We start from the raw sequence: 57,671 nt of genomic DNA on the forward strand, positions 1-57,671 counted from the left end.
CGGCGAGTACTACGAGGCGGCGAAGCTCGACCGGGCCGGTTGGTTCCGCACGTTCTTCCAGATCACGATCCCGCTCCTGAAGCGCCCGCTGCTCTTCGTGCTCGTCGCGGACACGGTCGCCAACTTCGTGCTGTTCGTTCCGGTGCAGCTGATCACCAACGGCGGGCCGCAGAGCTCGACGACACTGCTGATGTTCGACGCGTATCGCACCACCTACGGGTACGGGAGTCGAAACCTCGGTGCGGCAGAGGTGGTCATCCTCACGGTGATCATGCTGATCTTCGTGCTGCTTCAGTTCCGCCTGCTCCGCGAAGAGAGGACCCCGCGATGACGGCGACAGCGACTCGCCCGAGGACGGCGGGGAGAACGCGCGCCAGAACGGCGGAGAGACGGCGGGCATCCACCCTGACCGTCGTGCTGACGGCGATCTCGGTCGTGATCGGTCTGGTGTTCATCCTGCCCGCGGTCTGGGTCTTCATCGGATCGTTCCGGCCGAGTGCAGACATCGTGAACACGATGTCCCCGTTGAGTTGGGCACTCCTCGTGCCCTCGCGGGTGACGTTCGAGAACTACATCGGCCTCTTCGTCGACAACGGCTTCGGCCTGGCGCTGGCGAACTCGGCGATCGTGTGCCTCGCGTCGGTGCTGCTCGGCCTGGTGATCTCGGTGATGGCCGCGTATGCCCTGTCGGTGTACGAGTTCAGGGGCCGGAACGCGATCTTCGCCGTCATCGTCGTGAGCTTCATGGTGCCGTTCGAGGCCATTGCGATTCCGCTCGCGCAGCAGTTCAGCGACTGGGGACTCGGCAACACGCTCATCGGCCTGATATTGCCCGGAATCGGCAACGGACTTGCCATCTTCAATCTGCGGCAATACTTCCTCGGAATTCCCACCTCATATCGTGAAGCCGCCATGCTCGACGGCGCATCGGAGCCGCGCATCCTTTTCACGATCTACACGAGGATGAGCGGCCCTGCGCTGACGAACTCAGCACTTCTGATCTTCCTGGGGCAGTGGACCGCCTATCTCTGGCCGTTATTGATAGTGAGCGACAATAACCTCCAGGTGGCGCCCGTCGCCTTGGCATCGACGTTCGGTGAACACGGTGCCGACTTCGGCAGAAACTTCGCCGGAGCGGTCCTTCTCTCGCTGGTGCCTGCGGTGAGTATGTTCATCCTGCAACGATTCTTCGGGCGCATGTCGCTCGCGAGCGGAGAGAAATGACGAATACGAACCACCCGGCGCGGATCATCGTGGTGGGCTCGGCGAATCAGGACTACATCGTGCGCGTGCCGACCCCGCCAGGACCTGGCGAGACCGTGCTGGCAACGAGCCTGCTGCTGCAGCCCGGCGGCAAGGGGGCGAATCAAGCGGTCGCCGCGGCTCGGCTTCGCGGCAACGTCAGCTTCGTCGCGTCGGTCGGGGATGACGCCGACGGGGCTCTGCTGCTGCGCGAACTCCGCTCAGAGGGGGTCGACACGGCCAACGTGGAGATCATCAACCGCGGCCGCACCGGGCTGGCGCTCGTCTCCGTCTACGACAGCGGGGAGAACTCGATCACGGTCGTTCCGGGAACGAACTTCTCCCTGACCGCCGACCGCGTGAACCACGTGGTGACCGCGCTGGCGGAGCAGGCCGACAGCGCCATCCTGGTGGCGCAGGCAGAAATCCTGCCGGAGATCATCGAGGCGGCGATCGTGTCCGCCGCTCGGGCACGGGTGCGGGTCATCCTGAACCTTGCTCCGTTCCATCCGCTCGCGCCCGAACTGCTGAAGAAGTGCGATCCTCTCGTACTCAACGAGGCAGAGGCGAGCGCGCTGGTCGGCTCCGAGGTGCGGGATGCGTCGAGTGCGGCATCCGCCGTTGCGCAACTGCGCTCGATCGCGGAGTCGGTCGTCGTCACGATCGGGCCGGGCGGCGCGTACTGGGCAGACCAGGAGTCGGAGGGACACGTTCCGGCGCCCGAGGTGAGCGAGGTGGTCGACACGACCGGAGCGGGCGACGCGTTCGTCGGAGCTCTGGCGTCGCACCTCGCGCGGGGCGCATCCCTCCGCGAGTCCGTCGAACTCGGCGTGCTCGCCGGAACGTTCGCGGTGCAGATGCCGGGCGCCCAGTCGTCGTACCCCACTCCCGCCGATCTTGGCATGAGCTCCTTGGCCCCCGGGCATGGCGCGGCGGCAGTGCTGGGACACGGTTCCCGCACCCCGTAAGCTGCTCCCCACATGTCAGTAACGCGCTCGGATGTCGCACGTGCAGCAGGCGTGTCACCGGCAGTGGTCAGCTACGTGCTCAACGGCGGACCGAGACCGGTGTCTGCTGCGGCTCGCGCGCGCGTCGAAGCGGCCATCGAGCGGCTGGACTACCGGCCGAATGCCATCGCGAGCGCGTTGCGAGGGGGTAGCACCCGGTCGGTCGGGCTCTTGAGCCCCGACCCGCTCGACCCGTATTTCGCAGAGCTCGCCGAAGCGATCGAGCGCGAGTTCTCCGGGGCTGGATACGTGGTGCTCACGGGCCACGGCCACGGCGATCGCGCACGGGAAGAGCGGTATGTGCGCACCTTCACCGCTCGGCAGGTCGACGGCCTGGTCTTCGCGTCGGTCGCGACCACGTCGTTCGACGGCATCGAGTGCCCCGTGCTCGTCATCGACGGGATGCCGTCGGACAAGCCCGTCTCCACGATCGACGTCGAGCACGCCGCTGACGCGGCCGTCGCCGTCGAGCACCTGCAGCGGCACGGTCACTCGCTGATCGGCTGCATCTCGATGCCCGTCGGCACCTCCGTCGGGGCCACCTCGATCGCCGGCTGGAGCGCGCAGCAGGCCAGGGACGGATCCCCGGCGGGGGATGAGCTGGTGGCCTTCGCGGAGTCGAGCGAGGAGGGCGGCAACCTCGCCGCTCACCTGCTGCTCAGCGAGCACGGCCGTCCGTGGGCCATCCACGGCACTCGGCCCACGGCGCTCTTCGTCGCCGCGGACGTGCAGGCCATCGGCGCCATCCATGCGTGCTGGGAGCTCGGCCTGCGCGTGCCGGATGACGTCGCCATCGTCTCCATCGGCGGAACACGCCCTGCGGCCTTCACCGTCCCGCCGCTGACCACCATGCGGCAGGATCTGCCCTACCTCGCCAAGCGGGCGGTCAAGGAGCTCCTTGAACGCTTCGAGGACCCGACGCGTGCTCCGGAGCACACGGTGCTGCGCGGCAACCTCGTCGTGGGCCGCAGCTGCGGGTGCGAGCTGGCCTAGGTCTTCGGGGCGCCGAAGCTTCGCGCTCAGATCGCCTCGATCGACGCACCGGCCCGGAAGCGGCTCGGCGACGTGCCGTTCACCGCGCGAAACTGCCGCGTGAAATAGAACGCGTCGGAATACCCGACCTGAGCGGCGATCTCGCCGATCGACAGCCCGGTGGTCATCAGCAGCTCGCGGGCACGGGCGCTGCGGAGCCGCCTGACGTATTCCACGACTCCGTACCCGGTTGACGCCTTGAAGAGTGCCGAGAAGTGCGAGGTGCTGAGGCCGGCGAGCCGAGCCAGATCCGCGACCGGTGTCGTCGAGGCGAGATTGTCCCGCAGGTAGTCCTGCACGACACGGATGCGATCGCGGGTTGCGGGCTCGCCCCTCAGTCGATCGGCGCCGAGCAGTCCGAAGAGATGCCACGCCGCACCGGATGCCTGCGACAGCGTCGCAACCGTCTCGTCACGTTCCAGCGCGGTCACGATGTTCTCGATGAGTGTTGCAGCGGTGAACACATCCCGCAGGTGCAGCACCGGGTCGGCGTCGGGCCCCGTGGCGGCCGTGACGAGCTCTGCCGCGTCGGTCCCCGCGGCGTGCAACCACCAGATGCTCCAGGGATCGACCTCGTCGGCGACATAAACGTGCGGTGCCTGGGGTGGGATGATCGCGGCATCACCCGATCGGATGGCATGCCGGGCGCCGCCGAGGGTGAGCATGCCGCGGCCCCCGACGCAGACGATGACGATGGCTTCGCGTGCGCCGTTCGGACGGACGCGTCCGTGGGCTGCCGCATGGGGGAAGTACCCGGCATCCGTCACCAGCAAGCGGCGGGTCACCGGTGCGTCGAGCGTCGTCTTGATCAGGGGAGCGGGAAGCACGCGCAGGCGTTGGCCGGGGAATCCGTCACGGATCAGTTGGGCCGCCATGACGTCCAGTCTAGATGGCACAACCGGGCTCAAATCAGAGAATCGTCCAGGAACTCCGTATGAACCGTCATTCCATCGTCGATCGGCGCGATCCTAGGCTGGCCGCATGCTCAATGAGGAGAACGGAATAGCGACGCACGTGTCCGACAGGGCTGTGGAACGTGCCGCGTCGGTGAAGTACACGCCCGTCCAGGTCTCGGCAGATCTGCCCGACCGTCTGACGATCACGCTGTGGGACTTCTCCTGGTACGTGCGCACCGGCGCAGGCGAACCGTTCGAAGATCTGGATCGTGCAGCGGCCGAGGCCGTGGAGCGCGGCTACAACACCGTCCGCATCTGCGCGATGCCGTTCCTGCTCTTCGGATCGGGGCTCGACACCTCACGAGTGTCCCTCGACCGGCTCGGCGGCGACTACGGCCAGGGCGTGCGCTGGTACGACGTCGGCGCCCCCACCGAGTTCGACGGACGAGCCAAGCTGCTTGAGCTGTTCGAGGTGTGCGCCCGCCACGACCTTTATGTGATCGTCTCGTCGTGGGAGTACCAGCAGTCGTCGTCCTTCAGCACCGACGCCGGCTGGTGGGATGCCCTGCGCGGCGTCGATCCCGAGGAGCGCGCCGTCGCTCTCGCCGACGCGCACTCCGAGCTCGTCGACTTCGTCACCGAGCACGGCCACGCCGACCGAATCGCCTACGTCGAGCTTCACAACGAAGTGCAGGGCGGCCACCTCGCCGACGGACTCACCTCGTCCAGAGCCGACGAGGAGCAGAGCCTCATCGAACTCGAGCCTCGGCTGTCGAAGGGACTCCGCAGGTTCCATGAGCTGCAGCCGACCGTGCCCGTCACGGTCAACTACGCGCACGTGCCGGTCGCCGCGATGCGCGCCATCCCCGCGGAGATCGACGTACTGGTGGTGCATCCCTATATCTACGGAGTGCTCAACGAGACCACGGCCGCGTTCGACCTGCGGGGTGACCTCGCCGACTTCCCGCGCGCCGCCGTCGATGCCGAGGGCCTGCTGCGGCCCGACGCACCCGACGCGCAGACGTGGGTGCTCACCGACGACGCCGCATGGAAGATGGATGCCACCATCGTCGGCAAGCCCGAGATCTTCTTCCACGACTGGCTGATTCCCGAGGCGTTCGACCGGTTCCTCTACGAGCGGTACCAGAACCACCGCGTGGAGATGGACCGGGTGCTGGGCATCTGGCTCGACGTGGCATCCGATCACGCGAAGGCCCGGCGCGTCCCCCTCGTGTTCGGCGAGGGCTGGGTCGGGTACACCCCGTTGCGAGGCAACTTCGAAGAAGGCCCGGTCGGCGCGGAATTCTGCCGCCGCGCCGTTCGCGAATCGCGGCGCGTCGACGCCTGGGGCACGATCGTGTGCTCGAACGCGGCACCGCACCACCCCATGTGGGGCGACATCGCCCTGCAGCTCGAATGCAATCAGCTCTTCACCGCGGAGTAGTGCACCGCAGAGCACTTCACCACAGAGCAGTCAGCTCGCCTGTCGCGGATTCCGCTCACCGGCTGTCAAGGAGGACAACCATGGCTACGAAGACCGAAGTCACACGTCGCACCTTTCTCGCCGGTGCGCTGGCGATCGGAGGCGTCGCGGCACTCGCCGGATGCGTGACGGGCGGCTCACCCGGGACTTCGGGCGGCGGTTCCGGCGTCGGGCCGATCGTGTTCCAGAACTCCAACTCCGAGCCGCAGCCCAAGGCGGCGCTCACCGCGCTGGTGCAGCAGTACAACGCGAAGAACGCGTCGGCCAAGGCCACGATGAACACGGTCGCGACCGAGCAGTTCCGCGCGCAGCTGTCCACGTACCTCACCTCGAGCAACCCACCCGACGTCTATTCGTGGTACGCGGGCTCGGTTGCGCGCTCCTACGCGGACCAGGACCTTCTGCTCGACCTCTCCGACCTCTGGAAGGGCAAGGGCGTCGCCGCGAACTTCAATGCGGCCCTGAAAGCCTTGTCGACGGATGCCAAGGGACGCCAGATCTTCATGCCCACCGACTATTACTGGTGGGGCGTCTTCTACCTCAAGTCAAACTTCGAGAAGTGGGGCCTCACCGTCCCGACGACCTGGGACGAGTTCATCGCCATGTGCGAGACGCTCAAGAAGAAGGGCATCAACCCGCTGTCGCAGGGGCTCAGCACGACTCCCTGGATGGCATCCGGGTGGTTCGACATCCTCAACCTGCGCGTCAACGGCGCCCCGTTCCACCGCGATCTGCTCGCCGGCAAGCACCGGTTCGACAGCGCAGAGGTCAAGAACACCATGAAGTACTACGCGCAGCTCGTGCCGTACTTCGACCCGAACATGGGCTCGTACGCCTGGCAGGATGCCGTCACTCCGTTCGTCCAGGGCAAGAACGCCATGTATCTGGTCGGCGCGTTCATCAGCGCGAACGTCACCGACAACCCCGACGACCTCGACTTCTTCACGGTGCCGACGATCGACAAGAGCATCCCCAAGGCGGAGGAGGCGCCGACCGACGGATATTTCTCCAGCGTCAAGTCGAAGAACGCGCAGTCGACGAAGGACTTCCTCACCTACCTCGCAAGCCCTGCCCAGCAGCAGGAGTTCATCGAGAAGTCGGCGTCGTCCAACCTTCCGACCTCGCCGGACGTGGACACCTCGAAGTTCTCGCCGCTGGTGCAGAAGGGCCTGAAGATGCTGGGCGAGACCAAGGAGATCACGCAGTTCTTCAACCGTGACTCGTCGGATGCGCTGCAGACGACCGCCGACACGGCGCTCGTGAAGTTCCTCGCCAACCCGGGCGACGTCGACACGATCCTCGCTGACTGGCAGGCGGCGGCAGAGAAGGTGTGGAACTCGTGACCGCAACGGTGGGCCTGCCGCGCACCGCGACGAGGACGCCGTCTCGGCGGCCGCGTCGCGGGTCGGTGCGGCGCGTCCCGCCGATCATCTGGGCGTTCCTGGCGATCCCGCTGGCGGTCGAGCTCGCGTTCGTGTTCTGGCCGGCCATCAACAGCTTCTACATCGCCCTGACCAAATGGAACGGGGTCGGGGCCCCCCAGTTCGTCGGGCTCAAGAACTTCCAGAACCTCGGCACCGATCCGATCTTCATCCAGGCACTCGTCAACAACGTCTTCTGGGTGATCGGGTTCGGTGGGGCATCCGTCATCGTCGGCCTGCTGCTGGCGCTGGCACTCAACCGGCCGCGTCGCGGCGTGGGGTTCTACCGCAGCGCGATCTACCTGCCCATGGTGTTCTCGCTCACGGTGACCGGCCTGTTCTGGCGGCTGCTGTACGCGCCGGGGGGCGCGGTGAACTCGCTGTTGGGGACGGTGGGGCTCGGCTCGCTCGAGAAGCAGTGGCTCGCCGACCCGTCGACCGCCCTGACGGCCGTGCTCGTCGCAGCGGTGTGGCGGCAGTGCGGCTACATCATGGTGCTCTACCTGGCGGGTCTCAAGGGTGTCGACCCGACGCTCGAAGAGGCCGCTGCCGTGGACGGCGCTAGCCGCTGGCAGCGCTTCTGGCACATCGTCATGCCCCAGCTCAGCGGCGTGAACGCGGTGGTCTTCGCGGTGACCGTGATCGACTCGCTCCGCACGTTCGACATCGTGTGGGCGATGACGCAGGGCGGCCCGTACAACTCGACCCAGCTGCTGTCGACCTACATGTATCAAACCGCCTTCACAACGGTGAACCTCGGGTACGGCTCGGCCATCGCCGTCGTGATCTTCCTGCTCGCGATCCTGTTCATCATCGGCTACCTGACGCGCGTCTCGAAGGAGGATTGACATGACCGCCGCCACCGATTCGCGCCGCGTCGCAAGCACGTCGACGACCGCCGTGAAGAAGCCGCACCGCAAGCGGTCCTGGCTGTTCCACCTCTACATGACCCCGGTCTCGCTGATCTGGATCGCGCCGATGGTGTTCGTCGTGTTCGTCGCGTTCCGCTCCTTCAGCGACATCACCCAGAACGGGCTCGGCGCACTGCCCCAGTCGTTCTCGTGGGACGGCATGATCACGGTGTTCACAGGCGGACTCGTGACGCAGTCGCTGGTCAACAGCGCGATCGTCACCGTCTTCACGGTGTTCTTCGCCCTGCTGCTCTCCTCCTGGGCGGCCTTCGCCCTGAGTCGCTATGAGATTCCGTTCCGCCGCGCGATCCTGCTCTTCATGCTCGCGGGCAACCTGCTGCCCGCGCAGATCCTGCTGATCCCCGTTGCACGCATCACCGACACGTTGGGCATCGGCGACTCCCTGTTCGCGCTCATCCTGGTGCAGGTCGCCTTCGGACTCGGGTTCTACACGTTCGTGCTCTACGGGTTCATGCGCTCGATCCCCGCCGAGATCTTCGAGGCGGCGCGGGTCGACGGCGCGGGCGAACTCCGCGTCTATCTGCGGCTGGTGCTCCCCCTCACTCGCCCGTCGCTTGCCGCCCTCGGTGCGCTCGCCACGACCTGGGTGTGGAACGATCTGCTCTGGGCGCTCACGGTCATCCACACCGAGTCGAAGTTCCCGATCAACGCCGAGCTGCTCAACATCCAGGGCGGTTACGTCAGCCAGTGGAACGTCGTCGCCTCTGGGGCGCTCGTCGCAGCGATCCCGACCGCCATTGTGTTCTTCATCTTCCAGAGGCAGTTCGTCTCGGGCCTCACGCTCGGGGCCGGCAAGTGACGGCTCCGACGCGGAAGGAAGGGATGCCCGTGACTCAGTGGCACCTGCGCACCCGCGCCACCTCCTATGTGGTCAGCTCGCTGCCCGACGAATCCGGTGTCGTGCTCGACTACTGGGGCCCGGTACTCGCCGAAGGTGTGGATTCTGCTCCGTGGAGCGAGCCCGAGCGGATCGTCTCCTTCTCCGCCGCCGCCGACGTGCAGCCGTTGGAGTACGCCAGCAACGGGCAACGTCACGGCGCGTTCAGCGAACTGCTGGTCGACCGAGGCTCCGGCCACACGGGCGCGAGTTGGACGCTTCTGCCCGATGGAGTCAGCGCGCATCACACGCACAGCGGCCAGGCACTGACGCTGCCCTTCCAGGACGAGACCGGCACGCTGCGTCTCGAACTGCGTTTCGCCACGTCGTCACAGCATGACGTGATCCGCCGTAGCGCGACGGTGCACAACCAGGGCGACGCCACTGTCGAGCTGACTCGCGCGTTCTCCGCCGCATGGAATCTGCCGCTCGGCCAGCACGTGCACATCGACTACCTCGCCGGCAGCTGGGGACGCGAGTTCCAGCAGCGGTCGACCGACCTGCACTGGGGAACGTTCTCGATCGGCAGCCGCCAAGGCACGACGAGCCTGCTCTTCAGTCCCGTCGTGGCCGTCACCGCCGCCGTCGACGCGGACTCATACCACCGGCCATCCGCGCATGCCTATGGGATCGCCCTCGATTGGAGTGGCGCGTGGCGTCTGCAGGTGGACTCGGCGGCGGTCGGACAACACGCGCGGGTGTCCTGTGGAGTCGACGACGACGTGACCACCGTCACCCTTCTGCCCGGCGAGTCGTACCGCTCGCCCGACAGCCTCGGAGTCTTCTCCGACGATGGGCGGCAAGGTCTGACGGATGCCTGGCACGACTTCCAACGCTCCGAGCTGACCAGAGACCACACTGAGCGCGCCCGGCCCGTGGTCTACAACTCCTGGTATGCGACTGGATTCGACGTCACCGTCGAGCATCAACAGGCGCTGGCGCGGCAGGCTGCGGAACTCGGCGTCGAAACTTTCGTCGTCGACGACGGCTGGTTCGTCGGCCGCACCTCCGACCGCGCAGGGCTCGGCGACTGGCGGCCCGACCCGGTGAAATTCCCGAACGGGCTGAACGAACTCGTCGAAGCGGTCGAAGAGCTGGGCATGCGCTTCGGCATCTGGATCGAGCCGGAGTGCGTCAACCCCGACAGCGATCTGTACCGCACGCATCCGGACTGGGTCTACGGCGCAGACGGGCGGCCCCTCCTGACGATCCGCAACCAGTACGTGCTCGACCTCGGCCGCGAGGAGGTCGCCAACTGGGTGATGTCGACACTGCGCACGCTGCTCGGCTCGACATCCATCGGCTATCTCAAGTGGGACATGAACCGACCCATCACCGATGGCGGCCGGCCTGGGGACCCGCACGGTCGGGAGTGGAGCCTTCAGCACACCCGCAATTACTACCGCGTGCTCGACATGGTGCGCGCCGAGTTTCCCGACGTGATCTTCGAGGCGTGTTCCGCCGGTGGCGCCCGCATCGACAACGCGGTGCTGCAGCGGTCGGACATCGTCTGGACGAGCGACCAGGTCGGCCCCCGGGACCGGCTGGTGATCCAGGACGGGTTCCTCACGGCCTACCCGTCGTGGGTGATGAGCTCGTGGGTCACCGACGATCCGGGACACCGGGACCGTCAGCCGATCTCGCTCGGCTACTCGTTCGCCGTCGCGATGGCCGGTGTGCTCGGCATCGGTTCGGACCTCTCGTCGTGGAGCGAGGAGCAGAAGCGCGAGGCCGCGGCGCGGGTGGCGGCATACAAAGGCATCCGCGGGGTCGTGCACCATGGTCGGGTCAGAAGGCACGGAGCGCCGGATCAGGGACTCTACTGCGTCGAATACCACGGCCCAGATGACGACCCCCGCGTCGTGCTCTTCGTCTACGACCGGGACCGCGACCGCGCACGCGACCGGGAGCGCGCTCGCGTCTTCCCTTCGTCGCTACGGACGGGAGTCGTCTATGCGGTCGGCGACGCCGATGGGCGGCCGACCGGTGATACCGTCACCCGCGAGCTCGCCGCGGTGAACGGCGTGCCCGTCGACTTCACATGGGCGAAGGATGCCGACGTCATCGTCCTCACGCCCCAGCCCTGAGTCCTCACCCGATCCTTCACCCGACCTCTTTCCCCGTCCGCTCCGACGACCCTTGGTGGAACCATGACCCTTGACCTCGATGCCGGGCATACGCAGAACGGCGACGACAGGCTCGACCCGCGAGACGGCATCCGTGCCGCCGCATGGGTGGAAGACCTCGTGCTTCCCACCTACGAGCCGCTCGAACCCTCACGGCTGCCGATGTACCTCGACCGCAGGGTGTACCAGGGATCGAGCGGCCGTGTGTACCCGCTGCCGTTCATCGAGCGCATCGCTCAGGAGCCCGTCGACCACGCCTGGAAGACGGTGCACCTGGAGAACCGCTATGTGCACCTCGTGGTGCTGCCCGAGCTGGGCGGACGCATCTACACCGGTCTCGACAAGACGACCGGCTATGACTTCTTCTACCGCAACCACGTGATCAAGCCGGCACTGGTCGGACTCACGGGTCCGTGGATCAGCGGCGGACTCGAGTTCAACTGGCCGCAGCACCACCGTCCCGCAACGTACTTGCCGATGGACTTCGAGGTCGAGCACGGCGAAGACGGCAGCGTGACGGTCTGGTGCACCGACCACGACCCCTTCACGCGCATGGCCGAGACGCACGGTATCCGGTTGCACGCCGACAGCTCGGCGGTCGAGATCGAGGTGCGACTGCACAACCGCACTGATCAGAGGCAGACGTTCCTGTGGTGGGCGAATGCCGCGGTTGCCGTGCACGACCGGTACCAGTCCTTCTTTCCGCAGGACGTGCGCTACGTCGCCGATCACGCCCGGCGCGCCCTCACCGCGTTCCCCGCCGCCGACCGCACCTACTACGAGGTCGACTACCCGGCGCGCGCCGCAGCCGATCCGGATGCCCAGCCGCCGGCCGACCGCATCGACTTCTACCGCAACATCCCGGTGCCCACCTCGTACATGGTGGTCGACACCGACGACGCGTTCTTCGGCGGATACGACCATGCCGCTGGCGCCGGCGTCGTGCACTGGGCCGATCGGCGCATTTCGCCTGGCAAAAAGCAGTGGACCTGGGGAAACTCCGCCTTCGGCCACGCCTGGGATCGGCAGCTCACCGACGCCGACGGACCGTACGTCGAGCTTATGGCCGGCGTCTTCACCGACAACCAGCCCGACTTCTCGTGGCTCATGCCGGGGGAGGTGCGGCGGTTCAGCCAGTACTGGTATCCGATCCCCGGCATCGGGGCCGCCCATGCGGCCAACCGGCACGCGGCGCTCCACGTCGACCATGCGTTGGCAGACGCTCAGGGACAGTCGAGCATCTCGGTCGCGGCCGCTGTGACGCGACCCATGGATGCCACACTTCGCGTTCTCGCCGAGTCCGAGCGTGCCGGCGGCTCGACATCCGCAAGGGATCAGATCCTCGCGGAACTGCACGACCGCGTCGACCCGGGGCAGGTGGTGCGACTCGACGCGTCGCTTCCCGCAGGCGTCGATGTGGCAGCCGTGCGAGTACAGCTCATCGAGGCGGGCTCCGTCGTACTGGAGTGGCGGCTCGTGGAGGCCGACGACGTCGAGCCGTGGATTGCGACGGAGCCGCCGCAGCCGAACGAGATCGAGACCGTGGAGGAGCTGTTCCTCACCGGGCAGCATCTGCAGCAGTACCGTCACCCCACCCGATCACCGCTTCCGTACTGGCGCGAAGCGCTGAGGCGCGACCCCGGAGACTCACGTACGAACCTCGCACTGGCCGATCGCGCGCTACGGGCCGGGGACGACGAGACTGCGCTGTCGCACGCCCGCGCGGCCGTGCGACGGGTGACGGTGCGCAACGAGAACCCGAACGACGGGGAACCGTACTACCTGCTGGGCCTGGTCCTGGCGAGAGTCGGACAGCTCGATGAGGCGCGGCGGGTTCTCGCCAAGGCCGGGTGGGATCGCAAATGGAGCGTGCCGGCGGGGGTGGTCTCGGCTCGACTCGAGCTTGCGGCCGGGCGCACGGCATCCGCGTTGGCCGACGTCGAGGCGTTGCTGCGCTCCGGCACCGATGACCCACGTCTCGTCGCGTTGCGTGTCGTGGCGCTAAGGCGACTCGGCCGGTCAGCCGAGGCTGCGGTGACCTGCGCGGCAGCGCTCGCCGACAGCCCGCTCGACGTCCTGTTCCGATATCTGGCCGACGGAGCACATCCGGACGACGCCGGGCTGGCCTTCGACCTCGGCATGGAGCTCGAATCGTTCGGCGAGGCGGATGCCGCACTCGACGTTCTGGCGCACGCCGCCGCGTTCGCCCCCACTTCCGCCGGCAACCTCGCGCCCGTCGCGCACTACGCGCGGGCGCGCATCCTCGATCGTCAGGGAAGAGCGGACGAGGCGGCGGATGCGCGAGCACAGGCACAGGCATCCGACTCGACGTGGTGCTTTCCAGTGGGGCTTCACGCGCACGACGCTCTGCGCGCCGCGCTCGTCGTCGACGAATCTGACGACCTGGCGGCGGAACTGCTCGGCATGCTGCTGTACGACGCCGGCCGTCGTGCTTGGGCGGTGCGCCTGTGGTCGCGCGCGGCGAAGGGCGCGGCCGATCGAGGAGCGGATCGTGCAAGGCTGCACCGCAACCTCGGGCTCTCGTCGTACAACGTGCTCGGAGACGAGGATGCCGCGTGGAGGCATTACGTGCGGGCATTCGAACTCGCGCCCGACGACGCCCGGCTGCTCTTCGAGGTCGACCAGCTCGCTGCGCGTCTCGGGCACGACCAGCAAGAACGCCTCGCCCGGCTGCAGGCGAATCGCCCGCTCGTCGAGCAGCGCGACGACCTGGTCTTGCAGCTCGCCGGGCTGCTCACAGCGCAGGGCTCAGCGGCGGACGCCTTGAGGATGCTCGACTCACGCAGGTTCCAGCCGTGGGAAGGTGGCGAAGGCAAGGCGCTCGCTGTCTGGGATGCTGCGCGCTCCGCGCTGAGACTGCCTCAGGGCACGCCCCCCGAGTCCCTTGGCGAGGGTCGGCCGATCGTCGCTCCGCCTGCGGCTGTGCGCTCGGATGGTCGCACCGACTACTTCGCGACCAGCCTTCCCGAGCTCTTGCTGTTCGCCCCGGAAGATCCCGAGTGACCTACCCCAAGAAAGCCACCTCGGACATGAAGCCGGAGACGCCGCTGCATATCCTGCGTTCCGGCGACGTGCGCGTGGTCGTGGCTCCGCGACTCGGTGGCCGTGTGCTCGCTCTCGACCGCGCTGGAATCCCATTTCTGTGGCGCAACCCCGACCTGCTGGACGATGCGCTTCAGCCTCGGGTGCCGCTCGCGCATCCCGAGTCATTTGATGGCTTCGCGACCTGGCAGAACTGGGGCGGAGACAAGTCCTGGGTCGCTCCGCAGGGCTGGGAGCGCGACGACCAGTGGCACGGCCCGCCCGACGCCGTGTTCGATGCCGGTGCGTTCGACGTGGTGGAGGCATCCGATCGCCGACTGCTCTTACGGAGTGGTTATGACGTGATCACCGGGTTGCGGATGACCCGCGAGATCGAAGCCCGCGACGATGGCATGCGCATCACCACGACCCTGCGCAACGAGTCGCACCGGCCGCGCCGATGGGCGGGGTGGGAGATCGCGCAGGTGCCCGTCGCCGACGACGACCTCGATCGACCGGGCCCTGGTGTCTTCGTCCGGGTGCGGGGCACGGCAGACCCGGTGCCGCTGTTCTCGCTGCGCGGGTCGATGACGACAGAGAACGCGGAGGGCCTCATCCACGTTCCGTTCGCGCAGGCAATCGGAAAGCTCGGCTTTGCGGACTCCATCGGTACTGTCGAAGTCGTGCACGCCGACGGTTCAGCCCTGCGACTCCGGTTTGGCGTCGAGGCAACCGCGGAGTACCCCGACGGATGCGCCGCACAAGTGTGGATGCAGACTCCGACGGAGGAACCGCTCGCGGAACTCGGTGGCCTCGCCTGCACTGCAGCCCTGGTCGAGCTGGAGGCGACGTCGCCGCTGACCGAGCTGTCGCCCGGAGACGCGCTCGCGCTCACCTGCGATTGGGAGTGCGTCCCGCCGGGACGCCGGCCTCACCCCACCGCGGCGAAGCGCTCGTCGAGCCAGTCGAACATGCGGTCATCCGTCAGCGTTCTGGCGAGCGGCTGACAGTGCAGGTCGGCTCCCTCCTCCGCAGTGAACGGCACGAGCGTCGAGACCTCGGGTGTGAGGCCGGCGAGCCGCTCGGACTGGCCCGGCCAGAACTGCTCGCCCTCCGGTGCTGTGATCAGCAGAGGCGTGGTGATCTGCGACGCGACGCTCGTGACGTCGTACTTGCGCACCTCGTTCAGCGTCTCCGCGTAGCCGAGATCGCCGTACGGTCGGGCTCGGAACGCCCACGTTGCGGCGTTGCCGGGCTGGAACTTGAGCCCCAGCGCCATCTCCTTGTCGAACTTCTCGTTCTCGCCCTTGTCGAGCAGGTTGAGCAGACTCTTCGGCAGGTGCGACGTCCACGATGTGGAGACATCGACGACGCCCGGGTCTGCGATCGCCGCAGCGAAGCGGTGCTCGAACGCGAGGGCTCTCGGTACCCAGTAGCCGGCCTGGCTGATGCCGTAGACGGCCGCGCGCTTCGCGTCGACGCCGTCGAGGCCGAGCGCGAAGTCGAGAACCGGTGTGAGCACGGCCTCCCAGTCCGGCCGGAACGTCGTCTTCTGTTCGAACAGCATCGACTGCTGTCCAGGGCCGTCGTAGACGACCACGGTATAGCCGCGGCGCAGAGCCCCGAAGGCGCAGGTCGACCACATCGAGGTGATGGGCCCGTCGCTGCCGTTCGTACCGATGAGCAGCGGAGTGGTCGCGGATGTCTCACGCGGGCGGAATACGTACCCGGGCAGCGTCGTGGACTCGTACGGAATCGCGACCCGCTCAGCGTGCACGTCAGTGGTGGTGTTGATGAAGCGGTCCCACGCCGCGCGGTGCTTCCGGAAGACGGCGAGCAGTTCGTCCCCGGAGTCGAGCGCCGACGCGGCGTTCACCGCGACGGCGTAGTAGTTGGATGCCCGCAGATACGCTCCGGCCGCGCTCACACCGTGCCCCTTGGCATCCGCCGCGTCGGCCTCCGAAGCGATGCGATCCCCGAGGGCTACCCATGCCTCGTACCACCCACGATGGTCCTTGCCCTTGATGCCGGCGACAGCGGCCAGCACCTCACCGATGTCGGATGCCCCCGATTTCGCGCTGCCGAGTACCGTTCGGATCTCGTAGTCCGCATCGGCATCGTCAGAGAACGCGTGGATCGCGTGTTTGCTCACAGCTGTCGCCTTCCTCGTTGACCGCGCTCGGGCGTGGCCGTCCGAAGCCGGTCGTGCCCCCTCATACGTTTCTATCGGCACAGCCGCGAATCGGGTAGACCACTTTCGCGACTCCGCTCTCACCGGCGACGCACACGCAGCGCGGCCCGAAGCAACAGTCCGGCGAGGCCGAGCGCGACCACCGTGAACACGAAGATGAGGGTCGCTGTGGCGTAGACGGCCGGCGTCGCGCCGTACTGCAGCGTGCCGTACAGATACACGGTGAGCACGTTGACCGTTGGCGTCGAGAGGAAGTTCGCGATCACCACGTTGTCGAACGCGAAGGTGTACGCGATCAGCGCTGCCGCACCGATGGCGAGCCCGAGCTGCGGGAGCACCACGAGGCGCAGGGTGGTCAGGCGGCCGGCACCGAGGTCGGCTGCGGCGTCTTCGATCTGGACATCCAGGGTCAGCACCCGGGCCCTGATCACGAATGCCACGACGGAGATGCTCGGCGGGGTGAGCGCCGCGATCAGCGGGAACTGCCCGAGCGGAATGTGCGTCTCGGTGTAGAAGAGCAGCAGCGAGACGCCGAGCACCGTCTCCGGAACGATCAGCAGGATGAACGTGAGCCCGGTCAGGACGCGGCGCACCGCCCGGCTGGGGTTGCGCACCTGCTCGATGCCGAGCACGGTGCCGATGACGACCGCGATGAGCGCGGCCCACAACGACACGACGAGGCTGGTGATCGTCGCCTGTGCGATGGTCGGATCGCCGAAGGTGTGCCCGTACCAGTTCCACGTGAAGCCCGTGAACGCCGAGGTCTGCTTGCCTGCGACGCCGACGTTGAACGAGTAGACGATGGCCGTCGCGATGGGCGCGAACAGGAACACCACGGCGATGCCGTACCACGTCCACAGCACGATGCCGGTGGCGAGGCGCGCTCGGCGACCTCCGACCGGTGAATGCCCGGTGTCGCGCAGGAGCGAAGGGACGGTCATCCCGCTGTCCCCTCGAACCCGCGCGTGAGGCGCACCAGCAGCGCGACGATCACGGCGACCGCGATCACCAGCAGCACGACCATCGCTGAGCCGAGCGCGTAGTTCTGCGACTGCACGTACTGGGTCGAGATGGCCTGCGACAGGAACAGCCCCTTGTTGCCGCCGAGCAGCACGGGGATGACCAGTTCGCCGAGCATCGGAACGGCGGTGAGCAGCGCCGCCGTGGCGATGCCGGGCCGGCTGAGCGGGAAGATCACCGTCCAGAACGTGGCCGCGGGGGATGCCCCGAGATCGTGGCTCGCCTCGACGACCTCGGGCGGGATGCGGTCGAGCACCACTGCCAGGGCGATGATCGCGATCGGAAGGTACACCGCGATGCTGCCAATGATCACCGCAGGCAGGGAGTCGAGCACGGTGATCGGAGCGTGCAGGATGCCCACCGTGCGCAACAGCTGCTCGAGCGGACCGCCCTGTGCCAGCAGGATCTGCCATGACATCACCCTGATCAGCAGGCTGGCCAGGTAGGGAAGCAGGATGATCGCGAAGGCCGCCACTTTGAATCGACCGCTTCGGCGCGCGATCGCGTACGCGATCGGATACCCGAGCACCAGACAGAGCAGGCTCGTGCCGACGGCGAACGCGAGGGTGCGCAGGAAGGTCTCGAGGTAGAGCGGCCCGAGCGCCTGCACGTAGTTGTCGAACGAGAAGCCGAGCTTCACCGAGCCGAATCCGCTCGTACCGAACGAGTACACCAGCGTGAACCCAAGGGGCACCAGGAACAGAACGGCCAGCCAGGCCAGCGGTATGGCGGCGAGCACGTGGTCACCGCTACGCCTCATCCGCACATCCTCCCACCCACCTTGGTCTTCAGGCCCGCCGCCCGCCCGACTCCCACCTGCCTTGGAAACAGCAGTGATCGCGCTCTCGCGCCGAAAACAGCTGGATGTCGGCTGTTTCCGACGACATCCGCTGTTCTGAGTGCGGGTGCAGGTGCGCCGCAGGGCAGCGGGTGGGGTCCGGGCCGACTGGAGGCGACAGCTACGCGCCGGCGGCGGCCTGCACCTTGTTCTGGATGTCCTGGAACGCCGGGTATGTGTCGGGATTCACCACGAAACTGCTCAGCTTGTCGAAGTCGACGCCGGTGCCGCCGAAGATGAGGTCGGCTTGCTTGACGCCCGACGGCAGCTTGTCCTTCAGCCCGTTGAGCGACGCCGGGTAGCCCAGGTACACCGTCTCGTTCACCTGCACGGTCGGCGTCAGCTGGTACCTGAGGAACTGGTATGCCCGCTCCACGTCGGGCGCGCCCTTCGCTATCGAGAAGCTGTCGACCCAGAGCTCGCTCGTCGGCCCTGGCACCACCCACTTCAGCTTCGGGTTGAGCAGGATGGCGTTCCGCGCGGCGGCCTGGTTGGCCTGCGCCATCACGATCGCGCCGCTCTTCAGCGCGTTCGGGTCGAACGCCGAGAACGTCTTCACGTGCTTGGCGAACGTGGTGAGGAAGTCCTCAGTGCCCTTGATGTCGTCGACGTTCTTGGTGTTCCAGTCCTTGCCCTGCACCCAGAGCGCAGGGCCGACGGTCTCCTCTGCCGCACTCGTCATGCGGATGCGTCCGCTTGCACCGCTCGTGGCGCCCGCATCGAAGAAGTCTTGCCAGGTCTTGATCTCGCCACCCGTGGCATCCGGATCGTAGACGACGCCGAGCAGGCCCCAGTCCTTGGGGATGGAGTACTTGTTGTTCGGGTCATAGTTGCGGTCGAGCAGCGACTGGTCGAGGTTCTTGAGGTCGAGCCGGTCGTGGTCGATCTCTTCGAGCAGGCCCTTGTCGGAGATCTGCTTGATCCAGCTCGACGACGGCACAACGATGTCGTAACCGGCACCGGCCGCCGAGTTGAGCTTCGTGAACAACGTGTTGTTGTCGGTGTAGGTGGAGATCTTCGGCGTCACGCCGTACTTCTTGGCGTAGGCCGCGAGGTCCTGGCCGCTGAAGTAGTCGGGCCAGGTGTAGATGTTCAGCTGATTCGTGAGGCTGGATGTCGGGCCTCCGCCGGCTGTCGGCGCGCACGCGGCGAGCAGGGCCGCCAGCGGCGTGAGCGCCGCCGCACCGAGAACGGTACGGCGGCTTATGGGGTAGGAGTCGACGCTATGGCGCGCTGACGTGCTCATGGACGGGTTCCTTTGCTGCGGGTATGTGCCTCACCTCAAAGGTAGCCACCGCTGGCTGCGCCGACGCTGAGGCCGGTCACTCGGCGTAATGCCTCGTGACCGGCCCATCCGCGCCGACTCAGACGCTTCTGCGAAGGAGCCTGATCAAGCCGACGACGACGGCGACGATCAGGATGATGATTCCGATCCAGATGAGAAAGTTCGCGGCGTTCACGAAGATGCCGAGAAGCAGGAGCACGACTCCGACGATGAGCAATATTGCGGCTAGAGCAATCATGCAGCCAACCCTGGCGCGGTCGGTCGGTCGACGTAACCCCTTGCGGGGGCGGTGCGACGTGTGCTTTGGGCGTGGGACGCGTCAGTGCTTGCCGTAGACGCTCACGCGGATGTCGATGCGCACCCGCCCGCTCGGCGTGGTGGTCTGCGCGAACTGACGCGTGACGTGATCCTCGTCCGGCGGTGCACCAGCAGCGAGCGGGGACGCCGCATCGGCGGGCAGCAGCACGACGGCGTGCATGGTGGCGTTGCCGAAGGCGTCCGCCTGGGATGACGTCGAGCTGACGACCGTCGTCGCGTCGGGCAGGTCGAGCGCAGAGAGCGCCGCGATCTCGCGTACCGTGAGGTCGGAGCAGGGGCGTGGATCCAGGGACCCGACGAGGTAGCAGGATCCGAAGGCGGTGTCGTATCGGATGCCGTCGGCGATCGACCAGAGGGCGAAGCCGCCGCCCACGAATGCGACGAGCAGCACGACCATGCCGGCCGCGAGCATCCAGAGCTGCGTGGCGGTGCGCGGCGGACGCCCGGGCGGCTCGGCGGGCTGAGCGCCGATCGGGGCGAAGAGGTCGTCAGACACCCCTAGATGGTCGCACGCCGCACTACGCCTCGGCCATCGCCTCCAGCTCGGCGCGCAGGATGGCGAGCTCGATGTCCCGATCGACCGGATCCAGCCGGTGCTGGGCGCCGGGGGCGTATTGCAGTGCGTGGTCCACGAGCGACGCGCTGACCTCGTGCCAGGCATCCTGCCGAGCCTGCTCCACGAGCCCGAGAAGGTACTCGTCTTCGCCCGCCTTCTGCCGCAGCAGGCTGGCGGCCTCGGTCGCCACCATCAGGCGATGTCGCACGTTCGCCTCGTCGCCGCGCCGGTAGTCGTGCACGTGCTGTGCCTTGCCGACCCGACCGATGGTGTTCGCGAGCTCTTCGGTGAGGCGATCGGAGGCCTCCTGCGATTCGTCGGCGAGCTCGTTGAACGCGGCGGATGCCTGAGGCAGGTACGTCTGTGCGTCGTATGCCTCGGGTGACACGATCGCACCGACCGCGATCTCGTTCTTGAGACGCATACGAACCGCGTACTCGGCGATCATGAGTCCTTCCGAGACGGACTGCTCGACCGTGGCGGTCGGTCTCTCGGCGATCGCGGCGTCGTTGTACGGCGTGAGGATGCGGCGTCTCCGCCATGGGAACCAGGCCACCGCACCTCCTCTTTTCGCCGACGTAAAACGCTACCGGGCGAGAGCCAGAGACGGGCGTTTGGGATTGTCGTCGGGCTGAGTGCCCCTTCACGGAGAGTACTGTCGGGGTGCGACGAACGGGAGTGCGGATGACCATCGAGCGTGACATCGACCTAGCCGACGGCCGAGTGGTGCGCTCATGGGACACCGGTCCCTCCAGCGGAGATCTCACGATCATCTGGCATCACGGCACCCCGCAGACCGGCCGGATTCTTCCGCCGATCCTCGGGGCGGCCGCCGCGCGGGGCATCCGTGCCATCTCGTGCGCTCGCGCCGGTTACCCCGGCACCTCGGTGCTGCAAGGTCGTACCGTGGCGGATGCCGCCGCCGATGTCGTCGCGGTCGCCGACGGGCTCGGGCTCGAGCGCTACGCGACGGTGGGCGCCTCCGGTGGCGGGCCGCACGCGCTGGCGTGCGCCGCGATCGACGAGCGGGTGTTCGCGGCGGTGACGTTCGCAAGCATCGCCCCCTACACGGATGCCTATCCCTGGTTCGCAGGAATGGCGTCGCCCGGCGGGCTCGAGTCGGGGTTGAAAGGTCGCGACGCCCGACGCCTCTACGGAGAGACCGCCGAATTCGATCCGTCGGCATTCATCGACGCCGACTGGCAGGCGCTCCAGGGTGCGTGGACCTCGCTCGGAGCCGACGCCAACCGTGCCTCCGCGCTGGCGACGATCGACGGCGGCATCCCGTGGGGTGAGATCGACGACGACGTGGCGTTCACCAAGGACTGGGCCGTCGACCTCGCTGCGATCGGATGCCCGGTGCTCGTCGTACAGGGCGGACTCGACCGCGTCATCCCTCGTTCCCACGGCGAGTGGCTCGCCGCGAACCTGCCGGCTGCGCAGCTGTGGTTGCGGCCGGCGGACGGTCACGTCGCGGTGCTGGAGGCGCTTCCGGTCGCGCTCGACTGGCTGCGGGACCTCGTCGACTGAGACCGCCCGCGCATCACGATTTGTGGTGCCTTTCAGGTTGCACACAGGTATTACCGGGATTCCCAAAGAGGGGTCGTTTAGCCTGGTTTGCGGATTGGACGCCCAGCACGACGACACGGGAGGCGGCGCGCGTGACGGACCACGGAACAAGGCACACTCGTGCCGCTGCACGTAACGAGCGATCGCCGAAGGGCATCGCGCGGCACGGGCGTCTGCGCGCGCAGCCTTGGGCGACGTTCGGCAAGGTCGTCGCATCCGTGGTCGCCGTCGCCGTGGTGAGCGTGCTCGGCATCGCCGGGGTCGCCGCAGTGAACCTGGTGAGCGGCACCAAGCAGTCCTTCCACCTGCACGGTGAGGCGTCACAGCCGATCCCGAACATTGCGGCACTTCAGGGCGGCGTCAACATTCTGGTCGCAGCCACCGACACCCGCAGCGGGCAGGGCGGTGCATGGGGCACGCTCGATGACAGCTCGGGCGCCGGCAACAACGACGTGACGATGCTGCTGCACCTCTCCTCCGACCACACCCACGCGATCGTGGTCAGCTATCCACGCGACCTGATGGTGCCGATTCCCGCGTGCGGCAACAACTACGCGCAGGACCAGGCGCAGTTCAACACCACGCTCTCCGAGGGCGGGATGAGCTGCGTGGCCGACACCGTCACGCAGATGACCGGCATCAAGATCCCGTTCGCGGCCGAGATCACGTTCGAGGGCGTCGTCGCGATGTCGAACGCGGTCGGCGGTGTTCAGGTCTGCATCGGCGGAAACGGCATCAACGATCCAGACACCAGCCTCGTTCTGCCCGCAGGCAACGTGACCCTTCAGGGGCAGGATGCCGCCGAGTTCCTCCGCACTCGCCACGGCCTGAACGACGGCTCCGACCTCGCGCGCATCAGCAACCAGCAGGTGTTCCTCTCCTCGCTGGTGCGCACCATCATGAGCAACGGAACCCTGACCAACCCCGCGAAAGTGTGGGGCCTTGCCAAGGCCACGACCAGTAACGTTCGGCTCTCCGACAACCTGAACGTGACGACGCTGTACCAGATCGCCATGGCTCTCAAGGGCCTGAGCTGGAGCAACATCGCGTTCGTGCAGTACCCGGTCGTGACGGATCCCGACGACAGCAACCGTGTTGTGCCCGACGACGCGGCGGCGCAGACGCTCAACCAGGCGATCATCAACGACCAGTACGTGCAGATCACCGGTGGCACCGGTGACGGCTCCGTGACGGCATCCACTCAGCCCGCTCAGCAGCCGACACCCAGCAGCACGCCCGCGCCGAGCACCGGCAAGAAGTCGAGCAAGACGAGCACGAGTCCGGCGACCCCGTCCGGGACTCCGACTCCGACCTCTACTCCGGTGCCGCTGAGTGACAACGTGCATGGTCAGACCGCCGCGACCCAGACCTGTTCGAACGGCGCCGGGTAGCGGCACCACCGACCGGCCGCTTCACCCGTCAGCCGCTCAGGCTCGCCCGCGATCCTGGGGCTCAGGCGTCGTCGATGGATGCCGCCAGAGGCGCCCAGAAGTACCCGAAGTCCTCCTGCGGCCCGGCCATGAAGCGTTGGCTCATCACGACGCCGATCAGGCCGCGCGACGGATCGACATAGGCGCTGGTTCCGGAGCCTCCCGTCCAGCCCCAACGGCCCGGTGCAGACCACGGGCGTGAGCTGCCGTCTTCGACCGACACGCACCAGCCCCACCCGACGCCCGGTCCGGCGAGCTGCGTGGGGCCGGCCTGCTGCCGGGCATCCAGCTGTGCCGTCGTCATCTGCGCGAGCACGTCGGCCGGAAGCAGCTCGCCGTCGGCCAGCGCGCTCAAGAACCGCAGGTACTCCGGCACCGTCGAGACGAGCCCGCCGCCGAGGCTCTCGAACGCGGGCTGGGACGAGAACGCGCCGTCGTACTCCGTCGCCACCCCGATGCCGTCGCCCTCTGGGCGGTATTGCGTCGGCAGCGGCTCGGTCGCGAAGAATCCCGTGCGGGTCAGGCCGAGCGGCGCGGTGATGACGTCGCGGAGCAGCTCGTGGAGCGCCTTACCGGTGACCCGGGCGAGCAGAACTCCGAGCAGGTCGGCGCTTGTGTGGTACATCCAATGCGACCCTGGCTGATGGGCGAGCGGAAGTGAGGCGATCCGCGCGAGGTACTGGTCCGCAGGCCAGGGAGGCGACAGCGGACCGAACCCGAAGGTTCGGAGTTCTCGCGAGAGCGGTGCGTCCTCGAACTGCACCCCGAGTCCGGTGGTGAATGTGAGAAGGTCGCGCACCGTGATGCCGCGGTCGGTGGGAACAGTGTCGTCGAGGTCGGCCGTGGGGGAGCGAAGCACGCGGGGTGACGCGAGCTCGGGCATCCACTCGGCGATCTCGTCGTCGAGTCGAAGTCGTCCCTCGGCGATCAGCGACCCGGCGAGAACGCCCGCCGCGATCTTGGTGAGCGACGCGATGCGGAACGGGGTGTCCGCGGTCATCGGCGCAGTGTCCTGCAGGTCGTAGCTGCCGGTCGTATGGAAGTGGGTCGTGCCGCCGTGGCGAACGCCCGCGACGATGCCGGGCGCCCATCCGGATGCCACCCTGTCGTCGAGCGATCGCCACACGGGATCGAGGTCGAGTGTCACCCCACCACTCTTCGGGTCGGCGCCGACGCGGTCAAGGGCGGCGCCCACCACAAGCCAACGCGTTCGGCCGGCGTCCCTGCAGTCGGGCGCGTTCGAAGAGCCGGTTGAGGTCCGTTATGATGGTGGGCGTGTGTCCGCCAGGCGGGCCCGCATGGAGTCGTCGCATAGTCCGGTCGAGTGCACCACCCTGCTAAGGTGGAGTCCCCTCACGGGGACCGAGGGTTCAAATCCCTCCGACTCCGCCAGTTGAACCCCCGAATCCCCCTTGGGATTGCGGGGGTTTCTTCGTCCCGGAACCGGCCGCATAGCGCGTGGTCCGCAGGACCGCAACGGATTGAGCGCCCCCGATGGCCCCTCCTAGCCTGCGACCATGCGTGGCTCGGGCCACGCGGTTCGAGGGGGAATCCATGCCGCAACAGGAATTGAAGACGGTCAAAACCACGATCCCTGCACGACTCGACAGGCTGCCGTGGTCGCGCTGGCACTGGATGGTCGTCGTCGGGCTCGGTACCGTCTGGATTCTCGACGGCCTCGAGGTGACAATCGTCGGAGCCATCGGTAGCCGACTCACCGAGGCGTCCAGTGGGCTCGGGCTCACACCAGGTGAGGTGGGACTGGCGGCCGCCATATATGTGGCCGGAGCGTGCGTCGGAGCCTTGGTCTTCGGGTATCTGACAGACCGCTTCGGTCGCAAGAAACTCTTCATGATCACCCTCGGCCTCTATCTGCTGGCGACCGTGGCGACGGCGTTCTCGTTCACGCCTCTCTTCTTCTTCGCGTGCCGGTTCTTCACCGGAGCGGGGATCGGAGGTGAGTACTCGGCCATCAATTCGGCGATCGACGAGCTCATCCCGGCGAAGCGCCGAGGAGTGGTCGACCTCGCGATCAACGGCTCGTACTGGCTGGGTACCGCCTTCGGCGCCATGCTCACCGTTGTGCTGCTGAACACGAGCATCTTCGCCCCGAACATCGGATGGCGCCTCGCGTTCGGCCTCGGCGCAGTGCTCGGGCTGAGCATCCTGTCGGTGCGGCGCAACGTGCCCGAGTCGCCGCGATGGATGGTCATCCATGGCTACGACGAAGACGCAGACAAGGATGTGCTCGAGATCGAGAAGGAGGTGAAAGACGAAGTCGGGGAGGAGCTTCCAGCCGTCGAGGATGACGAAGCGATGGAGATCCATCAGCGACGTTCGACGGGTTTCGGCGAGATCGCGCGCGTCGCGATCACGAAGTATCCGAAGCGATTCGTGCTCGGCCTCTCGTTGTTCATCGGGCAGGCGTTCCTCTACAACGCGGTCTTCTTCACCTATGCCTTGGTGCTGACCCAGCTGCTGAAGGTTCCGGATGATGTGGCGCCATGGGCACTCGTTCCGATCGCCGTCGGCAATTTTCTCGGGCCGCTATTGCTAGGGCGGCTGTTCGACACGATCGGACGCAGGGTGATGATTTCCGTGTGTTACATCGGCAGCGGCGTGCTGCTCGTGGGCACGGGCATCCTGTTCGACCTGCGCCTTCTGGATGCGGTCTGGCTGACGGCGTGCTGGGTCGTCGTGTTCTTCTTCGCCTCGGCCGGGGCGAGCGCTGCTTATCTGACGGTGAGCGAGATCTTTCCGATGGAAACCCGCGCCATGTCCATCGCCTTCTTCTACGCGGTGGGCACCGGCCTCGGCGGCATCATCGGCCCTCTCCTGTTCGGCCAGTTCGTTTCGATCGGCATCGGAGCGGTCGCATTCGGCTACTTCATCGGCGCCGCACTCATGATCGCGGCCGGGCTCGTGGAGGTGTTCCTCGGTGTCGACGCGGAGAACAGGTCGTTGGAGGACATCGCCACACCGTTGTCGGCGTCGACCTCTGTCGTCACGTGAGCGCTACGACGGGGCGTCGCCCATGGTCAACTCGGGCTCGGTGTACGGCGGGAGGGGAAACCAGCCGAGGAACGTGACGCCCTCCTCGGTGGCGTCGAATCGGGTGATCGTCTCGTCCGCCGGCTCGTAGAAGGTCTCACCCGGGCGAAGTGTGACTTGGTCATCCTGGCCGACCTGGAAGTACACGGACCCGGACTCGACGACTCCGAAGACGGGGCCGTTGTGCCAGTGGGCACCGGCGTGAAAGTTCGGAGCGATCGTGATGCGCCGAACCTCGACCCTGTCGAACGTGGCTGGGGCGGGGAGATGAAGGATGTCTAGCGTTTCGCGTTCCACGGGGTCCTCGGCCATGGAACAAGCCTGGCAGCCAGCCTTGTTCCACGGGCACCGTCCGGGGTCATCGCTACATTGACGTCTATGCCGAAGAGTCGTCGTTCTCCCTCGATTGATGCGTTGAAACTCACCGATCTCGAGGAGGCTGGCGTCGATGTGCTCCGCGAAGGAGCTTCGGTGGAAGGTGTGCGTATCAACCCTGGGCGAGTCGAGGGTCGAAGCCTCGCCGATCTGTTCGTGAGCGAATGCCGGATCGAGAACCTCACACTCGACGACAGCACACTGGCGCGCGCAAGGTTCAACGAGACCCAGATCCAGCGACTCGATGTGGTCGGGCTCAACGCGGCACACTCCAGCTGGCGATTCTGCGAACTCGACGGTTGCCGACTCGGCTCGGCGGAGCTCTTCGATTCCGCATGGCAGTCGGTGCGCATCAGCAACAGCAAACTCGGCTACCTCAACCTGCGGAGTGCGGAGCTCACCGACGTGGAGTTCGTGGGATGCCGCATCGAAGAGATCGATCTGCAGGGGGCGAAAGTACGTCGACTCGCCTTCGTCGACTGCGAGGTCGCGATGCTCGGCGTTCAGCACGCAGTTCTCGAGGACGTCGACCTCCGCGGCGCGGCGTTGTCCGAGATTCACGGGGTGGAGAACCTGCGCGGGACGCTGGTCAGTGAGCAGCAACTGCTCGAGCTCGCACCGCTGCTCGCCGACCATCTCGGCATCAGCGTTCTCTGAAGCGCCCTGAATAGCGAAAGGCAGATGAACGGTGAGCGTTGGGAGACTCGACGCATGACCTCGATCACGCCCGACTGGGAGTCCGCGCGCCGGGCGAACCTCGACAACTGGAACGACCGCGTGCCTCTTCACGAACAGGTGTACGGTCTCGACGCGTTCGACGACCCAGACCATCTGAGCGGTATCGTGCGCGACGACCTCGCGACCCTGGCGCCGTTCCTCCCAAACGGCACCGTGCAGAACCTCGACGCGTGCCATCTGCAATGCCACATCGGCACGGACACGCTCTCGCTCGCCCGGGCAGGGGCTCGCGTGACGGGGGTCGACTTCTCGGCGCCTGCACTGGCATCCGCTGCGCGCCTAGCGGAACATCTCGGACTCGACGCCGCCTGGGTCGAGACCGATGTGCTGGATGCCCGCGCCGCGGTCACGGGCGACTTCGATCTCGTCTACACGAGCATCGGCACGATCACCTGGCTGAACGACCTCGATCGCTGGGCGCAGCAGATCACCGAGCTGTTGCGGCCGGGTGGCACGTTCTTCATCCGGGACGGGCATCCGGTGCTCTACTCTCTGGACGAGAACGCGGACTCGCTGGTGCTGCAGCATCCGTACTTCGGCAGCGGCGAGCCGCTGTCGTGGGATGCCGAGACCTCCTACGTGGGCGAAGGAACGCTCGCGCATCGCCGCACCTATGAGTGGCCGCATCCCCTCTCGGAGATCATCGGATGCCTGCTGCGCGCCGGACTGCGCCTCGTGCACCTCGACGAGGGCCGCACGCTGCCGTGGCGCTTCAGCCCTCAGATGGTCGAGGTGGCCGACGGCTTCGCATGGCCCGAAGCACTACGCGACCACGTGCCGTGCACCTACACGATCGTGGCCCGCAAGGACTGACGTACGGCCGGCGTTGCTCTAGGGCTCGGCGTGGAGTCCAGCGACCAGGCTTGAATTTCCCAGTGCCTTCCTCCGGTGGGCGTCGAAGACGCCACCCACATCAGCGCGAGGCCGCAGCTGGTGTTCGCCGCCGAGTTTCGCTTCCGACCGGTCAGATGCCCGCTCATGATGTGGAAGGGATCGAGCGAGTTGACCAGGTGAAGTTGCCGAGTGCTGGTGTCGATATCCCCGCATAGGTCCACGACTCGCTGGAGCATATCGGTGGGCTCCTGCGGGAGAAGCTGCTGTAGTGCCGGTAGCTCAGATCGTGATGGTCGAGCGAGTGCAGCCATGACCTGGTCGTAAAGCGGGCGGAACGCGCCCGGATCCGCGTCGTCGTTGGACGTCGGATCCGACTGGAACAGACCCATGCTGCATCCGCTCAGCAGGACGGTGGCCGCAAGCAGCGGCATCGCGTACCCAAGTAGACGGTGCCGCTGCCGATGAGAGCGTCCGGTCATCCGGTAATTGTCGTATCCGGGTGAGCATCCGCGGGGGAAGGACTCGGGTTCACGCAGCATCACGTCGTCGAGCGCTACGCGACGAAGGGCCCCGGCCGAAGCCGGGGCCCTTCCGTGGTGCGGTGACGCGGCGCTAGCCGACCGTGACGGTCTGCGTCGCGGTCATCCCGCCCGTCTCGACCGTGATGGAGGTCGTGCCTGCGCGCAGCGCGGTGACCTTGCCCGTGACGGCATCCACCGACGCGACGTGCGGGTTGGATGACGTCCACACGTGCGACACCGGGTCGGCGATCGGCACGTTGACGATCGCGAGGCCGTTGTCGCCGTTCTGGTTGACGCCGGTCGCGGTCAGCGTGATCGACTTGCCCACTGCCAGGGTTGTGGCTGCCTGGTCGACGGCCAGGGACTGCAGCACGGGCTCGACAGCGACCTGGATGCGACCGTCCGCCGCGATGTGCACGAGACCGAAGTGGTAGAAACCACCCTGGTTCGCGGCCGTGTAGGCGGGCATCCCGAGGTCACCGAAGACGAACTGCGGAATGCCGCCGTTGTCGGCGGTCGTCGGGTTGCCAGCCGGGTCGAGGATCTGCTCCGAGTAACCGCGGGCGTGGCCGTAGACCATGATCACGTGCTGCCGCGGGTGGGACTTCTGGAAGTTCTGCACCAGCTGCAGGTACTGCTGGGCCTCCCACCGGTCGGTGAACTGGCTGTTCTTCGCGGGGAACGGGTCGTCGGCGGGCATGTGCACGGCCACGATGACGATCTTCGACGTCGCGGCATTCAACTGCGAGGCGAGCCAGGGGTACTGGCCACCCGTCAGCGCCGGCACCTGGAACGGGTCGGACGACGTGATCCCGCCGTGCGAGTTGTCCAGCGCGATGACCGTCGCTGCGCCATCCGTGTAGGTGTAGTGCGTGTCGCCCCACACTTGGTTGAACGTGGTGTTCTCCGGGTTCGATCCCTGGGTGATCTCGTGGTTGCCCGCGAGGTCGTACACCGGAGCGCCTGGCCGGATGGCCGAGAACTCGTTCTTCGCGAACTGCACGTCGGGCAGCAGACCGTCATCCGAGCTGTCGCCGAGCGACTGGATGGTGTCGGGCTTGGCCTTCGTGGGCAGCGGTGCGACCTTCTGGCCACTTGGGGTCGTGTATCCGTCGCCGGAGACACGAGCCGTGATGTCGCCGAGCACCTGCGCGCTCGTGCTCTCCGGGTCGTTCGCGAGCAGATGAGCGTCGTCACCCATCAGGATCGTGTTGCCGTCGTTCGAGAAGTCGGCGGGCGACTCCACGAACTGCAGCCACGACGGGTTCTGCGGATCCGCGACGTACGGTGCGGTCACCGGCTGGCGCTCCGCGTAGAGGCCCTCGAGCGACGACATCTCCAGCGTTCCGGCCGACGCCAAGGTCGGGTTGATCGTCAAGAAGTCGATGAACCCCAGCTTGATCGGGAACGCGGTCCCTGCAGGCAGCTGCGTCTGCAGCAGATGCCACTGGCCGTCGAACACGATGCCGGTGTTGTACAGCGTCGAGGAGTGGCTCGTGGCGTCCGTGTAGTTCACGGCGAACTGCAGCGTGTTGTGCACCGTGTCGTTGTCCTTGATCCAGATGCCGAGCGCGGTCGGCAACTGGCCGGACGCGTTCGCACCCACCGAGATCGCCGACTTCGGCGAGAACACCATCTGGTGCACGCCGGAGGTGCCGGGCATCGTGTAGACATCCGAGATCGACGTCGCCGATGCAACTCCGGCAGGCACGTCGGCGACGTTCGAGACCGTCGTGTGCACGCCATCCGCCTTGTCGACGTGGCTCCACGATGCGATGTCGCTCAGCGGGTCGACCATCTGCGAGCTGCTTCCGACCGCGATATCAGCAGTGGCGGATGCCCCACCGGCCGTCGCCGTGACGTCGACCTTGCCGGATCCGTCGGCCGACGCGGTGAACGTACCCGTCGTCGCGTCGAACGTACCGAGCGTGTCCGTGCTGAGCTTCCAGGTCGCCTGTGCGATCGGCACGGCCAGCTCTCCGCCATCCGGCGTCGTACCGGTCAGCTGGAACGCGGCGGACTGCTTGTCGGAGAGGTTCGGCTCCGAGGGAGTGATGGCCAGGCCGGCGAACGCCGGGGCGACCGTGAGCTTCACGTTCGTGGTTGCGCCGTCGGGTGCGGTGATGCGGATGTGCCCGGTGCCGGCCTTGGCTGCCCTGAAGGCGCCGTTCGCCCACGTTCCGAGCTTGGCCGGGGTGACCTTGGCCTGCAGCGCGGTGCCAGGGACCGGGTTGCTCTTCGAGTCGAGCGCGAACGCCGGGAGCGCCGTCGTCATGCCCACCACCGCGTCGGCCGCGTGTCCGCCGTTGACTGTGATGCTGCTGGGCTTGCCCGCGTTGGTCTGCGTGCTGTAGACGAAGATGCCGTTGCCGACCGGGCGCTCGCCGCCATCCGACGGAGTGTTCATGACGCTCGTCGTGGTGTCGCCCGGCTTGCGGGCGATGAGCTCGGACGAACCGCCGCCGTCGAGCAGCAACGCCGAACTCACCTTCTGGTCGACCATGTAGCCGGCCACCTGGCTGACCGTCATGCCGACCGCCTGGCTCTCGAGGCCGCGCCCGTCCAGCGTCACCATGGTGAGGTGCTTGCCGTCGGCACTTACGCCGATCGCGGTCTCCGGGTTGAGGCCGGTCGGGTTGCCTGTGGCGTAGTCGGAGGTGATGGCACCGTTCGCGACGAGAGGCTGTCCAGGTCCCTGGATGAGCTGCCGGATGTCGTTGTCTGGCGCGATCGACGAGCCGAGTGTGACGGTGTCGCCGACGTGAATGTTGCTGGTCAGCCATCCACCCGCGGTTCCGGCGGCGAGCAGACCGTACTGGTTCGCGCTCGGTGCCGGGAGGGAGGTGATGGCGCCGACCGAGGCCACGGTAATCGTCTTGCCGCCGTCGGTCGAGGTGCCGGAGACGTAGACGGGCTTGCTCGCGCTGACGTCCGTCGGACCGCCGAGGCGGGGCGTGATCTCGGTGATCTGGCCGCTCGTGGCGTCGCTGGTCCAGTTCACCGAGTACAGCGCGTGGGTAGCGGAGCCGTCGGTGATCGTGCCGCTGAACTCTTCATCGCGGATGGCTGCTGTGCCGTCATCCAGCACAACGAACGTTCCCGCGTGGTTGTGCTGCGGGCTCTTCCAGATCTCGCCGTCCACGATCTGGCCCTGGTCGGGCTGACCGCTCGCGTTGATGTCGAAGAAGCCGCCGTTGATGCCCGCGACAGCGCCGGTGCGGGCCGCCATCGAGCTGATGGTCTCGTCCTTCGGGTTGATCAGCGTGGTCATGCCCTGCACGCCGACCCGCACGTTCGGGTCGGTCATGTCGACGTTGAGCACCTGGCCGGGCTCGCGCCCCGTGACGGTGTCGAGCACGTCGGAGTGCTCGGTCACACCCGACGTAACCGTCATCGGTGCGCCGGTCGTGCGCTGCACGACGGTCGACCAATTCGCGGGTGTCGTTGGCAACCACGGCGCGACGCCGTCTGCGTGAGCCGGGGCCGGAGCGCCGGCGAGACCGACGGCGATGCCGAACACGGCCGTGGCCGCGATCGGGGCGATGAGCGCACGCAGGCGAGCCGCGCGCGCAGGGCGATGGAGAGAATGCACGAGCGCGACGGTAGGGGGCGAAGGTGCGGTCCGCGCGTCATCCGGGTGAACGGTACCCCCCGATTGGGTGTCATTCGATGGGGTGCTGGCGCGCCGTCAGCTTTTCGCCGGTGAGGCGATTCGCCGTGCCGCCTCCACGACGAACTTACGGCGTCGGGCGCGCTCCCGTTGGTCATCCGAGTCGTAACCCGTGATCATCTCGGCCAGCTGCGGCACCGTCTGCCACCAGGCGGCGAGAGCGATGAGTGCGAAGACAAGATGGGCGGGATCGATGTCGCGATCGACCAGCCGGTCGCGCTGCGCCGCTGCGAAGCGCTGGACCTTCTCGCGGTAGTGCTTCGTGCGCACCTCGACATCGGCGGGCTGGCCACCCTGCAGTCCCTCCCACTGAAGCAGGCGACCCAGTTCCGGATGAGCAGCGTGGTAGTCGTACGTCGCGCCGGCGAACTCCCCGATGTCGTCGAGGCCCGCCCCGGTCACCTCGACTGCCGAGGCCAGATTCTCCAGTTCCGTGGCCAGCACGAGTTGCCAGAGTGCCTTCTTGTCGCCGAAGTAGCTGTACAGCCGTTCCTTGTTGACGCCGGCTCGGGTCGCGATCGCTGCCACCGTCGTGCCGTCGAGCCCTCGAGCGGCGAATTCTTCCAGTGCGGCGTCGCGGATCTTGCGACGCGTCCCCTCGGTGTCCCAGGCCATGCGGCGATATTACCAACGCTTGGGTTGGAAATGAGAGGAATGAAGAGTAGTCTCCAACTGCATCGTTGGAGTTGGAAGGAGTAATCATGGCTGGGATGAGTCATCTACCGGAAGAGATCTACCCGCCCGAGTCGGGCTCGGTCGCGCTGGTTACCGGAGGGAACAGTGGCATCGGGTTCGAGATCGCCCGCCAGCTGGCGGAGCACGGCGTGACCGTGTGGATCGGCGCCAGAGACCTCGAGAAGGGTCGCCGTGCCGCGCAGGACCTCGGTCCCGCCGTGCGCGTGGTGCAGCTCGATGTCACGAGCCCTGCGTCGATCGCTACAGCGGTGGAGCAGATCGATGAGTTGGACATCCTCATCAACAACGCCGGAGTGAACCCGGGCGGCGAAGACGTCACCGGTACCACGCTCGCTCAGCTTCGGATCGCCTACGAGACCAACGTGTTCGGGCTCATCGCCGTCACTCAGGCGTTCCTGCCCGCGTTGGAGCGGTCGACGCACCCCCGCATCGTCAACATCTCCAGCGGCACCGGCTCGCTCACCTGGAACAGCAGTCCGAACCCGCAGTTCGACTGGGAGCGAGTGCGCGGCGGCGGTCTTGCCTATCGCAGCTCCAAGACCGCGGTGAATGCCGTCACTCTTCTGACGGCACAGGCACTCGGGGAGCGTGTCAAAGTCAACGCGCTCGCCCCCGGACTGCGACGCACCAATCTGGTCGCCGGGATGTCCGTCGGTGGCGACCCCGCCGAAGCCGCCACCGGGGCGCTGCGCCTGGCGTTCCTGCCGGACGACGGTCCGACCGGGGCGCTTTGGTCGTGGGACGGTAGCCGCGCGCCCTGGTGAGAGTGTCCCCCGGGCCGTGGCGCCAGTGGTCGACCCGAGGGGGATCGCGGGTTGACCACGTGCCGGAGCGGAGCGGGAGTGTGGCAATGAATGCAATAATGAATGTTCTTCAGGTTTCGTTGCGCGTCGTGTCTGCCGGGGTTACTCGACCGGGCTGTCAACGCTGGCGGCCACGTCCCGCGAAGGAGTTCAGCCGTGATTGCACACCACCCGACGTGGCATGTCGAGATGCATCAGGCCACCGCCGGTGGAGTCATTCGAGTATCGTGCGACTGCCCGATCGGTGAAGAACACGACTATGCGACCTGGGTGGACATGGTCGCCGGTTCCGCGACGAGGCATCGGATCCACGCGGTCTGGGCTCGCCACCCCGAGGGTGTGAGGCGATACTTGGAGCGGGGGTAGGTCATGGGTTATCTGGTGTACGGCGCTGCCACGCAGTATCCGTTCGACGACCGCACCTTGGCTCACCTGAAAATCGCCATCACCTCGAAGCTGCGGCTGCAGGAGAGCTTTCTGCTCAGCTGGTCGGTTCCCGTGGAGCAGGGCAGTGGTCGGGTCAGCCTGTGGCTGAGCCCCGCCATCCCCATCCAGTTCCTCTACAGCGCGTCGGCGCCGCCCGCGTTGAACCGCAAGTGGCTAGAGGCCCTCGCACATTCGTCACACGGCATGCGGGGAATGGTCGTGATGAGCGAAGAGGAGGCGGAGGCCATCGCCGCGAGCGATCAGGCCGACCCGGCAGCGGCGGCGCGCGTCACGAAGACTGTGGACGAAGCGACGGACCGACTGCCGAATGGTTCGACGAACGAGGGACACGCCCCGTAGATCGGCAAGAATGTCTCGCATGAAGGCTGCACGGTTCAGCAGGTTCGGTGGTCCTGAGGTGCTCGAGATCGTCGATCTGCCCGAGCCGCATGCGGGCCCAGGCGAGGTTCGCATTCGGGTGCACGCCGCGGGGGTGAACGCCAGCGACTGGAAGAAGCGTGCGGGCGAGATGGACCAGGAGCTGCCGCAGACCCTCGGCTACGAGGCCGCGGGAGTCGTCGACGAGGTCGGAGTCGGTGTCGCCGACGCGAAGGCAGGGGACCGGGTCGTCGGCTTCGGCGGAGGCGGGGCGGCGCAGGCCGAGTTCGCGGTCCTCTCGACCTGGGGGACGATTCCTGAGTCGCTGGGATTCGTCGAAGCGGCGGCGTTGCCGTCGACAGTCGAGACCGCCGCTCGCGCCCTCGATCAGCTGGGCGTTCAGAAAGGCAGCACCGTGCTCATCAACGGAGCATCTGGCAGTGTCGGCAGCGCCGCGGTGCAGTTCGCCGTACATCGCGGTGCCCGCGTGATCGGCACCGGAAGTCCCGCAACGCACGAGTATCTGCGCGGCATCGGTGCCGAGCCCGTCGCATACGGCGATGGCATGCCCGACCGAGTGCGCGTGCTGGCCCCGAGCGGTGTCGATCGTGCGCTGGATGTCGCGGGGAGTGGCATCCTGCCCGATCTGATCGACCTGGCCGGCGGGCCGGAGAACGTCATCACGGTCGCCGACTTCGCCGGGGCGCAGCGCTACGGCGTGCGATTCAGTCGAGGCAACGAGGGACGCGCGGAGTACGCGGTGGCTCTCGCGATGCAGCTGGTCGACGAGGGAGCCTTCCGGATTCCGGTCGGGCGGTCGTTCCCGTTGGAGCAGGTGGCCGAGGCTCACCGAGTGGGGGAGTCGGGCACGGTTCGCGGCAAGCTGGTCCTCACGGTCGACTGACGTCGCCGACCTGTCGGGCTTGCTAGCCGTGCTCATGGCGGCGCGTCAAGCCCTGCCGCGAGCACAATGCGATCGCCAGACTCTTCCTAGCGTGCGGGCCGTGGCAAGATCCGGCCCGCGCGTTTCGGTGTCGCGGAGGGGAGTCGATGGCCGAGACCCACGACGCTCGCCCATCGCGACTGCGGCTGCGACGCAGTGATCCGAGCGGGCCGGGCATCCATCGAATCGCTCACGGTTCTCGCGGCTTCTCCTACCGCACCGAGGAAGGACGGCCGGTGGATGCCCGTGCCCAGGAGCGCATCAGGGCGCTGGTCATCCCTCCGGCTTGGACCGACGTGTGGATCAGCGCCGACGAGCGCGGGCACATCCAGGCGGTGGGAACGGACCAGGCCGGACGGCGCCAGTACCTCTATCACGAGCAGTGGCGACGGATGCGCGACGAGACGAAGTACGACCGCGCACTCGAACTCGCCGCGGCGCTCGCGCCGGCGCGACGTGCAGTATCGCGCGACCTCGGGGACGACGGATTCTCGCATCCACGGGCGCTCGCCGCAGCGTTCCGGATGGTCGACCGAGCATCCGTGCGGATCGGCGGAGAGGAGTACCGCCGGTTGTACGGCAGCCGGGGCATCACGACGCTGCGATGCAGGGACGTCGTCGTGAACGGCGCCGAGGTCATCCTGGGTTTTCCCGCCAAGAGCGGTCAGTACTGGGAGTCGACCGTCTTCGACTCTCTGCTGGCGCGGTACCTCGGAGCGGTGATCGATCTCCGCGGCAAGGCCACGCGGCTCGTCTCGTGGCGCGACTCCCGGTGGCGCAGCATCTCGGGTCGCGAGCTCAACGACTACATCCGGGACCGCACCGGGATCGACGCGACCGCCAAGGACTTCCGCACGCTGCGCGGCACGATCACTGCGGCGTCGTCGCTCGCACGCTCGGCACGGACATCCCACGACACGGACGAAGCGGTTCGGATCGCGCTGCGAGCGGCGGCTGACGTGCTGGGCAACACCCCGGCGATCGCACGCGACAGCTACGTCGATCCGCGGATCATCGATCGGTACCGTGCCGGCGAGACGATGAGCTTGCGCGGGTCACCGGAGGCCGCGATCCTCTCCCTGCTGTCGTAGCGGGGCCGGATCTCCCTCGCGGCCCCGCGAGGCTCAGCGCGCGAGCAACTCTTCCGGCTCGACGACGACATCGACGAGGGCGCCGTTGCGCCACACGGTCATCTCCATGCGGCGTCCGATGGCGCCCTCGACCATCGCCCGCTGCACGCCTGTCGGGTCGAGGATCGGGATGCCGTCGAGCGAGATGACGATGTCGCCTGCGTGTGCTCCTGCGACATCCGCAGGGCTGCGAGAGACGACGGAGATCACCTGCATCCCGGCCTCTGCCCCGACCTTCGCCGCGGCGGCGGGACTCAGCGGCACCGTCGCGCCGGCAATGCCGAGCCACGCGCGGCGCACCCGGCCACCGGTGCGTAGAGCCTCGATGATTGCGCGGGTGCTCGTGTTGATGGGCACGGCCAGCCCGAGCCCGAATCCGGCGACAGCGGTGTTCACGCCGACCATGCGGGCGCGGCTGTCGGCAAGTACGCCGCCGCTGTTGCCGGGGTTGAGTGCCGCGTCTGTCTGGATGACCTCGTCGATCACGCGACCGGATGACGTGGGGAGCGACCGCCCGAGACCGGACACGATGCCGGCGGTGACGCTGCCGGCGAGTCCGAGCGGGTTGCCGAGGGCGACGACCAGCTGGCCGACCTGCAACCCCGCAGCATCGCCTAGCGGTACCGGCGGTGGGGTCGGTCCGTCGGCGCGCAGCACCGCGAGGTCGGACAGCGGGTCAGCGCCGACGACGTGAGCAGCAGCGGATGTTCCATCGGAGAACGCCAGGCTCACCTCGAGTGCTCCGGCGACGACATGGGCGCTGGTGAGCAGGTGACCGTCCGTCGTGATGACGGATGCGCTGCCCGCGCCACCTCCGCGCCGCGTGCGCACGCTCACCGCCGCCACGGACGGCAGCACCGACTGCGTCACCCGCATGACCGTCGTCGAGTAGGCATCCAATGCCCCGGCGTCGGGAGAGGTGTCGTTCACGCCATCAGTGTGCGTCGCGGCTCCCGCCTGCGGGCCGAGTTCGCTCTCGGCGTGACGGATGCAGCCATGACGATGTCACAGATCGTGCCGCTGCACGGTCGTAGCTAGTGAAGGAAGACACACGACGGAGGCGACGAATGTCGGAGAACACAGCAGGGATAACCGGGAGAATGCTCCAGCCTGTCGCCGCGCGATGGGGGTGGGCCCTGTGGGAGTGGCTGACGAGTCCACTCCACTACCGGGCCGTCCACCGGCTGCACGTGGCCGCGGAGACCGGGGACCGAGCGCGCCTGCGGGGGCTGCTGGCGCCGACCGTGTCAGTCGTCGTCGTCTCGACGCGGGACGGCTCCTCGGGCATCCGGGTCGTTCAAGGGATCGAGGATGCCACGATCGCGCTGGAGCACGGACTCGCGCGCTCAGAGGGGACGCTCGTCGACGAGCGCTCCGTGAACAGCCAGGCCGGCATGGTGATCACCCGGGCCGGCGTGACGGTGGCATCCATCGCCGTCGACTTCACCGGCCGACTCATCACGACGATCTGGGTGCGACTTGACCCGGCGACGCGTCGGCACTGGAACACCGTCTACGCATGAACACCCACCCGGCCGCCTACTGGATGTCACAGAACGGCTTCCTATCTGGTCGTAGTCAGTGAGGGCAGGAGGTTCTCGATGCAACAGATCCTCATCGATGGCAGACCGCGACGCTCGCTGACGGAGTCGGCGGCGCGGGCGGCACGCTCGACTGCGGCCGGGCGATGGCTGGAGGCAATCCGGGCCGAGCTCGCCGGACGACGCGTGCCACTGCGCTGGTCCAATCTGTTCGGCGTGATCGCCTTCGCGTCCGTCGTCGTGCTCTTCATCACCGGCTTCGTGCTGATGTTCTGGTACGCGCCGTCCAGCCAGCCTGTGACATATCACGGCGCATACCTGCCGCTCGCCGGTGGGGAGATGTCGGCCGCGTTCGCGTCGATGATGCACATCTCGTTCGACATCCCAGGCGGACTGCTCGTGCGACAGGCCCACCACTGGGCGGCGCTGCTGCTGCCCGCTGCGATCATGCTGCAGCTCGCCGTCACGTTCTTCACCGGAGCCTTTCGACGCCGCCGCGGCTCGTGGCTCGTGCTCTTCGGATTGCTCGTGGTCGCGCTGGCAGGAGGCTGGAGCGGATACGCCCTCCCGGACGACATGCTCTCCGGCACCGGCCTGCGGATCTTCCAGGGCATTCTGCTCAGCATCCCGGTCGTCGGCACCTGGCTGTCGTGGCTCTTCTTCGGCGGCGAGTTCCCCGGGCGCATCATCGAGAACCTCTACCCGATACACATCGCGATCGTGCCCGTGCTCCTGATCGGGCTGCTCGTGTTGCGTGCTCGGGCCGGCTACCGCCAGGCGCCGAAGCGATACCCGGGTGAGATCGGCGTGCCGGCGTATCCGAACGCTGCAGTGCGTGCGGGCGGGCTGTTCGCGATCGTCACCGCTGTGCTCGTGCTCCTGGCTGCGACGGTGACGATCTCCCCGGTGTGGGTGTTCGGCCCGTCGTCCCCGAGCGACGCCTCCGCCGGCAGCCAGCCCGACTGGTACACCGGGTTCCTCGACGGAGCGCTTCGGTTGGTGCCGCCAGGGTGGGAGTTCGTGTGGCTCGGTCACACCTGGACGCTCGCCATCCTCGTGCCGCTCGCCGTGGTCGGTCTGTTCCTGCTCGCCATCGCCGCGTACCCGTTCTTCGAGCAGTGGGTGCGAGGACCAGGCAAGGATGACGCACTTCTCGACCGTCCGAGGAACGAGCCGACCCGCACGGCCATCGGGGCCGCGGGCATCGTGTTCTACTGCGCGCTCTGGGGCGCGGCCAGCGCCGACCTGATCGCGACGCAGCTGCACATCGGGCTGGAGAACGTGGTCAACGCGTTCCAGGTGATCGTGCTGCTCGGCCCGGCCGCCGCCTTCTTCCTCACGCGCCGGATCTGCCTGGCGCTGGAGAAGAAGGACAGACTCCTGCTGCTGCACGGCTACGAGACCGGCAGGATCGTCAGACTTCCCGGTGGCGAGTACGTCGAGATGCACGAGCCCGTCCCCGTGGAAGAGCGGGCTTCGTTCAGCGGGCCGCGGACCGTTCCGCTGGTCGTTGTCCGCCCCGACGAGCGCGGTCGCATCAGGCTTCGGGACCGCCTTCGAGCTCGAATCGCGCGTGCGTATCTCGAGGACCGGATCGTCCCCGCTTCCATCGCGGAGCTGGGCGCAGCGGGTGGTGCCGACCCCGAAGAGATTCGCGGGACGGTCGGTGAAGACCGCACCCATGACACGAGCGCCCATCGGTCGGGTGCGGCGTGACACGTTGCGCAACGCCGACGCGCCCGACAGGAGTGCGCTCCGCGTCAGATGTGCAGCGCGCCCACAGGACCCGTGAGCTGCGACTTCACGAACCGGCTCGTGTCGTCGACGAGTACCTCGTCCTCGCCTGCGAGTAGCGCCGCGATGGTCTGCGTCGCGACGAACTGCGGCGTGACCTTGGCGACGTCGAGCCCGGCGATCAGATCGGTGTCCGCGTAGCCGAGGTGCACGCCGAGCACCTGAACGCCCTGCGGTGCCAGCTCGACGCGCAGTGAGTTGGTGAACGACCACAGCGCGGCCTTCGACGCGCCGTATGCCCCGACGCCTGCCAACCACGACAGTGCCGAGTGGATGTCGACGAGAGCGCTCGACTCGTGTGAAGTCAGCACCGGTGCGAAGGCCTGAGCGATGCGCACTGCGCCCCACACGTTCGTCTCGAATACGGTCTTCATCTCGTCGATGGTGGAGTCGAGTGTGTTCCTGCCGCCGGAGATGCCGGCATTGTTGACGACGACCGACACATCGCGACCGACCTCAGTGGCCAGCCGCGCGACCGACTCCGAGTCGGTGACGTCGAGCGCGACGGGCACGAGACGCGGGTCATCCGTCGGCCGCGGGGTGCGAGCGGTGACGTAGACGCGGTCGGCGCCCTGGGCGAGCAGTTCGGCGGCGAATGCGGCGCCGAGACCGCGCTGACCGCCTGTCACGAGGGCGGTGCGTCCGGTGATCTGAACCATAGAGGTATCCTCCAAATAGATGTCGATTAACATCTATAGCATTGGCGCACGCAATACGCGCCGACAATTGCCTGCGAAGTAAGGCCGACGAAGACAGGAGAGCCCATGCCGCGCGCCTCACGAGCCCAGACCGCCGCGAACCGCGAGGCGCTGGTGCATGCGGCATCGGCGCTGCTGCGCGAGCAAGGGCCGGCTGCGCTCACACTCGACGCCGTCGCGAGCCGCGCCGGGCTCACCCACGGTGGCTTCTACAAGCAGTTCGCCTCCCGCGACGCGCTCATCTCCGAGGCCGTCGACCACGCGACCACCGAGCGCCGTGCCGCGGTCATCGAGATGGAGCAGACAGAAGGGCGAGAGGGCGTGCTCGACTGGTACCTCTCGGCCGCACACCGCGACGATCGCGCCGACGGATGCGTCGTCGCCGCTCTGGCCGGCGAGACCGCGCACACGCCCGATGGGCCGCTCGGCGACGGCATCCGCACCGCGATCGACGATCTCGTCAGCGCACGTCAACGGGCAGGTGATGCGAGCGACGAAGCGCGTCAGGATGCCCTCGCCGAGGTCGCCATGATGATCGGAGCACTCGAGCTCGCCCGCGCCACGGTCGGCACCCCGGTCTCGGACGAACTGCTCGCAGCTGTCCGCGCCCGCCTCAGCTAGAACGGACCAGGGCGTATTCTCGTGTTGCTTGCCTCCGGTGGCCTTCCGGACGAGCGATTCGGGGGGTTCCGTGGAGGGGCAGGACGCTGTCGCGCTGTTGCGCGGCGCGCTCGACAGCTCGGATTGGCCGGAGGCGGCCCGATTGCTGTTCCGGCACTGGGGATCGCTCCTCGAGTTCGGGATCACCGAGATGGATCGCGCCCTGCTGCTGATTCCGTCGGAGATCGGCGAGCAGGACCCACGGTGGTTCGCGATTCAGTGCATCCGCTTTCGACAGCCTCGCATCGGTCATCGTGTCGAGCTGCCGTCGCCGCCCGCACCGTTCCCCGAGAAACGGCACGAGCTGCTCGACGTTGCCCGGAGCGAGGGCCTGTCGGATGCTCTCGGCACGGCGATCGCATTGATGGTGGCGCATCGCATCAGTGGCGGTTTTCTGCAGGCGACGGTCTATGCAGACATCGCCGAGTCTCTGATCATGTCGGGGCGGATCACCCGTCCCGCCGACATCCGCGAGCAGATTCCGGTCGGGTTGCTGCAGATCGGCATCACCCGCATGTTCGGCTCGAATCTCACCGGAGCCCGATCCAGTCTCATCGAGGCCTACGAGCGGGCGCCGGAGTCCTCGCGAGCGCACATCGGCGCAGGGGCGGCGTCGAAGCTGGCGCTGATCGCAACCCTTGGCGGGGACAGGCTCGAGGCGGAGCGCTGGAGGAAGCGCATGCCGGATCATCCGGAGCCCTCGGAGTGGCTGCGATCGCAGTTGGGCCTCAACCTCGGTCTCCTCGACCTGGCACGCGGCGTCACGACGTTGGATCAGGCATCGGCGACCGAATCGCTTCATGCGCTTTCCGACACGGGAAGCCTGGACCCGCAGTGGCTGATGCAGAACTTCGAGCCGAGTTGGATTGCGGTCATCCAGCACGTTCTGGCAAGGCACGACCTGCTCTGGGGTGATCGCCGAGCGGCGCTCGCGAGGCTGCGTCGCCACATGGAGGAGTCGTCGCAGTGGCTGGGCGAAGGATCGACGGCGAGGATGCTGCTGCGTGCCGACCACGTCGACCTGCTGTTGTCCGTCGGGGCGACGGAGCGGGCCCGTGCCGTACTGCTGCGCAGCCCGGAGCGTCCCGAACTCGTGGCATCTCGTGCGCGACTCGACCTGCTGACCGGCAGGGTGGAAGCGGCCGTCCGACGCAGCCGTGATGCGCTCGACGAGGGCAGCGCTGCGCCCTCCGCTCTGCTTCAACTCCTCGTCATCAGAGCCGCCGCGCACCTGCAGCTCGGCGACTCGTCGCGGGCTGACGTCGCCTTTGCCCAGGCGGCACGCACGATCCACGCCACCGGGAGCGCGTTCGGGCTCATCGCAGCGCCCAGACAGGTGGTGCTCGAACTCGCTGAAAGGGCCAGGTTCGTGGATGTCGAACCGTTCCTCTCCCGTCTGCCCGACGTGTTCCCCGATCGCCTCGAGATCATCGAGCTGAGCACCATGGAACGGCGAGTTCTCGACGCACTCGGCCGTGGGTACGGAGCGCCGGCGATCGCGAAACAGTTTCACTTGTCGCCGAACACCGTGAAGAGTCACACCCATCGCATCTACCGCAAGCTCGGAGTCAGCAGTCGCAGCGACGCGGTGTCGCGGGCGACCGATCTCGGCCTGCTGCAACAGTGAGCTGAGGCAGCCATCCGGTCTGCGGTTCGACGGCAGATCACGCCGGCTGCACCATCGGTTGAACCAAATTCACCCTCTGTAACCCGAGAGATTCTCGCCGCGAGTTGCGCCCCACCCGAAGACGGCCGCGCTCGGTTTCCCTTGGACGGGCATCCTCCTGCACGGAATGGATGGCATCTGTCAGAAATGATGGATGACCTGGGTTTTCCATTGCCACTCGCTCGAAGACGAGTTGTCGCCGGTCGATAGGCGACGAACGCAGTCTCGCATCGTGCCACCCCCTAACGGGGACTAGTCGACGACGGGCTCCAGCGTCGCGAGCAACCGCTGCGCAAGTCGACGCTAGATGTGAGAAATGCTCCGCTTCGGATGGAGCACACTCGCCCGCTAGCGTGCGTCTCGGTGAGCGGCACCGTGTCGCGCCGTGGGGGAATTGATGCGCAAGCGTGCCCGAATCAGTCGGTTTGTCGTTGCCGTGGCGACGTCTGCGGCGCTGGTCGTCGTCGGCCTGCTGGGAGCGGCTCCCGCGTATGCGGCCGACACCGCGATCACGATCACGCCGGCGGCGACGACCGCGAACAGCGGCGTGCCGACGACCTACACCCTGACCTACTCCTGCAGCAATGCAGCGGGCAGCTGCGCGAACTCCGTCGTGACGATTCCGACCAACACGGTCACGGGAGACGGTTCGACGACCGACTTCGCATCATGGGTCACCACGGGAACCTGTCCGGCGGTCAACAAGTCGGTCGCGGGTCAGGTCTCGTTCAACTTCGGCACTCTCGGAACGAGCACGAACACGTGTACGTTCACGGTGCTCCCGCCGGAGTACACCACGTTGAACAACGCGACGGCGACGATCACGCCGACGTTGTCGAGCAGCAACTCGACGTCGTCGACCGCAACCCCTGCAACGCTCACCGCGACGGCAGGACACAACGACAGCATCGCGAACTCGGCCCCGGCGAAAGCCATCTCCGGAAGCCCGTTCGAGTACGCGATCACGTTCGACTGCGGCCTCAACCCCAAGGCATACAGCGGCGATCTCGGCCTCTCAAACCTCGTCATCACGTCGACGCTTCCCGCGAACTTCGACTACCAGTCCTTCCGACTCAGCTCCGCCGTGCCGGGAACGGTCTCCTACGACCCGACCACGCGTGTTCTCACGTACACGGACAACACCGGCAAGTCGTGCGCCAATCCGCCCTTGAACGTCTCGAACCTCTTTACGATCTTCGTCGCGGGTAAGGCGGCGACGAACGGTACGCCCGACGCGGTCGGCACCCAGATCTGCAACTCCGCATCGGCCACCTGGACGTACATCGATAACGTTCCTGGCGCCGGAAACACCACTCAAGCCTGCTCAACCGTGATCGACCTGGCCACCACGATCACCAAGGCCACCGCCACGCCGGGCAATCTGAGCAACATCGGCCAGTTCGCGGCAGCCGACGGCGGAGCAAGCGCGCCCTACACCTACCCGGGGGACTGGGACGGAACGGGAGCGGGCGTCTACTACGATCTCAGCCCGTCGACGGTCCCCGCCGCGGCGAATGCGGGCATCGCCTATGACATCGACGACCCGATGCCCTGCCTTACGAACGTCTCGAACAAGAACTACTCATCGAATGCCCCCGGCACGACCTGCACGGCGCCGGCGTTCGTCCCCACCCAGATCCAGCCCAACGGCTTCACGGCGACGGCTGCCGACACCATCACGCTGACGTACACCGATGGAACGACCGGGTCGGTCGCCTACTCGACAACGGCGGGCGCCTGGGTCATCCCGACGGCGCCTGCCGTCGCGGAGGTCGACATCCCTGCGCTCGCAGACGAAGGCAGCAACTCCGCGGCGACGATGCGATTCCGCATGTTCGGCTATGCCTCCGGCTCCGTGCCGACCGCCGCTGTGCTGACCAACAAGGTCGTGTCGACTCCCTACTCGGCCGGTGACACCACGTCGCCGCTGCTCGCCTCGCAAACCGCGACATCGCGTCTGCTCGTCGTGGCGCCGCCCGCGAACGATGCAGCGTTCATCTACCCGGGTGTCACGATGACCCAGGTCGGCACCACGTGCGCCGCGAACGTGAACCTCAACAGCGGAACCAACGGCGCGTACAGCGCGCGCATCGAGGTTCCGACCGCGCCGTCACAAGCCATCTACATCGACTACCTCGCGCCGTCGGGGGCAACAGCTGTGGACCCGGCCACGACCGCGTTCCAGCTCAAGACGTTGAACGCCAACGGCGCGGGCGGAACGTCGTTCACGTCGCCGACGGTGACCCCGACGGTCACGCCGAACTACAACGGCACCGGCCGCACACTCGTTCGCTGGACCATCCCTGCGGGGGTCGCGACCGCGGCGGGCTACTACAACATCCGGTCCACGAACTTCGTCTCGCTGACACTCGAAGCCGGATGCGCGGGCACGTACTCGAGCGACATCACCATCGGGTACGGCGCCCCGATCGCCCAGTGCTTCTTCGACAACTACTCGAGCGACCACGTTCAGGACGCGCCGATGTTCCCGACCGCCGACAACGACCTCCGCGCAAATGGCTCCCCGATCGCGGACAACTACTGCGGTTACTCGACCAGCATCAATGTCGCTCCGATCAAGCCCGGCTTCACGGTCGACAAGAAGGTGCAGGGCAATCTCGACCCGACGCCGATCGGAAGCGGTGGCACGGGGCACGTGAGCGTCGACGGTGGTACGGCGACCTATACGGTCACCTTCACCAACACGGGGCAGTCGACCTTGAGCGACCCGGTGATGTACGACCTGCTGCCGCGGGTCGGCGACACCAAGGCGAGTTCCACCGAGGCGCGCAAGTCTCAGTTCCCCGTCGCCTTGACCGGAGTCGGCGCCCTGCCGGCCGGCCTGGCTGTCGCTTACTCGCAGGCGACCAACCCCTGTCGCCCAGAGGTGCTGACACCCAACGCGGGCTGCGTGGACGACTGGTCGACGACCCCGCCGTCGCCGCTCTCCAAGGCCACGGCGCTGCGCTTCACCTACACCGGTCGCGTGCTGGTGTCCACGGGCTTCAGCGCGACGTACGCGGTGAGCACCCCGGCGACCGCAGCGGGGAACACCGCGTGGAACAGCGTCGGCACGAACGTCACCTCCGGCACCGCGTTGCTGGGCGCCGCAGAGTCATCCCTGACCGGCCTGCAGGCGCAGAGCGCGCAGCCGGCGATCACGAAGACGGCCAGCCGCTCGACGGTCGACGCCGTCGGACAGCCGATCGTGTACACCTTCACGGTCACGAACAACACGGCAGTGCCCCTCGCGAACGTGAAGGTCACGGATGCCCTGGTCGACTCGGCCGCCTCGAGCGCGACGCCGACTCCGACATGCTCAGCGCTCACGTCGCCGGCAGGAACCTGCTCCGGAGTCACGACGACCCTTGCCCCCGGGCAATCGGCCACCTTCACTGCGACGTACGTCACCACTCAGGATGACCTCGACCACGGCAGCATCGCGGACCAGGCGACCGCCGCGGCGACGCCCCCGACCGGTCCCGCTTTGAGCAACAGCACCGGGGTCGTGACCGTTACCGCCACGCAGAACGCCGCACTCACGCTGTCGAAGTCGGCAACACCCGACACGGTCAAGGCCGTCGGCGACAACGTCGACTACACCTTCGCGGTGACCAACTCGGGCAACGTCACCTTGACCGGACTGGGCATCGACGAGAAGTCGTTCAGCGGCAGCGGATCCCTCTCGACGATCACCTGTCCGCCCGACGCTCTGGCACCAGGCGCCTCGGTCGACTGCACCGCGAGCTACCCCGTGACCCAGGCGGACCTGAACGCCGGTTCGATCGTGAACACGGCCGCCGCGACGGCACAGAGCCCGTCGGGTTCCATGGCGACCTCGCCGGACTCCACGGCAACGGTCACCGTCGACCAGACAGCCGGTCTGTCGCTGGTGAAGTCGGCGTCGCCCTCCGCGGCCGATGCGTACACGGCTGGCCAGGTGATCAGCTACTCCTACGTGGTGACCAACACGGGCAATGTGCCCGTCACGGGCATCCAGGTGAACGAAGTGACGTTCACGGGATCTGACGCCTTGTCCGCCATCGACTGCCCGGCGACGTCGCTCGACCCGGCCGCCCAGCTCACCTGCACAGCGAGCTACACGCTGACGCAGGCGGATGTCGACTCGGGATCGCTTACGAACACGGCGACTGCAACGGGAACCGCTGTGACCGGTCCTGTCGTCTCCGACCCCTCGACCGTCACCACTCCGCAGACCCCGGACTCCAAGCTGACGTTCACGAAGACCGCTGACACGTCGTTCGTCAACGCAGCAGGCGATGTCATCGGCTACACCTTCGCCATCACGAATGCGGGCAACGTGACGATCCACGGTGTCGATGCCGAGGAGACCGCCTTCTCCGGCTCGGGCGCTCAGCCGACAGTGACCTGTCCGACGAATGTGCTCATCCCCGGCCAGCAGGTCGACTGCACCGCGTCGTACACGGTGACTCAGGTCGACATGAATGCGGGCGTCATCGTGAACACCGCACACGCAACCGGCATCGACACCACCGGCGCCGACATCGTGTCGAACCCGTGGACGGCGACCGTCACGGTGAATGCCGCCCCGGCGCTGACCTTGCTGAAGACGGCGAACGTGGCCTCCTACGATGCGGTCGGTGACGCGATCGACTTCGCCTTCCTGATCACGAACAGCGGAAACGTCGAGCTGCACGGCGTCGGCGTCGACGAGGGCACGTTCAGCGGGAGCGGTTCGCTGGGCGACGTCGACTGTGCGACGACCGACCTGGAGCCGGGTGACAGCGTCACCTGCCACGCAGGCTACGACGCGACCCAGGCGGATCTGGATCGCGGCAGCATCGAGAACACCGCTACCGCGGTCGCCGAGACGGGTGCCGGTGCACCGGTCGCATCCGACCCGTCGACTGCGAGCGTTGCGGCCGTGCAGACCCCTGCGCTCGGGCTTGAGAAGACCGCCTCCCCGACCTCGGTGAACGCCGCTGGAGACTCGGTGACGTACTCGTTCCACCTCACCAACGAGGGCAACGTCACCCTGTCGGGACTGGCGATCGACGAGTCGGCATTCTCCGGAACAGGAGCCATCGCGACGCCGGACTGCGGCTCGGGTGCGCTGGCTCCGGGTGCCGACGTCACCTGCACCGTGACCTACCAGGTGACGCAGGCCGACGTCGACGCAGGCAAGGTGACCAATACCGCTGTCGCGACGGCGAACGCCGGGGCGGTCTCGTCGGATCCGTCCACCGCGACAGTGACGATCGATCGCGCAGCCGCGCTGTCACTCGTGAAGTCGGTCTCGTCGGTCATCCCCACCGCTCTGAAAGCAGGTCAGGCGATCACGTACTCGTTCGTGATCACCAACACGGGCAACGTCACGGTGTCGAACCCTGCCGTTCAGGAGGGCGACTTCACAGGCTCCGGCGCGCTCTCCGCACCCGCTTGTGACGGCTCGGGTCCGCTCGCGCCGGGCGCACAGCTGATCTGCACCGCTGACTACACGGTGACGCAGGCAGACATCGACGCCGGAACCATCTCCAACACGGCGACGGCTACGGGCGGAGCGCCGGACGGCGTAACGCCGCCCACGTCGCCTGCCTCCGAGGTGACGCTTCCCGAGCCTGTGAAGTCCGCGCTCGCCGTGGTGAAGACGACGGATGCCACCCAGCTGTCGACCGTGGGCCAGACCGTGAACTACGCGTTCAAGGTCACCAACACCGGCAACACCACGGAGACCAAGGTCGCGGTCGTCGAGGGAGCCTTTGCCGGTCACGGCGGTAAGCCTGTCGTCACGTGTCCTTCCGGCAGCCTGCTGCCGGGACAGATCATGTCGTGCGCGGCCAGGTACACGGTGGTCGCGGCCGACCTCGATGGGGAGTCGTTGTCGAACACCGCCACCGCCGTGAGCGTGTCGCCGTCGGGAACGAAGATCGTCTCCGACCCGTCGACCGCCACCATCAAAGACGTGGTCTCGACCTCGGGCTCTGGCGACCCGCTCGCCGACACCGGCAGCAACATCGGATGGGGCGTCATCTCGCTGGCACTCGGGATGATCGGCCTCGGCGCCATCCTCGGCTTCCTCCGCCGACGCCGCCGCGCAGCCGAGTAGGGGAACTCCCCGGCTCGACCCCCACCGCACGGAACTCGCCCTAGCGCGCGGAGTCGTGGCATGGCACTCTTACTGACAGGTCAGTAAGTGGAGTCATCCCACTGACCCATCGTCCGCATCCGGCAGCGTCGCCGTGGAGCGAACCGCGACGGCGCCCGTTCGAAGGAGAACCGCATGAGCCGCACACCATCGGTCGGTCGTCTCGCGAAGGGGGTGACCCTGTTCGCATCGTCGGCCCTCGCGGTCGGCGCACTCGGAGTGCTGACGGCCGCACCGGCATCCGCTGACACCCCGTCCGGTTCGACGGCAGGATGCCAGCCCGACGCGTCGTACACCGCCCCGACGGCGCCGGACTTCGGCCCGAACGTCGTCATCGTCGACCCCGGCATGACCACCGCCCAGATCAATGCGAAGCTCGCCGCCGTCTCGAACGAAGACGAGTTCTCATCGAACCGGCACCAGGTGTACTTCCTGCCCGGAACCTACGGATGCGGCACGAACACGACGAACTCCGGCCCGAACGCTGCCACCGACATCGTGAACGCGAACGTCGGCTTCTACGAGTCGGTCGCCGGCCTCGGCGCCTCGCCGACCGACGTGACGATCAACGGTGCGCTCCACGTGGATGCGGTGCAGTCCAGCGCCACCGAGCCCTGGAACTCGCCGAGCCCCGGGTCGCTCGACAACTTCTGGCGGTCCTTGAGCAACGTGAAGATCAACCCCATTCAGGAGCCGGTGGGCGAGGACGCCTCGCGCCAGTTCCCCGAGGGCATCGCCGATCCGAACACCATGCGCTGGTCGGTTTCGCAGGCGGCGCCCCTGCGCCGAGTCGACATCGCGGGCAACCTCACCCTGATGGGCCGCTTCGACGCCTACGCGAGCGGTGGATTCCTCGCCGACTCGACCGTTGACGGACTCGTCACCAGCGGATCGCAGCAGCAGTGGTACACCGAGAACGGCTCGATCGGGTCGTGGTCGAACGGTGTGTGGAACCAGGTGTTCTCCGGCGTGTCCGGTGCTCCGAGCGACGCGGGGTATCCGAGCCCGCCCTACACCACGCTGCCCACGACGCCGGAGAGCCGCCAGGCTCCGTTCCTCTATGTCGACGGCGGCAAATACAAGGTGTTCGTGCCGAACGCGAAGCAGGGTGCATCGGGAGTCGACTGGTCAACGGATGCCTCGGCCGGGACATCTCTGCCGATGAGCTCCTTCTACATCGCACACCCCGGTGACTCTGCCGCCACGATCAACTCGAAGCTGGCATCCGGCAAGAATCTCGTCATCACGCCGGGCATCTACAATCTCGACCGCGCACTGCAGGTGAAGCGGGCCGACACCGTGATCCTGGGTCAGGGCGAGGCGACGCTGCGGCCGACGAACGGCAACGCCGCCATCGAGGTCGGCGACGTCAAGGGTGTGAAGATCGCGGGCCTCACGATCGACGCGGGCGCGGTCACGAGCAACGTGCTCGTGCAGGTGGGTCCGACGGATGCCCGGGTCAGTGACCCGACCGATCCGACGACCCTGAGTGACGTGTTCGTGCGCATCGGCGGGGCGCAGCCGGGCAGTGTGAACACCGCGATCGTCGTGAACAGCAGCAACGTGCTGCTCGACGACATCTGGTCGGGGCGGGCCGACCACGGCACCGGCGTCGGCTGGACGCAGAACACCGCACAACACGGCCTGGTCGTCAATGGTGACGAGGTGGAGGCGAACGGCCTCTTCGTGGAGCACTACCAGCAGGCGCAGACGGTGTGGAACGGCAACGACGGCACGACGGTCTTCTACCAGAGCGAGTTGCCGTACGACCCGCCGACCCAGTCGGCGTGGATGGACGGCGGTCGTGACGGCTACGCGTCGTATCAGGTGGCGAACGGCGTCACCAGCCATCACGCATACGGGCTCGGCATCTACTCCTTCTTCGACCCCACCCGTGAGGCGGGGGGAACCGATCAGAACGTGTTCGCAGAATCCGCGATCCAGTCACCAGTGAACCCGAACGTCGCGTTCCACCACGTCGTCACGCAGTTCCTCAACGGAGGCGGCGGCATCACCCACGAGGTGAACAACGCAGGCAACACCGTCTCGGCGACATCGCCCACGGGGTCGACCGCCTTCCTCGTCGACTACCCGGCGCCGGGAACCCCGAGGACCGGCGTCTCGTTCGCCACGCCGGGGGCATCCGTGAACGGCGCCGGCTTCTACAAGGGAGGTTCGCTGGCGCTGACGGTGTCGGCCACCGGGGACACCTCGGCCCGGCTCTCGGCCAGTGTGGACGGCGGCGCCCCGGCTGCGGTCACCGGCCCGATCCACCTCGGCAAGGGCTCGCACACCGTCTCGGTCGTGGCGACGGATGCCGCAGGCTATGTCGAAGCCGTCGCCTCCTGGAGCGGCAAGGTGGTCGGCTGAGCTTGTCGCGGTAGCCACCGCACCGCAGAGAGGGCTCGCGCGTGAGCGGGGGCCCTCTCTCACTCCCGCTCAGCCAGCAGTGCCTCCGCGATCGCGCGAGCGTTCGGGGCCGAAGTGCCGGATGCGAGTCGGTCCATGATCTCGTTTAGCACCGTCTCGACGGTGCCCGGCATGTCCACGGCATCCGGTTCGAGCAGCCACTGCACCTGCAGGCCGTCCATGACGGCGATCAACGCGTTGGCGGCCCGGACGAGCTCGCCGTCGGCCACGTCGTCCCGCGCGAACTCGCGCAGCACGCCGACCAGCTTCGCGCGCAGGGCCGCCATGCGTCCGCGGAAATACTCCTGCGCCGGATGCCCCTCGGTCACCGACTCTGCCGACAGCACCGCGTAGGCCTGCACCACGCCGCGCCGCTGTGTGTTGGCGTCGACGGTGTCGAGGATGTGTCCGACGAACGCGGGTCCCTCGACCTGGTCGCGCGCGGCGACGCCGTCCACCTCATCGCCGTCGCGATACTGCAGCACGGCGATGAGCAGCTTCTCCTTGCTGCCGAAGTGGTGCAGCACGCCGGCGTGGGTCATCCCTGCGCGTTCTGCGACTTCGGTGAGCGCAGCCTTGTTGTAGCCACGCGATCCGAAGACGGTCATCGCCGCCTCGAGCACGGCCTCGCGGCGCGCCTCGGTGCGGGCGCGGGGTGCAGACCGGCGAGGCTGCTTCGCCGGGGGCGCATCGTCATTCGCCGCAGTCGCCATGCCGAACACTCCCTTTTTCGCCGAACGCTCGCTATTCTGTACTTTACTTACTGACTTGTCAGTAAGCATCCCTGGGACTCGAGTCCCCACCATTGTGAAGCACGAGGCGACACTGCCCTGCCATCCGATCTGGGGAACGCAGGCCACAGGAAGGGCGACCATGGACTTGACGACAGTCGTCGCGATCGACGCGAGCTACGACGCTGGAGCCGCGCAGTGGAACGTCGAGTTCCATGCGAAAGACGGTGAGCGCGTGCTGTTCCTGGTCGACTTCGACCACGCCGACGCGCGTTCGGCACGCGACCTCGACTGGGTGACGTCTCTGCTCAGGCTCCTCGGCCTGAGACTCACCCCCGGCTGCACCTGGCGATCGGATGCCCCTGGCCACTGGACCGTGCCCGTGCGGCCGGCGATCTCCGCCGCGCCACACCGCGCATCGCGCCTCCGCACGCACGCTGAGCTCGTGTAAGCCGTCGCGGTCGCGACCAACGCCGCACCGCGGAGTGGACCCGACTCGTAGACCGGACCGCCGGTCACCTTCGTCGCCTGAGTTCCCCACAGGTTCGACGTCCCCGGCGCTTTTGTCGGTGATGCCTGTCATGATTCGTAGATACGTTCGAGTCACGGGAGGCTGGAATGCGGGGCGAAGCGACGGTGCTGCACGCCGATCTGGACGCGTTCTACGCCTCGGTCGAGCAGCGTGACGCGCCGAAGTTGCGCGGGCGCCCGGTCATCGTCGGCGGTGGAGTCGTGCTTGCGGCGAGCTATGAGGCGAAGGCTCGCGGGGTGCGCACGGCGATGGGTGGCCGCCAGGCGCGCGACCTCTGTCCGGATGCGATCGTCGTTCCTCCGCGCATGGATGCCTACTCTGCGGCCAGCAAAGACGTGTTCGCGATCTTCCGAGACACCACGCCTCTCGTCGAAGGGCTCTCCATCGACGAGGCGTTCCTCGAGGTGGGCGGCCTGAGACGCATCGCGGGCACGCCGGAGCAGATCGCGGTGCGATTGCGAGAGCGAGTTCGTGCGGAGGTGGGGCTCGCCATCTCGGTCGGCGTGGCGCGCACCAAGTTCCTCGCCAAGGTCGCCAGCGCAGTGAGCAAGCCCGACGGGCTTCTCGTGGTCGAACCCGAACGCGAGAAGGAGTTTCTGCTCCCACTCCCGGTGGAACGGCTCTGGGGAGTCGGTACGGTGACCGCGGAGAAGCTGCATCGCATGGGCATCCGTACCGTCGGTCAGCTGGCCGAGTTGGAGGAGTCGACCGCCCAGCGAGCCCTCGGCAAGGCGGTCGGTACTCACCTGCACGCGTTGGCAAGGCTTCGGGACCCCCGGCCCGTCGACACCACCCGCAGACGGGGATCGATCGGATCGCAGCGTGCGCTGGGGACCAAGGCGAGGTCGGCCGAGGAACTCGGATTGATCCTCACCCAGATCGTGGATCGGCTCGCCCGCCGGCTTCGCGACAAGAACCGGATGTGCCGCACGGTCGTTCTGCGCCTGCGCTATGGCGACTTCGCCAAGGCGAGCAGGTCGCGCACGCTGCGCTCGCCGACGGATCACACCGCTGTGCTGCTCACGGTCGCGCAGGGACTGCTCGCCGTCGCCCAACCCGTGATCGCTGAGCGCGGCATCACCCTGATCGGCATTTCCTTCTCGCAGCTCGGCAACGCAGACAGCGTGCAGCCGGAGCTGCCGATCGACTGGGGCGACGGGTCCCGCCTCGACGCGGTCGTCGACGCCGTGCGCGACCGGTTCGGTGCGACCTCGGTGTCGAGGGCCGCGCATCTCGGTCGCGATCCCGGGCTGTCAGCGCCGCTGCTGCCCGAGCACGAGTGATCGTCGGATGCCGGCCACACGAGTAAGGGTCGGAAGTCGCTACACGAGGATGGGTCGGAAGTCGCCACCACGAGTAAGGGTCGGAGGCCGTTGTCATGCTGGTCGGAACAGGGGTCAAGAGAGAGGGCCGCGAGATGCACGAGCCATCGGAGTGCGTCGTTCCGGACTGCTCCGCCGCCGTCGCTGCAGGTGCCCCGATCCCGGTCTGCACCCACCACCTTGCTGTCGGCGCCGACTGGGTCGCCCAGGAGTACGGGGCCGAAGATGTGCTGCCGACCCCGTGTCCGGCATGCGGGGCGCGGGTGGGCATCCGGTATCCGTCGGGGTGGGTGTGCGCCGTGTGCGAGTGGGTCTACGGCACCAGCCCCGACGACGATCTGCCGCTGCCGCGAGTGGACGTCGTGTACTACATCCGCTTCGACGACCGCATGAAGATCGGCACGTCGAGCAACCTGCGGCAGCGCATGTCGCAACTCTGGCACCACGAGCTCGTCGCGCTGGAGCGAGGCACCCGCACGCGCGAGCACGCGCGTCACGCGCAGTTCGCCGAGTGGCGGCTCGGCACCAGCGAATGGTTCCAGCTGTCGCCGGAGCTCGCGGAGCACGTCGAAGCGCTGCGCGCCGGGGTGGATGACCCGTGGGAGCTCTACGCGCGGTGGGTCAGCGAGGCTGTCGCGCGGCGCGCGTGAGGAGGCATCGCCTGCGTTCGGTGTGCCTGAGGGTCGGCTTTCGCGGCCTGATCCGGCGCCGCCCTCGCGTCGGCGCCGCCCTTGCGTCAGCGTAGGTAGGCGTCGACGAACAGCGAGCCGCGAATGGTGCGGAGCTCGTCGATGATCCGCTCGTACGTCTTCTTCGTGACGCCGGACGCGACGACGTCGTGTGGTCCGAGCGTGGGAAGGCGGCCGGTGCGGATGCGCACCACTTCCCATCCGGCGGAGCGCACGGCACGATCCTTGCGCTCGTCGGCTTGCTGTCGCTTGCCGACGTGTTCGAGCCCGTGCCGTCCGGTGCTGTCGTACTCGAGCGCGACCTGAAGCTCGGTCAGCAGGATGTCGGGCCACACCTCGAGGTGGTCGAAGAACGGCCGCGCGATGCGGATGGCGTTGAGTCCCGTCGTCAGGTTGAGCCGGGACTCCAGACCTGCCCGGAGTTCAGCCTCGACCGCCGACGCGGGCTTCGGCGCGCAGACGCTGAGGAAGGGGGATCCCGGCGGCAGGTCGGGCGTCTTGTCGCAGATGCGGCGGGGCGGCCGGGGTGGCCGCGAGGGACGGGGCGGTCGTGCGAGAACCGGCGTCGTCGCGGAGGCGTGACCCTGCTCATCCCGAACCACGCTCACCCGTGGATTCGGACGCGAGAGCGCCAGCCGCGTGCACTCGGGGCACCACGCCGATCGCCGACGCTGCTGCCCAGGGCGCTCACGCTGCTCTGCCGGTGTCGCGACGAAGATGTGCCCAGCCTCGCACTGCCACTGCAGCAGCACCTCAGCTGCGGGCGGAATCTGCGACAGGGTGAAACCGCGATTCAGATCTGGGTGGTATTGCCTGATCAAGGCGGGGAAAGAAGCCCATGCCTCTCGGTAGGTGCCGACCGGATATGGCACATCGGTGCCGCGCGAGAACTGCTGCCTCGCCCACCACTGCTCCACCGGTTCCGCCACACCGGCACCCTAAGCGCGACCGGTGACAGTGGCGCACGAGCACACGAACGCAGCGGCATCCGTTGACGGAATCGGGCTGCCGAGGTCACCGAGAGGGCATAAAGTTAAGCGTCCCCCAAACTGGGGGCGATGACACCGCTTCGAGGGACAGGGTTCCCTCTCGGCAGATGAAAAGCTAGCTGACAGCAGGTGCGCGGCGACGACGCTGTTCACGTTCGGATTCACGCCTCGCCCTGATGTTTTCAGTTGGGGGAGATGTTGAACGAAGCCGCATCCGTGCGCGCCGCCACGCGAGAGAAGCGATGGGATGACCTCGCGCGGCTCAGCGACCAGTACTTCGGCAGGGTGAGCCTGACGGAGCCGGATGCCTGGGTTGACGCCTTCGCAGCAGTGCCGCCCGAATGGTTCGATGAGTACCCGCGGCAGCGCTACCTGCTAGCCCTTCATGAGTTCTTCGGCGGCTCAGACGCCGTCAGGGACAGCGTCACCGTGAGCGGAGCACGACAGTGGCTTCAGGCGCAGGATGATCCACCGACCCACGATCTGCTTGTCGACGCCTTGTTCCGGCTGCGGGTGCTCGTCATGCTCGGGCGGACCGACGAAGGCGTGGCCCTCGCCGACGACATGATTCTGATGGTTGAGGAGTCGAGAGAGTCGATCAACTTCGACGACGTGCTGCCGATCATCTACATCCCCGTCGGAGTGCAGTACCTGCTCGCAGGTGAGCTCAACAAGGCGATCGCGGCGTTCACCGAATCGGAGAGATGGGCCCGGGTCGGCGACCCTCACCCAGCTGCGCCGTACGCCCGCAACTTCCGGGCGATTGCCTACGCGCTGGCCGGGCAGTATCGGCATGCGTCCGAGATCATGAGTCCGGGGGCAGGGCATCGCACGTGGCCGAAGGGCACACTCGGGCATCTCTTTGAGAACGCGTCGATCCTGCTGCCGGCCGTGCTCGCTCTCGGGCGGCTGGACCACAAGGCGGCCGCAGAGGGGATCGACCGCATCGATGCCGACGCCGAAAACGACGACCTGTGGTGGCTCGCCGTCATGGTCCGAGCCAGGTTCGCCCTCTTCTTCGGTGGCGACGCGCAGCGCGAGCAAGCCGTGAGCGTCGTCACCGGCTCTCTCGCTGCTCATCGACCACTGGCGGGCCCTGGCACATTGGCACTCACGAAGCTTTCCGCCGTTTTAGCCGACCTGCAGCAGTCGATCGGAGACCTCCGCGGCGCCGAGCAGACCCTGAGCACCCCGGGCGTCGACCATCGCCACCTGGCGGCGCGCACATCGCTGGCGCGACTCCGAGGCGATGCAGCCATGCTTCAGGACCCCGGTCCCGCACGCCACGCTCGGCATCCGATCATCGACGTCTTCTGGGCCAACCAAGAGCATCGCGCCGGCAACCGGAGTGAATTCGCTGCCGCCGTGGATCGCGCAGCGCGCGGCATCCGACAGAGACACCACCTGTCGGTGCTCACCGAAGCCGACCCCGAGGTGCGCGAGGCGATCAACGAGCTCCTCGAGCCTCGGGACGGAGAGAACGCCCCTCACGCCTTCGAGTGAATCGTGATCACGTACCCGTCAGGGTCGCGGAACGAGAACTGCAGTCCGAACGGCCCCTCGCTGGGCTCCTGGACGATCGCGACACCCGCGTTCACGAGCCGCGTGTGCAGGCCGGCGGCATCCTCGTTGTGGAACCAGATGCCGACACCCGCTCCGAGCGTGCCGATCGAGTCGAGGTCG

Annotated in this window: 48 protein-coding genes and 1 tRNA gene (2 of these 49 cut by a window edge); 31 read left to right on the forward strand and 18 right to left on the reverse strand. The window is 67.3% G+C overall.

Annotated elements, in window-relative coordinates; all coding sequences use genetic code 11:
- The 4 genes in view from ACYVDN_RS14450 to ACYVDN_RS14465 are tightly spaced (at most 12 nt apart) and all read left to right on the forward strand, a layout consistent with a single transcriptional unit that may run on beyond the window.
- Positions 1-331, forward strand: partial view of a carbohydrate ABC transporter permease gene (locus ACYVDN_RS14450; RefSeq protein ID WP_460572859.1) — the end only. The gene continues 512 nt to the left of window position 1, outside the view; 331 of the gene's 843 nt are visible here — the last part of the coding sequence; its start codon lies beyond the left edge, outside the window; the stop codon is at positions 329-331.
- A complete protein-coding gene (locus tag ACYVDN_RS14455; RefSeq protein WP_460572861.1) occupies positions 328-1,224 on the forward strand; it encodes a carbohydrate ABC transporter permease in 897 nt (298 codons plus the stop codon). The genes ACYVDN_RS14450 and ACYVDN_RS14455 overlap by 4 nt, the downstream gene beginning before the upstream one ends.
- Entirely contained in the window at positions 1,221-2,210 is a 990-nt protein-coding gene (locus ACYVDN_RS14460) for a ribokinase (protein ID WP_460572863.1), read from the forward strand. The genes ACYVDN_RS14455 and ACYVDN_RS14460 overlap by 4 nt, the downstream gene beginning before the upstream one ends.
- Before the next feature lie 12 nt (positions 2,211-2,222).
- Positions 2,223-3,242: a LacI family DNA-binding transcriptional regulator gene (locus ACYVDN_RS14465; protein ID WP_460572865.1), complete on the forward strand. Its 1,020-nt coding sequence runs from the start codon at positions 2,223-2,225 to the stop codon at positions 3,240-3,242.
- Positions 3,243-3,268: 26 nt separating this feature from the next.
- On the opposite strand, the gene ACYVDN_RS14470 is transcribed toward ACYVDN_RS14465, so the two are convergent.
- A complete protein-coding gene (locus ACYVDN_RS14470) occupies positions 3,269-4,156 on the reverse strand; it encodes a helix-turn-helix domain-containing protein (protein WP_460572867.1) in 888 nt (295 codons plus the stop codon).
- A 106-nt stretch (positions 4,157-4,262) separates the two neighbouring features.
- Here ACYVDN_RS14470 and ACYVDN_RS14475 point away from each other — a divergent pair, with 106 nt between their 5' ends.
- The 7 genes from ACYVDN_RS14475 (at position 4,263) to ACYVDN_RS14505 (ending at position 15,065) form a co-directional block, all read left to right on the forward strand.
- Entirely contained in the window at positions 4,263-5,621 is a 1,359-nt protein-coding gene (locus tag ACYVDN_RS14475; RefSeq protein WP_460572869.1) for a cellulase-like family protein, read from the forward strand.
- An 80-nt stretch (positions 5,622-5,701) separates the two neighbouring features.
- Entirely contained in the window at positions 5,702-7,003 is a 1,302-nt protein-coding gene (locus ACYVDN_RS14480) for an ABC transporter substrate-binding protein (RefSeq protein WP_460572871.1), read from the forward strand.
- Positions 7,000-7,929 carry a carbohydrate ABC transporter permease gene (locus tag ACYVDN_RS14485; RefSeq protein ID WP_460572873.1) on the forward strand — a complete coding sequence of 310 codons (930 nt, stop codon included), beginning with the start codon at positions 7,000-7,002 and terminating at the stop codon, positions 7,927-7,929. The genes ACYVDN_RS14480 and ACYVDN_RS14485 overlap by 4 nt, the downstream gene beginning before the upstream one ends.
- 1 nt (position 7,930) lies before the next feature.
- A complete protein-coding gene (locus ACYVDN_RS14490; protein ID WP_460572875.1) occupies positions 7,931-8,812 on the forward strand; it encodes a carbohydrate ABC transporter permease in 882 nt (293 codons plus the stop codon).
- Between the two features lie 29 nt (positions 8,813-8,841).
- The gene (locus ACYVDN_RS14495; protein ID WP_460572877.1) at positions 8,842-10,977 is read left to right on the forward strand and encodes an alpha-galactosidase; all 2,136 of its coding nucleotides are present in this window, start codon (positions 8,842-8,844) and stop codon (positions 10,975-10,977) included.
- 63 nt (positions 10,978-11,040) lie between these two features.
- Positions 11,041-14,040 (forward strand): DUF5107 domain-containing protein, encoded by a 3,000-nt coding sequence (locus ACYVDN_RS14500; RefSeq protein WP_460572880.1) that lies wholly within the window; start codon positions 11,041-11,043, stop codon positions 14,038-14,040.
- Complete coding sequence (locus tag ACYVDN_RS14505; RefSeq protein ID WP_460572882.1) at positions 14,037-15,065, forward strand: DUF4380 domain-containing protein; 1,029 nt, start codon at positions 14,037-14,039, stop codon at positions 15,063-15,065. The genes ACYVDN_RS14500 and ACYVDN_RS14505 overlap by 4 nt, the downstream gene beginning before the upstream one ends.
- On the opposite strand, the gene ACYVDN_RS14510 is transcribed toward ACYVDN_RS14505, so the two are convergent.
- From ACYVDN_RS14510 to ACYVDN_RS14540, 7 genes are all read right to left on the reverse strand, one after another.
- Positions 14,990-16,210: an alpha/beta hydrolase family protein gene (locus ACYVDN_RS14510; protein ID WP_460572884.1), complete on the reverse strand. Its 1,221-nt coding sequence runs from the start codon at positions 16,208-16,210 to the stop codon at positions 14,990-14,992. The genes ACYVDN_RS14505 and ACYVDN_RS14510 overlap by 76 nt on opposite strands.
- 119 nt (positions 16,211-16,329) lie before the next feature.
- On the reverse strand, positions 16,330-17,190 hold the full coding sequence (locus ACYVDN_RS14515) for an ABC transporter permease (RefSeq protein ID WP_460572886.1): 861 nt from the start codon (positions 17,188-17,190) through the stop codon (positions 16,330-16,332).
- Positions 17,187-18,029, reverse strand: coding sequence for an ABC transporter permease (locus tag ACYVDN_RS14520; RefSeq protein WP_460572888.1), 843 nt, complete (start codon positions 18,027-18,029; stop codon positions 17,187-17,189). The genes ACYVDN_RS14515 and ACYVDN_RS14520 overlap by 4 nt, the downstream gene beginning before the upstream one ends.
- Positions 18,030-18,228: 199 nt before the next feature.
- The gene (locus tag ACYVDN_RS14525; RefSeq protein ID WP_460572890.1) at positions 18,229-19,353 is read right to left on the reverse strand and encodes a polyamine ABC transporter substrate-binding protein; all 1,125 of its coding nucleotides are present in this window, start codon (positions 19,351-19,353) and stop codon (positions 18,229-18,231) included.
- A gap of 118 nt (positions 19,354-19,471) precedes the next feature.
- Entirely contained in the window at positions 19,472-19,630 is a 159-nt protein-coding gene (locus tag ACYVDN_RS14530) for a hypothetical protein (protein WP_460572892.1), read from the reverse strand.
- Between the two features lie 81 nt (positions 19,631-19,711).
- Entirely contained in the window at positions 19,712-20,206 is a 495-nt protein-coding gene (locus ACYVDN_RS14535) for a hypothetical protein (protein WP_460572894.1), read from the reverse strand.
- A 22-nt stretch (positions 20,207-20,228) separates the two neighbouring features.
- The gene (locus tag ACYVDN_RS14540) at positions 20,229-20,822 is read right to left on the reverse strand and encodes a hypothetical protein (RefSeq protein ID WP_460572895.1); all 594 of its coding nucleotides are present in this window, start codon (positions 20,820-20,822) and stop codon (positions 20,229-20,231) included.
- Positions 20,823-20,950: 128 nt separating this feature from the next.
- On the opposite strand from ACYVDN_RS14540, the gene ACYVDN_RS14545 reads away from it, so the two are divergent.
- Both ACYVDN_RS14545 and ACYVDN_RS14550 read left to right on the forward strand, forming a co-directional pair.
- Positions 20,951-21,796: an alpha/beta hydrolase gene (locus tag ACYVDN_RS14545; protein WP_460572896.1), complete on the forward strand. Its 846-nt coding sequence runs from the start codon at positions 20,951-20,953 to the stop codon at positions 21,794-21,796.
- Between the two features lie 131 nt (positions 21,797-21,927).
- A complete protein-coding gene (locus tag ACYVDN_RS14550) occupies positions 21,928-23,226 on the forward strand; it encodes an LCP family protein (protein ID WP_460572897.1) in 1,299 nt (432 codons plus the stop codon).
- 61 nt (positions 23,227-23,287) lie between these two features.
- On the opposite strand, the gene ACYVDN_RS14555 is transcribed toward ACYVDN_RS14550, so the two are convergent.
- A complete protein-coding gene (locus ACYVDN_RS14555; protein WP_460572898.1) occupies positions 23,288-24,412 on the reverse strand; it encodes a serine hydrolase domain-containing protein in 1,125 nt (374 codons plus the stop codon).
- A gap of 153 nt (positions 24,413-24,565) precedes the next feature.
- On the opposite strand from ACYVDN_RS14555, the gene ACYVDN_RS14560 reads away from it, so the two are divergent.
- Both ACYVDN_RS14560 and ACYVDN_RS14565 read left to right on the forward strand, forming a co-directional pair.
- A tRNA-Ser gene (locus ACYVDN_RS14560) sits at positions 24,566-24,657 on the forward strand.
- A gap of 162 nt (positions 24,658-24,819) precedes the next feature.
- On the forward strand, positions 24,820-26,277 hold the full coding sequence (locus ACYVDN_RS14565; RefSeq protein ID WP_460572899.1) for an MFS transporter: 1,458 nt from the start codon (positions 24,820-24,822) through the stop codon (positions 26,275-26,277).
- Positions 26,278-26,280: 3 nt separating this feature from the next.
- On the opposite strand, the gene ACYVDN_RS14570 is transcribed toward ACYVDN_RS14565, so the two are convergent.
- The gene (locus tag ACYVDN_RS14570) at positions 26,281-26,628 is read right to left on the reverse strand and encodes a cupin domain-containing protein (protein ID WP_460572900.1); all 348 of its coding nucleotides are present in this window, start codon (positions 26,626-26,628) and stop codon (positions 26,281-26,283) included.
- Between the two features lie 159 nt (positions 26,629-26,787).
- Between ACYVDN_RS14570 and ACYVDN_RS14575 the strand changes: the two genes are divergently transcribed.
- Positions 26,788-27,348 carry a pentapeptide repeat-containing protein gene (locus tag ACYVDN_RS14575; protein WP_460572901.1) on the forward strand — a complete coding sequence of 187 codons (561 nt, stop codon included), beginning with the start codon at positions 26,788-26,790 and terminating at the stop codon, positions 27,346-27,348.
- A 54-nt stretch (positions 27,349-27,402) separates the two neighbouring features.
- Positions 27,403-28,242: a class I SAM-dependent methyltransferase gene (locus ACYVDN_RS14580; RefSeq protein WP_460572902.1), complete on the forward strand. Its 840-nt coding sequence runs from the start codon at positions 27,403-27,405 to the stop codon at positions 28,240-28,242.
- Here ACYVDN_RS14580 and ACYVDN_RS14585 read toward each other — a convergent pair.
- The 3 genes from ACYVDN_RS14585 to ACYVDN_RS14595 all read right to left on the reverse strand — a co-directional run bounded on the left by ACYVDN_RS14585 (position 28,215) and on the right by ACYVDN_RS14595 (position 33,069).
- Positions 28,215-28,742 (reverse strand): hypothetical protein, encoded by a 528-nt coding sequence (locus ACYVDN_RS14585; protein ID WP_460572903.1) that lies wholly within the window; start codon positions 28,740-28,742, stop codon positions 28,215-28,217. The genes ACYVDN_RS14580 and ACYVDN_RS14585 overlap by 28 nt on opposite strands.
- 133 nt (positions 28,743-28,875) lie before the next feature.
- Positions 28,876-32,376, reverse strand: a complete 3,501-nt coding sequence (locus ACYVDN_RS14590; RefSeq protein WP_460572904.1) for a phosphodiester glycosidase family protein — start codon at positions 32,374-32,376, stop codon at positions 28,876-28,878.
- A 96-nt stretch (positions 32,377-32,472) separates the two neighbouring features.
- The gene (locus tag ACYVDN_RS14595; protein WP_460572905.1) at positions 32,473-33,069 is read right to left on the reverse strand and encodes a TetR family transcriptional regulator; all 597 of its coding nucleotides are present in this window, start codon (positions 33,067-33,069) and stop codon (positions 32,473-32,475) included.
- Positions 33,070-33,155: 86 nt separating this feature from the next.
- Here ACYVDN_RS14595 and ACYVDN_RS14600 point away from each other — a divergent pair, with 86 nt between their 5' ends.
- The 4 genes from ACYVDN_RS14600 to ACYVDN_RS14615 all read left to right on the forward strand — a co-directional run bounded on the left by ACYVDN_RS14600 (position 33,156) and on the right by ACYVDN_RS14615 (position 36,791).
- Complete coding sequence (locus tag ACYVDN_RS14600; protein ID WP_460572906.1) at positions 33,156-33,914, forward strand: Rossmann-fold NAD(P)-binding domain-containing protein; 759 nt, start codon at positions 33,156-33,158, stop codon at positions 33,912-33,914.
- A 408-nt stretch (positions 33,915-34,322) separates the two neighbouring features.
- The gene (locus ACYVDN_RS14605; RefSeq protein ID WP_460572907.1) at positions 34,323-34,739 is read left to right on the forward strand and encodes a DUF7882 family protein; all 417 of its coding nucleotides are present in this window, start codon (positions 34,323-34,325) and stop codon (positions 34,737-34,739) included.
- A gap of 19 nt (positions 34,740-34,758) precedes the next feature.
- The gene (locus ACYVDN_RS14610; protein ID WP_460572908.1) at positions 34,759-35,661 is read left to right on the forward strand and encodes an NADP-dependent oxidoreductase; all 903 of its coding nucleotides are present in this window, start codon (positions 34,759-34,761) and stop codon (positions 35,659-35,661) included.
- 146 nt (positions 35,662-35,807) lie between these two features.
- A complete protein-coding gene (locus ACYVDN_RS14615) occupies positions 35,808-36,791 on the forward strand; it encodes a DNA topoisomerase IB (protein WP_460572909.1) in 984 nt (327 codons plus the stop codon).
- 33 nt (positions 36,792-36,824) lie between these two features.
- On the opposite strand, the gene ACYVDN_RS14620 is transcribed toward ACYVDN_RS14615, so the two are convergent.
- Positions 36,825-37,760: a S1C family serine protease gene (locus tag ACYVDN_RS14620; RefSeq protein WP_460572910.1), complete on the reverse strand. Its 936-nt coding sequence runs from the start codon at positions 37,758-37,760 to the stop codon at positions 36,825-36,827.
- A 170-nt stretch (positions 37,761-37,930) separates the two neighbouring features.
- Here ACYVDN_RS14620 and ACYVDN_RS14625 point away from each other — a divergent pair, with 170 nt between their 5' ends.
- Together ACYVDN_RS14625 and qcrB are read left to right on the forward strand one after the other, a co-directional pair.
- Positions 37,931-38,353 carry a hypothetical protein gene (locus tag ACYVDN_RS14625; protein WP_460572911.1) on the forward strand — a complete coding sequence of 141 codons (423 nt, stop codon included), beginning with the start codon at positions 37,931-37,933 and terminating at the stop codon, positions 38,351-38,353.
- 78 nt (positions 38,354-38,431) lie between these two features.
- Positions 38,432-40,087: a cytochrome b gene (qcrB, locus tag ACYVDN_RS14630; RefSeq protein WP_460572912.1), complete on the forward strand. Its 1,656-nt coding sequence runs from the start codon at positions 38,432-38,434 to the stop codon at positions 40,085-40,087.
- Positions 40,088-40,131: 44 nt separating this feature from the next.
- On the opposite strand, the gene ACYVDN_RS14635 is transcribed toward qcrB, so the two are convergent.
- A complete protein-coding gene (locus ACYVDN_RS14635; protein WP_460572913.1) occupies positions 40,132-40,824 on the reverse strand; it encodes a Rossmann-fold NAD(P)-binding domain-containing protein in 693 nt (230 codons plus the stop codon).
- A gap of 105 nt (positions 40,825-40,929) precedes the next feature.
- Between ACYVDN_RS14635 and ACYVDN_RS14640 the strand changes: the two genes are divergently transcribed.
- From ACYVDN_RS14640 to ACYVDN_RS14655, 4 genes are all read left to right on the forward strand, one after another.
- Positions 40,930-41,484 carry a TetR/AcrR family transcriptional regulator gene (locus ACYVDN_RS14640; protein WP_460572914.1) on the forward strand — a complete coding sequence of 185 codons (555 nt, stop codon included), beginning with the start codon at positions 40,930-40,932 and terminating at the stop codon, positions 41,482-41,484.
- 70 nt (positions 41,485-41,554) lie between these two features.
- Positions 41,555-43,150, forward strand: coding sequence for a helix-turn-helix transcriptional regulator (locus ACYVDN_RS14645; RefSeq protein WP_460572915.1), 1,596 nt, complete (start codon positions 41,555-41,557; stop codon positions 43,148-43,150).
- Between the two features lie 475 nt (positions 43,151-43,625).
- A complete protein-coding gene (locus tag ACYVDN_RS14650) occupies positions 43,626-49,277 on the forward strand; it encodes a beta strand repeat-containing protein (protein ID WP_460572916.1) in 5,652 nt (1,883 codons plus the stop codon).
- Between the two features lie 174 nt (positions 49,278-49,451).
- Entirely contained in the window at positions 49,452-51,686 is a 2,235-nt protein-coding gene (locus tag ACYVDN_RS14655) for an adenylyl cyclase (protein WP_460572917.1), read from the forward strand.
- A 59-nt stretch (positions 51,687-51,745) separates the two neighbouring features.
- Here ACYVDN_RS14655 and ACYVDN_RS14660 read toward each other — a convergent pair whose 3' ends face one another.
- Positions 51,746-52,507: a TetR/AcrR family transcriptional regulator gene (locus ACYVDN_RS14660; RefSeq protein WP_460572918.1), complete on the reverse strand. Its 762-nt coding sequence runs from the start codon at positions 52,505-52,507 to the stop codon at positions 51,746-51,748.
- A gap of 91 nt (positions 52,508-52,598) precedes the next feature.
- Here ACYVDN_RS14660 and ACYVDN_RS14665 point away from each other — a divergent pair, with 91 nt between their 5' ends.
- The 3 genes from ACYVDN_RS14665 (at position 52,599) to ACYVDN_RS14675 (ending at position 54,960) form a co-directional block, all read left to right on the forward strand.
- Positions 52,599-52,907, forward strand: a complete 309-nt coding sequence (locus ACYVDN_RS14665) for a hypothetical protein (protein ID WP_460572919.1) — start codon at positions 52,599-52,601, stop codon at positions 52,905-52,907.
- Between the two features lie 167 nt (positions 52,908-53,074).
- Positions 53,075-54,271, forward strand: coding sequence for a DNA polymerase IV (gene dinB / locus ACYVDN_RS14670; RefSeq protein ID WP_460572920.1), 1,197 nt, complete (start codon positions 53,075-53,077; stop codon positions 54,269-54,271).
- 95 nt (positions 54,272-54,366) lie between these two features.
- Positions 54,367-54,960 (forward strand): GIY-YIG nuclease family protein, encoded by a 594-nt coding sequence (locus tag ACYVDN_RS14675; protein ID WP_460572921.1) that lies wholly within the window; start codon positions 54,367-54,369, stop codon positions 54,958-54,960.
- Between the two features lie 86 nt (positions 54,961-55,046).
- Here the strand turns inward: ACYVDN_RS14675 and ACYVDN_RS14680 are convergent, their stop codons facing one another.
- The gene (locus ACYVDN_RS14680; RefSeq protein ID WP_460572922.1) at positions 55,047-55,928 is read right to left on the reverse strand and encodes a zinc-ribbon domain-containing protein; all 882 of its coding nucleotides are present in this window, start codon (positions 55,926-55,928) and stop codon (positions 55,047-55,049) included.
- Between the two features lie 255 nt (positions 55,929-56,183).
- Here ACYVDN_RS14680 and ACYVDN_RS14685 point away from each other — a divergent pair, with 255 nt between their 5' ends.
- The gene (locus tag ACYVDN_RS14685) at positions 56,184-57,491 is read left to right on the forward strand and encodes a hypothetical protein (RefSeq protein ID WP_460572923.1); all 1,308 of its coding nucleotides are present in this window, start codon (positions 56,184-56,186) and stop codon (positions 57,489-57,491) included.
- On the opposite strand, the gene ACYVDN_RS14690 is transcribed toward ACYVDN_RS14685, so the two are convergent.
- Positions 57,476-57,671, reverse strand: the 3' portion of a protein-coding gene (locus tag ACYVDN_RS14690; protein ID WP_460572924.1) for a VOC family protein. It continues 176 nt past the right edge of the window; 196 of the gene's 372 nt are visible here — the last part of the coding sequence; its start codon lies beyond the right edge, outside the window; the stop codon is at positions 57,476-57,478. The two genes, ACYVDN_RS14685 and ACYVDN_RS14690, sit on opposite strands and share 16 nt — an antisense overlap.

This window comes from Humibacter soli (assembly GCF_054779035.1).

Bases quoted from the DNA above. Each gene is read 5' to 3' on its own strand.
- ACYVDN_RS14675 (WP_460572921.1), top strand. From the start codon at position 54,367: ATGCTGGTCGGAACAGGGGTCAAGAGAGAGGGCCGCGAGATGCACGAG.
- ACYVDN_RS14470 (WP_460572867.1), bottom strand. From the start codon at position 4,156: ATGGCGGCCCAACTGATCCGTGACGGATTCCCCGGCCAACGCCTGCGC.
- ACYVDN_RS14610 (WP_460572908.1), top strand. From the start codon at position 34,759: ATGAAGGCTGCACGGTTCAGCAGGTTCGGTGGTCCTGAGGTGCTCGAG.
- ACYVDN_RS14525 (WP_460572890.1), bottom strand. From the start codon at position 19,353: ATGAGCACGTCAGCGCGCCATAGCGTCGACTCCTACCCCATAAGCCGC.
- ACYVDN_RS14490 (WP_460572875.1), top strand. From the start codon at position 7,931: ATGACCGCCGCCACCGATTCGCGCCGCGTCGCAAGCACGTCGACGACC.
- dinB (WP_460572920.1), top strand. From the start codon at position 53,075: ATGCGGGGCGAAGCGACGGTGCTGCACGCCGATCTGGACGCGTTCTAC.
- ACYVDN_RS14475 (WP_460572869.1), top strand. From the start codon at position 4,263: ATGCTCAATGAGGAGAACGGAATAGCGACGCACGTGTCCGACAGGGCT.
- ACYVDN_RS14545 (WP_460572896.1), top strand. From the start codon at position 20,951: ATGACCATCGAGCGTGACATCGACCTAGCCGACGGCCGAGTGGTGCGC.
- ACYVDN_RS14625 (WP_460572911.1), top strand. From the start codon at position 37,931: ATGCTCCAGCCTGTCGCCGCGCGATGGGGGTGGGCCCTGTGGGAGTGG.
- ACYVDN_RS14655 (WP_460572917.1), top strand. From the start codon at position 49,452: ATGAGCCGCACACCATCGGTCGGTCGTCTCGCGAAGGGGGTGACCCTG.
- ACYVDN_RS14565 (WP_460572899.1), top strand. From the start codon at position 24,820: ATGCCGCAACAGGAATTGAAGACGGTCAAAACCACGATCCCTGCACGA.
- ACYVDN_RS14515 (WP_460572886.1), bottom strand. From the start codon at position 17,190: ATGACCGTCCCTTCGCTCCTGCGCGACACCGGGCATTCACCGGTCGGA.
- ACYVDN_RS14580 (WP_460572902.1), top strand. From the start codon at position 27,403: ATGACCTCGATCACGCCCGACTGGGAGTCCGCGCGCCGGGCGAACCTC.
- qcrB (WP_460572912.1), top strand. From the start codon at position 38,432: ATGCAACAGATCCTCATCGATGGCAGACCGCGACGCTCGCTGACGGAG.
- ACYVDN_RS14615 (WP_460572909.1), top strand. From the start codon at position 35,808: ATGGCCGAGACCCACGACGCTCGCCCATCGCGACTGCGGCTGCGACGC.
- ACYVDN_RS14640 (WP_460572914.1), top strand. From the start codon at position 40,930: ATGCCGCGCGCCTCACGAGCCCAGACCGCCGCGAACCGCGAGGCGCTG.
- ACYVDN_RS14635 (WP_460572913.1), bottom strand. From the start codon at position 40,824: ATGGTTCAGATCACCGGACGCACCGCCCTCGTGACAGGCGGTCAGCGC.
- ACYVDN_RS14660 (WP_460572918.1), bottom strand. From the start codon at position 52,507: ATGCTTACTGACAAGTCAGTAAGTAAAGTACAGAATAGCGAGCGTTCG.
- ACYVDN_RS14685 (WP_460572923.1), top strand. From the start codon at position 56,184: ATGTTGAACGAAGCCGCATCCGTGCGCGCCGCCACGCGAGAGAAGCGA.
- ACYVDN_RS14570 (WP_460572900.1), bottom strand. From the start codon at position 26,628: ATGGCCGAGGACCCCGTGGAACGCGAAACGCTAGACATCCTTCATCTC.
- ACYVDN_RS14595 (WP_460572905.1), bottom strand. From the start codon at position 33,069: ATGGCCTGGGACACCGAGGGGACGCGTCGCAAGATCCGCGACGCCGCA.
- ACYVDN_RS14585 (WP_460572903.1), bottom strand. From the start codon at position 28,742: ATGACCGGACGCTCTCATCGGCAGCGGCACCGTCTACTTGGGTACGCG.
- ACYVDN_RS14520 (WP_460572888.1), bottom strand. From the start codon at position 18,029: ATGAGGCGTAGCGGTGACCACGTGCTCGCCGCCATACCGCTGGCCTGG.
- ACYVDN_RS14465 (WP_460572865.1), top strand. From the start codon at position 2,223: ATGTCAGTAACGCGCTCGGATGTCGCACGTGCAGCAGGCGTGTCACCG.
- ACYVDN_RS14530 (WP_460572892.1), bottom strand. From the start codon at position 19,630: ATGATTGCTCTAGCCGCAATATTGCTCATCGTCGGAGTCGTGCTCCTG.
- ACYVDN_RS14665 (WP_460572919.1), top strand. From the start codon at position 52,599: ATGGACTTGACGACAGTCGTCGCGATCGACGCGAGCTACGACGCTGGA.
- ACYVDN_RS14600 (WP_460572906.1), top strand. From the start codon at position 33,156: ATGGCTGGGATGAGTCATCTACCGGAAGAGATCTACCCGCCCGAGTCG.
- ACYVDN_RS14455 (WP_460572861.1), top strand. From the start codon at position 328: ATGACGGCGACAGCGACTCGCCCGAGGACGGCGGGGAGAACGCGCGCC.
- ACYVDN_RS14480 (WP_460572871.1), top strand. From the start codon at position 5,702: ATGGCTACGAAGACCGAAGTCACACGTCGCACCTTTCTCGCCGGTGCG.
- ACYVDN_RS14500 (WP_460572880.1), top strand. From the start codon at position 11,041: ATGACCCTTGACCTCGATGCCGGGCATACGCAGAACGGCGACGACAGG.
- ACYVDN_RS14460 (WP_460572863.1), top strand. From the start codon at position 1,221: ATGACGAATACGAACCACCCGGCGCGGATCATCGTGGTGGGCTCGGCG.
- ACYVDN_RS14605 (WP_460572907.1), top strand. From the start codon at position 34,323: ATGGGTTATCTGGTGTACGGCGCTGCCACGCAGTATCCGTTCGACGAC.